This is a genomic window from Flavobacterium sp. IMCC34852, assembly GCF_030643905.1.
Taxonomy (GTDB): domain Bacteria; phylum Bacteroidota; class Bacteroidia; order Flavobacteriales; family Flavobacteriaceae; genus Flavobacterium; species Flavobacterium rivulicola.
In genome coordinates this window covers 2,998,358-3,056,028 of the sequence record NZ_CP121446.1, presented here as the reverse complement: position 1 = coordinate 3,056,028, position 57,671 = coordinate 2,998,358, and the positions used below count along the sequence as shown (strand labels likewise).

The following is a 57,671-nucleotide window of genomic DNA, read 5'->3' as shown; positions in this document are numbered from 1 at the left end:
GCAATATCAGCTGCACTTGGTTCATATGTACAGTTACTCATAGAGTCTGCATCTGTTAGGATTCCACTTCCGTTTGAACTCCAAACGACAGAGGTATAATTTGAAGCTGTTGAGTCACCAACAATATTGATTGCACCTGTTGAAGAACATACATTGGTGTCTTGACCAGCTGAAACCGTCATTGGGCTACTAATTGTTAAAGTTTTTGAAGATGAGGTGTTACCACAAGGCATATTTCCAGTAGCAGTTAATGTCAAAGTAACATTTCCATTGGCAATATCAGCTGCACTAGGTGTATAGGTACATGAAGTTAAAGAATTGGCATTTGAAAAAGTACCACTGCCGTTTGTTGTCCAAGTTACCATAGTATAATTTGAAGCACTTGAACCCGTTGTAATTTCTACGGCACCATTACTGGCACACGTAGTCAAATCTGACCCTGCATTTACAGTAGCATCTGTTACCAGAGTCAAAGTTTTAGTTGAAGTAGCATCAGAACAACCAGGGTTTGAAGCAGTAAGTGTTAATATAACATTTCCTGCAGTAATATCAGATGCGCTAGGGGTATAGGTACAAGTTGACAGTGAATTAGCATTAGTAAAAGAACCAGTACCGTTTGAAGTCCAAGAAATTGATGTGTAATTTGTTGCACTTGACCCTGTTGTTATCGCTATAGATGAATTTGTAGAACATGCTGAAATTGATGTTCCTGCAGTAGCAGTTGGAGCTTGATTGACAATAACACTTGTAGTGTTAAAACTACTAATGTTGCTACTGCAATAAGAAGAAGTTAAATTTGTTACAGTTACATTAGTAGTTCCTAAATTTAATACCGGAGTTGTAAAAGTTCCAGTTCCAGGGTTTCCTGCAATGAAATTCATAGTAGCAGTAATTCCAGTAGCTGTTGTTGCACCACTAAGATTGTAGGTTACAGTGTAAGGACCTGTAGCTAATGAATTTGAGAAAAGACTAATAGTTGCTGATGAGCCATTACATAATGGACTATTAGAAGTAGTTGACGAAGTTAAGTTATAAGTAGGACAAGTATAGGTAATTATAAAATATCCGTTGGCACCATTTCCTCCGGCTGCGTTTTTAGTACCACCACCACCACCACCACCGAAGTTGATTAGTGAAGAAGCTCCCGCGCCACTTGCAGCTGTTGTTCCGTTTCCTCCAGCTCCGGCATATCCACCACCGGCTGTACCACCATTAGGCACTGAACCAATTCCACCACCACTTAAAGTACCTGCTGCGCCGCCGCCGCCGCCACTCCCAAGGCCATTTAATCCGGCACCACCGGCACCACCATTAAAAGTTGAACCAGTTCCACCTGTACCTCCAGCACCTCCGTTTGAATAACCAAAACCACCAATACCTCCATAAGCGATAACTGTTGTAGAACCAAAAATAGCGCTGGTATTTCCTCCATTAGTTCCGTTAGGAGAAGCACTTGAAGTTGCGCCAAAACCCTTAGTTCCAATAGTAATTGAATAAGTTGTTCCTGCTGTTACTGCAACGGAAGTATTTTTTGAATATCCACCGCCACCGCCACCGCCACCGCCGTCTTTATTTGTAGTTCCTCCGAAACCACCACCGCCTCCGGCACCATAGGCCTCTACTTGAATAGAAGAAACTCCGGCCGGAACTGTAAAGGTTCCCGAATTAGTATAGAATATTTGAGTCTGGGTATAACCTAAGCTAATTACAAACAATGTAATTATCGTTATAATTAATCTTCCTAATTTAATTTGTGCTTTTTCCATGACTTATTTTTTAAAGTATGTTACTTGCTTTATTTTGACAATTCAAATTTAGAATTAATCTTAAATAAATCGATGAAATGCATTAAATAATCGATGAAATGCAATAATTTAAGGTTATAAAGAAATAAAAACTTACAAAAAAGTAATTTATAAGTTTAACATTGCTATTAAGTGTTTTTTAAAAAAAACTGAAAGACAGGATGAATTTAGATCTTATTTAGATTCAAAAACTCAAATTTTAGCAAAAAAAAAGCTCCCTTGAAAAGGGAGCTTTTTTGAAAAATATTAAAATTATTTAATTATGAACTTTTTACTAGTGCTACCTTTGATAGTGTTTACTTTAACAATATATGCACCACTGTTTAAGTTATTAACAGGAAGTTGGATATTGTTTTGATTTTGGTTATCCAATGTCCAAGTATTAACTTTTTGACCCATTAAATTGAATAAGATTACAGAATCTATATTGACATCTTGCAATTCATTTTTAATTGTAATCATTTCATCAGATTGAGAATGAACTACAGTAATACCGTTTTGTAATTGGTTTTGGTTAGTTCCCAATGCACTTGCGTTTGTAAATCTTAAAGAAAATCTGGTATCGTTTGTTCCGGCTGGTAAATCAATTTCAAAACTTTCTGATTTGATGTTGTGATATTGATCTGTTAAGCTATCATAAATAAAGATATCTTGATTTTCATCCATAAATTCTTTGTTATCAACACTGAATTTTACAGTTCCGGCAACAGCATTTTTCACGCCAAGCGGATAAATATTGTTTATATTGAAATATCCATCTCCTTGAATATTTAATCTTGTTCCCTCATTGATAAAATACATATCATTTGTTAATGACTCAATACTTAATCCATCATAACCATTGTCAAGTCCTGAGGTTGCATATTGATTCATGAAACCAAGTAATATTTGTCTGTGGTAATTATTAGCAGAATCAAATCCTAAACTCAATTTAGTAAATTCTTCTTCAACATCTAATCCACTTTCATCTTCTGAATTTTCAGTTATTGAATTATTAGTTCTAAACAATGTATATGATGTTGATTGATCTTCTTTAACAAATGCTCTTTGAGAATTTTTGTATGTAATGGTTCCGCCTGTTGCTGAACCTGCTACAAAGAATCCTTGTCCCACAGGAATGTATCTCTTAGGTTTTTTTGCACTAGTTCCCATACCGCTTACTCCAGAAGGTGCTACCGGTGCTGTTCCTCCGGTTTTGGTATAAGTAGCATAACCTCCTTGATATTGAATTGTATTGTGAGAAGTATTAGTGTTGTAATGCTCCCAGAAATATAGAGTCCCTGTTATACTTGATGCATTATCATCAATGAACTTATTGGCATCAATAGCAGATGGATATGGATTTCCACATAGATTTAAGTTTCCTGAGGATACAGTTGAAGTTATAGTACCATTATTTGGTTTTCCAACAAAAGTATAGTTTTGTTTAGCAGCTAAAGTCCCCGAACCTTTCAAAGTGTAACCTTGACCAGGAAGTAAATTTCCGTTTTGTCCTATAGCTCCCCAGTTGGCAAATCCGTTGTTTAATTCTTGAAAATTAAAAATCCAATAGCTAGCTAATGTTATAGGGCTGGTAGGCGAACCATCAATTCCGGCCGACCAAACTATATTTTGCGGAATTGAAGTAGTTCCGTCTTTCATAACATCAGCCACAGTAAAGCCATGATTGATGGTAGTGTTATTGATAGAGCTTACCGGTGATGACCAATAATTGTAATTATAAATATTGGATTGACCTTGTTGGTCACGTTCAATTGAACCTGAACTAGTCACATCTAGATCACTATTATTGGGTTGTAGTAATTGAGATTTTCCTTCCAGATCAATTTTTCCTTCTAATTTCAAGTAGTGAGAAACTTCAACCTTGATATTGTTGTTTGCAGTCAAGGTATTGTTCGATACTAACAAACCAAGTAAGACTTTGTTTGTTGTTGTGAATACATTATGACTGGTTCGAACAATATTCCAATTGATCGGCGTTGTGTTATTAATTATTGAAACACTGTTTGGAGGGCTTTGGATAGCGCCGTTGGCCCAAGTGTTAGAATTTGACCATTGCCCTTCAAGAGCTGTCTCATAAGGCATTGGAGCGGTTTGATTGGCTACGGTAACTTTGTTTAGATTGAATAAATTACCTCTGTTGTTTTTGGCTGAGTCATCATCAACATGAGTTCCAATGAAAGAATTCATCGAGTAATAAGCCACAAGATTTGCCCATTTTAAAGTTCTGATATCATTTCTTGTTATGGTTTCAGGAATGATTGCTCCTTTAATACCAACACCGCTTTGAAGTATTTCTTGGTTCATCATGAATTTAATATTGGCAATACTTACACTTCTATCCCATAATCTGAATTCGTCAATATCTCCGGCAAAGTAATTTCTGATGTCTGATTTGTTTCTGTATTCGGCACCAATTGAAAAATTGTTTGTGTTTGAAGTAGGAGCTACAGAAGCAACAGTTGAATCTAAAAGACCATCAATATATAATTTTGTTGAATTATTTGAAAAAACTATGGCAATGTTGTGCCAAATTGAATTAGGTAAAACAGTCGATGAAGTTAATGTTGTTCCGCCTGTCCAAGAAACGTTGATTTTGTTGTCTGTAGACAAGTATACTCTATATCCTGTTGAGCCATCATATTTTGAAACGATTGTTCTATCCGTAGATAAGGCATTTTGCCCTGTAGGTCTTACCCAAAACATCATGGTAAAACTGCTGGTTAAGTTATTTACAGCTTCAAATTTTATTAATTCATCAACACCATCAAATGAGGCATGTCTTGAAAAACTAGTTTGTTGAGCTACACCAAAAGTAAAATACTTAGTTCCGTCAAAGTCAAAGTCGGCCACTTGATTTAAACCACTGATGGTTAAAAATACTGTTTCTACATCTGTAGTAAAAGAGGCATCACTTGCCACAATCATTACATAGGAGTCGTTTCCGGCTAAAGTGGGCATTCCTAACATTCCTGACGAAGGAATAGATACTTTTATCTTGCCGACATCACCACCTGATTCCACAATTTTCCATCTTCTGTTTGGAAGATCAACTGAAGTTGAAACGCCTGATGTACCACCAAAACTCAATGTGACATCACTAAATGAATCATTCATGTCACTGCCATTATCACCCCAAACAAGATAGTTTCTGTCTGCACTGAATGTATTAGGGTTAGCCGCATTTGAAATTGCTATGTTGCCTAAGCCTATAGTAACAAATGGAGTTGGGCTCACGCCTGTGTTTTGCTTTTTATTAAAACTCAGGTTGTCATCTCGACCGATTAAATCGACGTTGTTATTGTAACCGCTGTTTGCTGTTGCGTTCCAAATAATATTTCCATTAGAATCATAGTAATCCTGACCAAATGAAATTGACGTTATCAATAACGCAATTGCAAGGAAATAATTTTTCTGTAGGTTAAGTAATGTGTTTTTCATAACTCTTGGGGTTTAGTTAATGATTAATTATTTATTATGAAGCTAATGCTCCATAGTTTTATTTGACATTCCAAAACTATAAAAGAGTTTACATAAATCGATAAAAAGCATTAAATAATCGATGAAATGCATAAAAAATCAATTATAAAAGGTAAAATACTTACAATAAGATTATATTGCTTTAGTCTTCTCGATTTAATTTCTAGAAAGGTTGGTGAAAAAATAATGGCTAAAGAGGATGTAGTGTAAATAAAAAAAGGCTTGGAAATTTCCAAGCCTTTTTTTGTAGCGAGAGAGAGATTTGAACTCTCGACCTCAGGGTTATGAATCCTGCGCTCTAACCGACTGAGCTACCTCGCCATGAGTAAGCATTCCCTGAATGCGGGTGCAAATATAAAATTAAAATTATTGGCTGCAAACATATAACGGTTATTTTTTTTATTTTTAAAAAACGTTTTTTTTTTGATTTTATATTCTATATATTTCCCAAAAATTTGTTCTAATCATGGATAGTAAAATTCGTTATGAGCTTGAGTTTCCTTTGAATTCATCACCTCAATTGTTATATCAATACATTTCAACTCCTTCAGGTTTACAAGAATGGTTCGCGGATAATGTAAATTCCAGAGGTGAATTTTTCACTTTTATTTGGGATGATGTTGAAGAAAACGCCCGATTAGCCTCCAAAAAAACAGGAGAAAAAGTAAAATTTAAATGGGTTGATGATAATAAGAAAGATACCGAGTATTACTTTGAGTTGAGAATTCTGGAAGATGAAATCACCAAAGATGTTTCTTTAATGGTTGTTGATTACGCCATTGAGGACGAATTAGAAGAGTCAAAACTTTTATGGGAAAATCAAATTTCCGATTTAAAACATGTTATAGGCTCTATATAAATCCTATTTTAAAGTTATATTTGCCCCGTCTTATTCTAAAAATAAGGCGGTTTTTTTTATGATAAATTTTAATGGTGAAATTCTGAATTCTGAATTGCAACTATCGGTTTCAAATCGCTCTTTTCTGTATGGTGACGGCGTGTTTGAAACCCTAAAAGTGGTCAACAATCGTATCCTTTTTTTTGAGGATCATTACTTCAGATTGTTATCTTCCATGCGGATTATCAGAATGAAAATCCCAATGTCTTTTACTTTCGAATACCTCGAAAATCAAATTTTAACCTTGGTAAACCAACAAAAAATTCAAAATTCCGCTCGAGTAAGATTGACGGTTTTTAGAAACGAAGGTGGTTTTTATACTCCTTCCGATAATTCGGTTTCCTTTGTAATTCAAGCCAATGGGTTGTCGAATGAATTGTATACTATAACCGATAAATCTTTTGAGGTCGATTTGTATAAAGACTTTGTAGTCAAGAAACAATTGCTTTCTACAATCAAAACCAACAATAAAATCATCCAAATTACCGCCAGTATTTTTGCTCAAGAAAACCAACTGGATTCATGTCTGCTGATCAACGAAGATAAAAATGTTGTGGAAGCTACCAATGGGAATCTGTTTATGCTACTGAACAACCAATTGATTACACCGCCAATTGCAGAAGGATGTTTAAACGGAATCATGAGAAAGCAAATATTGAAATTAGCAAAAGAATTGGGCGATGTTGAGGCGGTTGAAAATGAAATTTCTCCTTTTGATCTACAAAAAGCCGATGAATTATTTATAACCAACGTGATTGTAGGTATCCAACCAATTACAAAATACCGTAAAAAGGAATTTGACACAAAATTGTCTAAGGAATTGTTAAGTAAACTAAATCAATCGATAAAAGTTTAATTCAAGATAGGATTTTCGGGTGCATTTGACCAAATAAGGTATTCACCGCCTAATTCGATGATTCTTTCTTTCCAAAAGTGAACTGAAGCTTTGCCCAAGATTCTGTTTTCATAGATATTTTTAGTCAGTATCCATGAGTTAGATTGCATTTCGTTCTCCAATTGCTCTGAATCCCAACCGGTGTAGCCCAAAAAGAACCGAATGTTTTTCTTTTTTATCAACCCTTTGTTGATTAAATCCTTTGTCAATTCAAAATCGCCACCCCAAAAAATACCATTGGAAATCTCAATACTATTGGGAATCAGCTTTGGAACATTGTGAATAAAATACAAATTGTCTTGTTCAACCGGACCGCCATTGTAGATTTTAAATTTGGCATCAATTTCCGGTAGTAAATCATTAATGGTATATTTTAGAGGCTTATTCAAAATAAACCCTACCGAACCTTCCTCATTATGGTCGGCCAATAAAATTACAGATCGATTAAATGACAAATCCCCGATAATCGAAGGTTCAGCAATTAATAATTGACCTTTTTGTAATTTTTCTGAGATCATTTGTGCCTAAATTTTTACTAAAGTTGGTAAAAAAAAATTAAAAATCCAAATGATTTTGGTAAAAACAAAAAAACCATCTCGTTTGACCGAGATGGTTTTTGTATATCAGAAGAACTAATGTATTAGTTTACTGCTCCGTCTAATTCAGCACCAGCTTTGAATTTAACTACATTTTTAGCAGCGATTTTGATAGTTTTTCCTGTTTGAGGATTTCTTCCGTCTCTTGCAGCTCTTTTAGATACTGACCAAGAACCGAAACCTACTAAAGATACTCTTCCACCTTTTTTCAAAGTACCACCTACATTTCCTAAAAATGATTCTAAAGCTAATTTTGCAGCAGCTTTTGTGATTCCAGCGTCAGCTGCAATTGCATCGATTAATTCTGATTTGTTCATAATGTTAGTTATTAATTGTTGGTTAAACATTTTGTTAATGATAACAAATTTAATAGGAATTCCTTACCACACAAGCGTTTTGGCGTTTTTTTCAAGGTTTTGTTGATAACTTGAAACTTTTGTTGATAAACCCTTGTTTTTCGTCGATTTTTTTAACTAAAAACCGCTCGAGACCTTATTCTGCTTGCGCTCTTTCCGAAAATGATACGCCGTTTAACAACTCATGAGCCAGCATTTTTTTCTTTCCGGGAAGTTGTAAACTCAAGATTTGGATAAATCCGTCTTTCACCGCTACTTTGATTTCTTTTTTGCTGGTGATGATTTGACCGATATTAAAAGAATGTGCTTCTGAAATCACTTTGGCTTCATATAATTTTACATTCCATTCTTCGCCTTTGTCTTTAAAATAACACCATGCGGCCGGATAAGGAGATAATCCTCGAATTAAATTGTGAATCTCCGAAGCCGATTTTGTCCAGTCAACTTTACAGTTATCGCGATTAAGTTTGTAAGCCGTTTTAATTTCTGAATGGTCAACTTGTATTGTAGTGACAACTGCTACGTTTTCAATTAAAGCCAAAGTCGCTTTCACTGCTTCGCTTCCTAATACCATTAATCTGTCGTGCAACTCGCCGGCATTTTCATCAGCACTGATTGTTGTTTCTCTACTCAAGATCATCGCGCCGGTATCAATCTTATCATCAATAAAGAAAGTAGTCACCCCGGTTTTGGTTTCTCCATTAATAATAGCCCAATTGATTGGTGCTGCGCCGCGATAATTAGGCAACAACGAAGCATGAAGATTGAATGTGCCTAATTTCGGCATACGCCAAACCACTTCGGGCAACATTCTGAAAGCCACTACGACTTGTAAGTTGGCCTTTAAACTTTGCAATTCCTCCAAAAAGGTTTCGTCTTTTAAATTGGATGGTTGTAATAGTCTTAAGTTGTGTTCCAAAGCATATTCCTTTACTGCCGAATATTTAATCTTTTGGCCACGACCGGCCGGTTTGTCTACTGCGGTGATAACACCAACCACTTCATAATTATTTTTGATTATGGTGTCCAAAATGCCAACGGCAAACTCGGGTGTTCCCATAAAAACGATGCGTAATTTTTCCATGCTTATTTTAAGGAGTATAAATTATTCGATTTGATGCTGATGGTTTCTTCTTCCAACAACTTTTGCAAGGCAAAGATAATATCGTCTTTCGGAAGTTTGGTCAACTTTTGAATATCTCTCGAATTGAAATCCTGCATTTTTAATAAGGTTAAAATCTTTTCCGATACTGTTTCGGGATTTTGCCTCTTTTTATTTTTGGCCATACAATAGGAGCAAATACCGCAATCTTCTTTTGGGCTTTCGCCGAAATACTGCATCAATACTTTACTCTTACAGGTGTTTTGGTCTTGACAATAGTGTAAAACCGCTTTAAGTTGCTCAGTTTTTAACTTGTTTTGGGCTTCCAAATATTTTGAAACCCTATTGATGGTGCGTTCATCTTCTCTTACTTCATTAAAAGTAATGGTGGCATCATTGTTTTTGGCGGTCATTTCAATGATGTTTTTTTCTTTTAATTTTTGCAAAAGTGAAAGGACTTCAGTTTCCGTGTGATTGGCTTTTTTGGCAATCAATGATAGATTAAAAGCAGTTTGCATATCGTAAACGCCGGGATAAGTCCGCAAGATGGTCAAGATAATTTCTTCATCATTCGAATGCAAACTCATATACCGAATGACTTCTTTAGACGGAATAACAAATTGCAAAGTGATTTTCTCAGAGAATTCCTGAGACAAAGTAATGATGCCTTGTCGGTCAAGGAACTGTAAAGCGTTGTAGGTTTTTAAGGTTGGAAAATTGTATTTGGTGCAAAAGTGATTCAAGTTAAAACTAAACTGTTCGTCAATTCCTTCGCCATAGGCAATTTGGAAATAGTTGCACAATTTTGAAAAGACCAAATTCAAAAAAGCTTTATCCGGTAAAACACCAAGAAATTGCGCTTCGGCATGAAGAATATCCGTAGGATTGTTGAGTAAAATGGCAAAGGCTTTGTCACCGTTTCTTCCGGCACGACCGGCTTCTTGGTAATAATTTTCTAAGTTTTGAGGCCAATGCAAATGAATAATGGTTTTGACATTCGATTTGTCAATACCCATTCCGAAAGCATTCGTGGCTACTATGACTTGGACTTTTTCTTCCATCCAAAGTTGCATGTTCTTTTCCTTATCTTTAGCCGATAAACCACCGTGGTAAAAAGTAGCTGTAAATCCTAGACTCTCTAATTGTTTGGCCGTTTCTAAACACGACTTTCTATTGGTAACATAAACTATAGACGGTTGCGGATTTTTATACAAAATTTGTTGCAGCAAATGCAATTTGTCTTCGGTTTCAAAAACCATATAGGCAATGTTTTCTCTGTAAAATGATTTGGTGAAAATTTGCGGGTTTTTGAGTTGTAATTGGGTAATAATATCATCTTTAACTCGTGGAGTAGCCGAGGCCGTTAAAGCCAAAAAAGGCACTTTAGGGAAGAACTCTTTTAGCTGTACAATCTTCAAATAGGCCGGACGGAAATCATGTCCCCATTGCGAAACACAATGCGCTTCATCAATAGCGATAAGATTTATCGAGAGATTTTTTATGCGTTCCAAAATCCAGTCGTTTTGCAAGCGTTCGGGAGAAAGATAGAGGAATTTGTAATTTCCAAACTGACAATTATCGAGCAAATCGATAATTTCCTCTTGGCGAATTCCACCGGTTAAGGCAATGGCTTTAATGCCTTTGTTTTGTAAATTTTGGACTTGGTCTTTCATCAAGGCAATGAGTGGAGAAATCACCAAACAAATGCCTTCCATCATCATACCCGGAACTTGGAAACAAATCGATTTTCCACCACCGGTCGGCATCAAGGCAAAAGTGTCTTTACCTTCTAATACCGAAGCAATAATGGCTTCTTGCGGTTCGCGAAAAGCGTCGTGTTTCCAGTATTTAGTTAGGATTTCGAGTGGTCTATCCAAGTTGTGAGTTATGAGTTATGAGTTATGAGTTAACTCAGTTTATGGTATAAAGGTATAAAATAAGATTGAGTTGTAATTACAACAAAAGTGTATTAAGCAAGCTGACTCAAGATAAACTGAATACGCTCTTCCACTGTACCGCGCGGCACTTCAATGAGTTCGTAACCGTATTTTTGGTAGGTTTCTAAAAGATGGTCAAAGATGAGTTTGGCTTGTTCAAAGTTTTCGTAACGGGCTTCGTCACTTTCGTAAATTTCTTCCCATGGCGGAAGAACAAAAATTTTGGAATATTGATGCTCTCTGCAAGCATGATCAAAAAACGCCGGATAACTGTCGCCGATGTAATGCATATAGGCTAAAATATCGGGAATACCGCGGTCGAGGAAAACCAATTCGGCTACATCTTCAATAGCTTGTTGGTGTTGTTTTCTTCTCCCTTCGAGTAATAATTCGCTAAAGAGCAAAGGTTTTTCGAGAAACAATTGTTCGATGCCTTGTTTTTTGGCTTCCAGGGTTACTTGTCTTGAAATTTCGGGAAAACACGCATAACCTTGTTCGATTAAAGAATCGATAATGGTGGTTTTTCCGGTGCCGGGACCGCCGGTTATGACAATGAGTTCCTTTTTCAAAATTTTTGGAAATAAGGGGCAAATTTATTGAAACAAATCAGAAAAATAAAAGTGTTTGAAGTTTTTATTTCGGTCGTGGCCAAAAGAGCGAATAGTTTCTCTCATAACCCCGATTGGAGTTTCGTTTCCAACGAGACGGAAAGCGGGAATAAGGCTTGCTGAAACGACCCGAACCTTTCGTTCAAAAAAATAAAACAAACCCAAGGAATTCTTCTCCGAATCTGAAATCAATACTGTATATTTGCTTTTATTTTTTGATGAATGGACAAGAAAACCCAAGAATTTTATACCCGATTACGCGAAGAGCTGAACAATACTTCAACCTGGCCTACAGAATATTTGTATAAATTTATCGTGCCCACTGACCCCAAGAAGATTGAAGAAGTAGAGAATGCTTTTGACAATTTGGGTGCCGTGATACAAACCACCCAATCCAAAACCGGGAAATACACGAGTCTTTCGGTAAATGTGATGATGGAAAGCCCGGAAAGTGTAGTGGAGAAATACATCGAAGTTTCAAATATAGAAGGAATAATTTCATTATAATGGCCGAAAAATATATAAAAGAGAATGCTAATGATGTGGTCTACCATTTGGAATACAATGCCGAAAGACCGCATTTGATTATTCCGGAATACGGGCGTCATTTGCAGAAATTGATTGACCAAGCTACTTTAATCGCCGATAGAGAAGAGCGAAACAAAGCGGCCAAATACATCATTCAGGTGATGGGCAGTTTGAATCCGCATTTGCGTGATGTGCCCGATTTTCAGCACAAATTATGGGATCAGATTTTTATCATGTCCGATTTTAGATTGGATGTGGATTCGCCTTATCCCATTCCGACGCGCGATGTGATTAACCTGAAGCCGGAGCGTTTGCCTTACCCGCAAAAAAATCCGAAATACCGTTTTTACGGCAACAATATCAAATACATGATTGATGTAGCCAACAGTTGGGAAGAAGGCGAGATGAAGAATGCTTTGGTCAAAGTGATTGCCAATCACATGAAGAAATCCTATTTGAGTTGGAACAAAGACACGGTGACCGATACCGTAATTTTTGAGCATTTGTATGAGTTGTCAGAAGGAAGACTGAACTTGTTGCAAAGTACCGAAGAATTGTTGAAAACCAACGATTTGATGCGTACCAACAAAAAGATGTCCAACAAAAACCAACCGCAACAAAACAACAAAATCAAGAGCAACAAAAACGGGAAGAAACCTTTCCAGAAAAATAATAACAATAATCAGAAATAGTTGTCTGTTATCAGTTGTCTGTTACACCGATCAACCGACAACCAACAACCGACAACCGACAACAAAAAAATATGGGAACTTTTAAAATAGAAGGCGGCATCCAATTAAAAGGAGAAGTACAACCACAAGGAGCCAAGAATGAAGCGTTACAAGTTTTATGTCCGGCATTATTAACCTCGGAAAAGGTAAGAGTTACCAACATTCCCGACATTATCGACGTAAACAAACTGATTGTTTTGTTGGGGAATTTGGGGGTCAAAATCCAAAAAAACGGTCCGGGTGATTACACTTTCCAAGCCGATGAAGTTAATGTAGATTATTTAAAAACCGAAGCCTTTAAAAAAGAAGGCGGTAGTTTAAGAGGTTCGATCATGATAGTCGGGCCACTTTTAGCCCGTTTTGGTTGCGGATACATACCGAAACCGGGTGGTGATAAAATAGGCAGAAGAAGATTGGATACCCACTTTGAAGGGTTTATTAATTTGGGAGCTAAATTCCGTTACGAAAGAGAAGATCACTTTTACGGCGTAGAAACCAAAACCCGTTTAAAAGGCACTTATATGTTGCTTGATGAAGCTTCGGTTACCGGAACGGCCAATATCGTAATGGCTGCTGTTTTAGCCGAAGGAACCACCACAATATACAACGCGGCTTGCGAACCTTACTTGCAACAATTGTGTAAAATGTTAAATTCCATGGGTGCCAAAATCACCGGAGTGGGTTCAAACTTATTGACCATTGAAGGCGTTGAAAAATTAGGCGGATGCGAACATCGAATCTTACCGGATATGATTGAAATCGGTTCTTGGATTGGATTGGCAGCCATGACGCGCAGTGAGATTACTATTAAAAATGTGAGTTGGGAAAACTTAGGTGTAATTCCGAGTGTCTTCAGAAAATTGGGGATTACTTTAGAACGCAAAGGTGACGATATTTATATTCCGGCTCATACCAAAGGATATACGGTGAAAACCGATATCGACGGTTCGATTTTAACCATAGCCGATGCACCTTGGCCGGGCTTTACTCCGGATTTGTTGAGTATTGTTTTGGTGGTTGCCACACAAGCCAATGGCGATGTGTTGATTCACCAAAAAATGTTTGAAAGCCGTTTGTTCTTTGTCGATAAGTTAATCGATATGGGAGCCAAAATCATGTTGTGTGATCCGCACCGAGCGGTGGTAATGGGACATAATTTCCAATCGCAATTAAAAGCTACAGTAATGTCTTCGCCGGATATTCGTGCGGGAATTTCGTTGTTGATTGCAGCGCTTTCTGCTAAAGGAACGTCAACCATTCAAAACATCGAGCAAATCGACCGAGGTTACGAAAGAATAGATGAAAGACTTCGAGCTTTAGGCGCTAATATTGTTCGTGTCTAATTTTAAAATATAGAGAAAAGAATATAGAAAATAGAGGTGCATTATTGTGCCTCTTTTCATTTTAAGCCTATGGAAACCTACATCATTGTTTTACTTTGTATCGCTTCTTTCTTCGCCGGATTCGTTGACGCTATTGTAGGCGGCGGCGGTTTGATTCAAACTCCGGTGGCCATGATTTTGATGCCCAATTTGTCGGTGGCCAGTATTATTGGCTCACTTAAAATTCCGGCTTTCAGCGGTACCAGTTTTGCGGCTTTTCAGTATTTGAAAAAGGTTCAGCTCAATTGGAAGTTACTTTCCCTAATGGCGATTTTGGCTTTTGGTTCGGCTTTTTGCGGTTCGGCTTTGCTGAACGTGGTGAGCAATGATTTTATGAAACCGCTGTTGTTTTTCATACTGATTGGTTTGGCGGTTTATACTTTTAAAAAGAAAAACTTTGGGCAACACCAAGACAAAAGTCATTCGAACCGACAACAAATACTTTATGCAGTTATCATCAGCGTATTGGTTGGTTTTTACGATGGATTTATCGGTCCGGGAACGGGTAGTTTTTTGGTCTTAGGGTTTGTTTCGGTTTTAGGGTTTGATTTTCTTCATGCTTCTGCGAATGCTAAAATGGTAAATCTGGCCACCAACTTCGGTTCGATTTGCTTGTTTGTGATGAAAGGTAAAATCATTTGGGCTTTTGCGATTCCGATGGCTTTTTGCAATGCACTTGGCGGTTGGATTGGCGCCAAATTGGCCATAAAAAAAGGAAATGCCTTCATTAGAAAGTTTTTCCTTTTTGTAGTAATCCTAACGCTGTTGCGTTTTGGGTATGATGTTTTTTTGAAATAGTTTATTCGAATACATTCAAAAATTTAAGTCCGAAAATTACACCATCGCCTTGAAAACCGTTTTGGTATGAACGAACGTAATCAACTCTCAAGAACTTAAATTTTCCAAAGCCTAAATTATCCAATCCAATCGAAAACTCTTGGTAAGGTTTTCTGTCGGGAACAGACAAGTTGTGGAAGCCTAAAACCAATTGCGATTGTAAATGTTTTAACAACGGCAATTTATTCATAAAATACCCTTTGTCATTGTGTTCGATATGGGTTTCAAAATAGCTGTCATTGGTACTGGCAGCATAGTACGGCAATAAGTTAAAGACATTAGTATAACTGTCGGTTTGTCCTATATGTGTTTGGTTTCCGTTAAAATGTTTATAATCCACAAACGAAATACCGTCGGCATTAAAGAATTTACCGGCTTTGAAATTCATTTGCATAAAACCTTTGTTGCCCAAAGTAACATCATAAGTCACTCTTCCCATAATCAAATCGTATTCATAATTTTTATCGGAAGCCGCTAATCCTTTTTCGTAACCCAACGAAAGCGCCGGATAATCATCATTCGGTATATTGAATTTTCCATCGGGTCTTGACCAATATTTTTGACCGAAGTTAAAACGCATCAATACATTGGCCTTAACCAAATTGTGTTTTGTGATGGCTGCCGAACTTTCATCCAAAGCATTCAGCGGATTGTTAGAAGAATATAAATCGTCGTTTTTGATGACCGTGTAATCAGTAGTGTTGTAAAGCGGTTTTCTTTCGGCATATTCTACGTTGGCATTCATGTAAAAACCATTTACGACTTCTCTGCCAAAAAAAACGGAGGCAAAATTCTTCTCATACAACTTCATGAAATTGTTCTTGAAAAACAAAGTACTCACCGTATTGACCATATTGGAAATTGGATTAGCACTGTTGAATTGGCTTACCGAACTTCCGGCGTTAATGGACAAGAAACTATTGTTGAGGTTGTTGAATTTATGGGCAAAACTAACCGTTGCTCTGATTTTTTCTTCCGAAAAACCATAGTCAAATCGGGAGCCGATTCGGGTGAAAGTTCTTTTTTCTTCGTTGCGTTTGGTATACGATAATCCGGCATTCATTCGCCAACCTTGTACCGTATTAAAAGAAGTCGACAGTAACGGTCCGTCATAATCAATAGACCATTTCTTAAACGAATTGCGATAGCTGTAACCGTTTAAAATATCCATTGGGCGAAATTTGTTTCGCTTGTTGTCAATGGAATCCAAATAGGTTTGCGATTTCTTTTTGGTTTGCAAAACGTCTTTTTTCAAATAATCGGTGGTTTCTTCTTCGGTCAGTGGCACCGGACGAATGGTATTCCAAAACGCATCCTCTTTTTTATTGGCATTTTCTTCAAAAGCCAACACCTGATTGGTGAAGGTGCGTTTGGTAATTTCGGGTTCAAATTCAAAATTCGAATATACATAGGTAAACCTTCCGTTGAGTTTGATGCTGAGCATGCCTGCGACAAAGTCGATGGTCTGGGTATTTTTGACCCAAATTTTACTGTTGGTATTGTAGCTGAAACTTTGTTTTAAAGTTAATTGGTCTAAAGCCGGCGTTTGCATTTGGTTTCCTTTGATGGATAAATCCACGGCATAAACGGCATAGGAATCGTCAACAATATAAATGTAGCCTTCCATAACCGGTTCGGTATTGCGACGCGGAATGACTTTGATTTTATTGATTTGTTTGCGGTTTTCTGTAAAAAAAGAACCTTCAAATTGGTATTTGTAATAATTGAATGCATTGTCGGCAATAGGCGAAACCACATTGATTTCGAAAGGCAAATAATTTTCATAAAAATCAAAATTCACCGAAGCCGCATTGTTAAAACTAAATCCGTTGTCATTGCCGCTCACTTTGGAAGCCACAATAACCTCTTTCATTTTATCCGGTTTTTGGAAGGTAATCCTCGAAACGGTTTCAGACAAATACAGAATACCACTTCGGGTAGAATCTAAAACTTCATCAAAGAAATCAAACTTTTGTCCCAAGATAGTTTTCGGAGCATCTTTAATTCTGAAGATACCTCTCGAATAAAAATCGGCTTTGTATTTGGCGGTTTTGGCAGCGTTTTCTTTTTTGTTTTGAATGGCTTTGCGGATAATCTCGTTGGCCGGATTGTCTTTAGGATTGATGACTACTTCATTTAAGATGATGTTTTCTTCCACCAAAACAACCTCAATGGTTACAGGGGTTTTATCTATCGTAACCACTTGTTTGGCGGTTTTGTAACCTAAATACTGAAAAATAATGGTGTGATTTCCCGGGATTTTGAGGTTTAGTTCAAATTTTCCTTGCTCATTGGTAGTGGTTCCGTTATAAGTGTTTTCTTCGAAGATATTCACAAAAGGTAGCGGAACTCCTTTTTCATCGGTGACTTTACCTTTGACTTGAGCGTTAGTAACGATAGTAAGTAGCAATGTAAAGGCGTAGAGTAGTTTTTTTAACATAAATGGATTAAATAGTGTTTATAAAAATGATTGCAAAGCCAATTCGTAACTTTTCAATCCGAAACCTATAATAATTCCTTTAGCGTTGGGAGAGATAAAAGATTGGTGACGGAAAGTTTCTCGAGCAAATGTATTTGAAATATGTACTTCAATAACCGGTGTTGTGATAGCTTTAACAGCATCGCCTATACCAACAGAAGTATGGGTATAAGCAGCAGCATTGAGAATAATACCATCGAAAGTGAAACCAACTTCCTGAATTTTATCAATCAATTCGCCTTCTATATTGCTTTGAAAATAGCTTAATTCTAGCGTAGGATATTGGCTTTTTAAGGTTTCAAAAAAAGACTCGAAGGTAATGTTTCCGTATACTTCCGGTTCGCGTTTGCCTAATAAATTAAGATTAGGGCCATTGATGATAGCTATTTTCATAGAATGAATTTTAAGTAAAAATAAAAAACCGCTGTCGAACAGACAACGGTTTTGTACTAAAGTTATGATTTTATTAAAATCGGTAACCTAAAGAAAGCTGAATGGTTCTGTTTCTAACCTCGGCACTTCTGTTAGCCTCAGTTAAACCGGCTACATAACGCGCTTGGATTAAGAAATGCTCCGTGATGTTGTAGCCCAATCCGCCGGCTATGGCAAAATCGAAAGTTTCCCCTTCAAACTGATCCGCTACATTTTCGTTGACCAAGAATGAAAATTGCGGTCCGGCTTCAAAACTCAGTTTGTTTTTGGTTAAATAAAATTTGGCCAAAACCGGAACAGTAAGGTAGTTGTAGTTGATGTCGTCAAATGCCGCTTCATTAATTTTGGTTCCTTGGGAAGAATACACCAATTCAGGTTGCAATGACAAGTTTTCCAAAAGTTTTACTTCTAATAAGGCACCAAAGTGAAAACTCGTGTAGGTTGAACCTTCTACATTGTTACCTTCCAAAGTAGCAAAGTTGGCGCCGGCTTTGAGACCGAATTTCAGCGTTTGCGCACTGACTACATTAAGGCCAAACAAGACCATTAAGATTACAATTGCTTTTTTCATACATTCTATTTAATAGTGATAAGGATTTATAGTAAAACGGGATAAATCTTATTTTAGTATATAATAGAATAAGGTTTTTTGGTTTATTCAAATCATTCTAAACTGACGTGTTTTTGAATTGTTAAAAAAAACCATATTTTTCCGATTTTTTTCTAAATTACTGTAAAACAGTATTTTTACGAATTTACATTGTTAACAACCTTGTTAATAAGTCCAATTCCCCTGATTATTCCTATTAATCTAAACTTATAACTTTGCTTATATTAATTTTAAAATTAAACAAACATGAAAAAAATTATTTTAACAATGGCTGCTGTATTTGCTGTATCTTTTGCAAATGCACAAGACAAAGGTGGATCTAGCGACATGAAATTTGGTGTTAAAGCTGGTTACATCAACTCTAACTTCACTGGTGACTTTGATGGAGATGCTACTTCTAGCTTCTACATTGGTGGTTTAGTAGATTTCGCTATCTCTGAAAAATTCCACGTACAACCAGAATTAGTTTACTCTATGGAAGGAGCTAAAGATGCTGCATTAAACTTCATCAAAATTCCTATCATGGCTAAGTATTATGTTGCTGAAGGATTCAATTTACAAGCAGGTCCACAGTTCGGTTTCGTTGCCGGTGGAGACGATGTTAAAGATTTTACAAAATCTATGGACTACGGTTTAGGAATTGGTGCAGGTTATGAATTAGAGTCAGGTTTATTCTTTGACGCTAGATATAACTTAGGTTTAGCTGATCTTAACGATTTCCCTGACGGATCAGGATTTGAAGATTTCAAATTAAACACTACATCTTTCCAAATCGGTTTAGGATACAGATTCTAATCAGTTTAAAAGATTATATTTTAAAACCTCTCATTGTGAGAGGTTTTTTTTGTTTCAAACTTTAATTAGTGTGAATAAAATACTACTTTTGCAGTCTAATTTTAAACATTGAATAATGAAAAAGTTTATTGTTGCCGTTGTAGCACTGGTTAGTTTTAATTCGTTGCAAGCTCAAGACGTTAAGTATGGTATTAAAGGAGGTTTGAACATTGCCAATCTTAATGTTGATGAAGCAGGTTTTCCAAGTACTAGCTCAATTGTTAATTTTCACATTGGTGGTTATGCTGAAATTATGTTAAACAAAAAGTTTGCCATCCAACCCGAGCTTTTGTATTCGGCGCAAGGTGCAAAATTTGATTTTCTTTTTGATGATGGCGCCGGAAATTTATACGATACAGAAAATACTTTTAAATTATCATATATCAATATTCCATTGATGTTTAAATATTATCCTGAAAGTAAATTTTTCTTGGAAGCAGGTCCGCAAATTGGCTTTATGACATCGGCCAAATTAAAAGTAAAAGTCGTAGGTTATGGTTCTGATACTCAAAATATTGATGAAGCATTTAAGAGTGTTGATTTTGGGTTTAATTTAGGAGCAGGATATAATATTTCTAAGCGTGCTGTGATTAATGTGCGTTATAATTTAGGATTATCTAATATTGGAGAAAATGCAGAAGGGGAAGATGGTAAAGTTTTAAATAGAGTACTGTCTGTTTCGTTAGGTTGTAATTTTTAATTGTAGATATCGAAATTTAAACCTCTCCAACGTGAGAGGTTTTTTTATACCCATACATTTCGTTTCTTTGTTTTATGAATTGGAGTACGTACCTTAAAAGTTTTCAATCGTATTTAAAAATCGAACGTGGATTGTCTAAGAATACTGTCGACAATTACACTTTTGATTTAGAGCGTTTGTGCGTTTTTTTAAACGAAAACGGCATCAGCGTTTCGCCTGAGAAAATCAATGAGGAAACGATTCAACAATTTATTTATGCCGTATCCAAAGAAGTTAATGCGCGTTCACAAGCCCGAATTATTTCGGGACTAAAAAGTTTTTTTTCTTATTTGATTTTTGAAGATTTTCGCACCGATAATCCTATGGAGTTGATTGAAGCTCCCAAGATTGGGCGCAAACTACCCGATACACTTGCTGTAGAAGAGATTGATCAATTAATCAGTGCTATCAATTTGACCACACCCGAAGGAGAACGCAACAGAGCCATGCTCGAAACACTTTATGGTTGCGGTTTGCGTGTTTCCGAAATCATCACTTTAAAAATATCTGATCTGTTTTTTGAAGAAGGTTTTGTCAAAATAACGGGTAAAGGCAACAAACAACGATTTGTTCCCATTGCTAAATCGACTCAAAAATACATTGAGCTTTATAAAAACACCATCCGAAACCACGGCGTTATTGCCAAAGGTTTTGAGGATACTTTATTCTTAAACCGCAGAGGCAAGCAACTCACTCGAGCGATGGTTTTTACCATTATAAAAGACTTGGCGACTAAGATTAATTTGGCTAAAAATATCAGTCCGCACACGTTAAGACATTCTTTTGCCACGCATTTACTCGAAAATGGTGCCGATTTGCGTTCCATTCAAATGATGTTAGGGCATGAATCGATTACCACTACCGAAATTTATGTTCACCTTGACCGCAAACATTTAACACAAATCATGCATACATTTCATCCGAGAAAGAAGTAGTTTGTCGGATTATTTGATTATTTTTGCCCAGTCGAAAACAATAATCCCCAAATCTGTTTTTAAAAAATGAAATTCAACAACGCCTACGTTGTAGATGATGACAAAGTGCACCACTTTATCATCAAAAAGCTACTGGAAAAGAATGATGTCCGAGCTGACATTTCTTTCTTTGAGAATGGTTATGAAGCTTTAAATGATTTAAAAGTCAAACTTCATAATGATGAAAATCTTCCCGATTTAATTTTGCTGGATATCAATATGCCCGTGCTTGACGGTTGGCAATTTTTAGCCGAATTTAATCAGATAAGAAAAAGTTTTACCTGCGATATTGCTATTTATGTAGTGAGTTCTTCAGAGCATTATTTTAATGCCGAAAAAATTCAACAGTTTAAAGATGTAATAACAGATTACTTTGTCAAGCCTATGACTAATGATGTTATTAAAACAATTTTTTTATAACAAAAAAGGCGACCAAGTGGTCGCCTTTTTTGTTTAATTAGATTTATTATTTAGCGATATTTACCGCTCTGGTTTCTCTAATTACCGTGATTTTTACTTGTCCAGGATAAGTCATTTCAGTTTGGATTTTTTGGGAAATCTCAAAAGATAAATTAGCGGCCATATCATCGCTTACTTTTTCACTTTCTACAATAACACGCAATTCACGACCGGCTTGGATGGCATAAGCATTTTTCACACCGTTAAATCCAAAGGCAATGTTTTCCAAGTCTTTCAATCTTTGGATATAAGAATCCAATACCTGACGTCTGGCGCCCGGTCTGGCTCCTGAAATCGCATCACATACTTGAATGATAGGAGAGATTAAGTATTTCATCTCAATTTCGTCGTGGTGTGCTCCGATAGCGTTGCAAACTTCTTCTTTTTCACCGTACTTTTCAGCCCATTGCATTCCCAATAAGGCGTGAGGTAAATCACTTTCGGTATCCGGCACTTTTCCGATATCGTGTAATAAACCGGCGCGTTTGGCCAATTTTACATTCAATCCTAATTCGGCCGCCATGATACCACAAAGCTTGGCTACTTCACGGGAGTGTTGCAATAAGTTTTGTCCGTAAGACGAACGGTATTTCATTCTACCAACTACTTTGATTAATTCAGGATGCAATCCGTGAATACCTAAATCAATTACGGTACGTTTACCTACTTCGATAATTTCGTCGTCTATTTGTTTCGTTGTTTTAGCAACTACTTCTTCAATTCTGGCCGGGTGGATTCTACCATCAGTTACCAATTTGTGTAATGACAAACGAGCGATTTCTCTTCTCACAGGATCAAAACAAGATAAGATAATCGCTTCAGGGGTATCGTCAACGATGATTTCAACACCGGTTGCTGCTTCTAAAGCACGGATGTTTCTTCCTTCACGACCAATAATTCTACCTTTTACATCATCCGATTCGATATTGAATACCGACACACAGTTTTCTACAGCTTCTTCGGTACCAACCCTTTGAATGGTATTGATGATTACTTTTTTAGCTTCTTGTTGGGCCGTTAATTTAGCCTCTTCAATAGTGTCTTGAATGTGTGACATTGCTTTGGTTTTGGCTTCGGCTTTTAAGCTTTCTACCAATTGCTCGCGAGCATCTTCCGCCGAAAGACCGGAGATTACTTCCAATTGCTCTACTTGACTTTTGTGTAATTTTTCCAGCTCTTGGTGCTTTTTGTCAAGCAACTCAATTTTTGATTCGTATTCTTTGGTCTTAGCCTCGTAATCGTCGTTGATTTTTTTGGCTTTGGCCAATTCGCTTGATACTTGTGATTCTTTGTCACGAGTTCTTTTTTCAACTTCGGCTATCTTCTTGTCTTTGTTTAGAATCTCTTTTTCGTGTTCCGATTTTAATTCTAAAAATTTTTCTTTGGCTTGTAGTAATTTATCTTTTTTGATATTTTCCGCCTCAATATTGGCATCTCTTAAGATTGATGACGCCTCTTTTTTGGCATTTTTAATCATGTTTGATACGTTGCTTTTTTCAAGGAATTTTGCAATTCCAAAACCTCCGCCAATTCCTGCGATTAACGCAATTATAATTAGTATAGTTTCCATTTTTTTTGTTAAAATTTATATATAAAAAAAGCCTACATTAGGTGAATGCATAAACTCGTAAAGACAAGTTTTGAGCTAACTCGTTGGTCAAGGATCCACGGTAAAAGTGGCATGCTTTAGTAACGATGACTGGCTCATTCTAATTTGTTAGTGTTGAGTTTACCAATTAAAATCTAATGTAGGCGGTATTGTAATCTATGTTAAGAACGTTATTTTTTGTCGAGATAGTCGAACAATATATCATTAATCTTTTTCAATCTTTCCAGAGTTTCCGAGCCGTCAATGGCATTGTCAACTTGCTTTTGTTCTACTTGTGAGGCAAATTGTAAAGCACACATGGCCAGTACATCTTGCTTGTCACGAACTGCGTAGTTTTCTTCGAATTGCTTAATCATCGCATCAATCTTTTTGGAAGCACTTCTCAGTCCTTCTTCTTGCGAAAGGTCTACCGTTAACGGATAAACTCTGTCTGCAATTGATAACTTTATTTTAAGCTTTTCACTCATGCTTTAGTCTGATAACTGTGCTATACAGTAATCTATCTCTCTGATTAATGAATTTATTTTAAGCTTGGTATCTCGTTTGTTTTCTTCACCGCCTAATAATGAATTGGCCATTTTGAGTGATTCACATTCCGATTTTAAGGTTTTAATTTCCTCGGTTTGCTTTTGAATCAGGCTTGCAGCTTCTTGTAATTCTGTTCTCAATGCCATAGAATTCTTCTCCAAACTGTCTATTTTCATAAAAAGTTTTTCAATCCTATTTTCAACAGAATCAATTATCTCTGCAATTTCACTCATAAATTACTTTATTCATTACTTACTTTACAAAGTTAGGATTCTATTTTGTTTGCACAATATTTTTGACAATTATTTATTGCTATTTTTAAATAGAATTATAATAATTTGTTTTTTAAGGAGTTATAAATAAATTTCACACTTGTAAATTTTAACTCACTTTTTTCCTACCTTAGCTGAAACAACTTTTTTATGAAATTTATCTGGCTGTTTTGTTGCTGTACTGCTATGGCTTTGGGTCAAAATCAGTATCCGAAGGATTATTTTCGTTCTCCTTTGGACATACCGTTACAACTTTCGGGTAATTTTGGGGAATTGAGACCCAATCATTTTCATTCCGGCTTCGATTTTAAGACCCAAAAAAAGGAAGGCTTTAATGTTTATGCCGTAGCTGAGGGTTATATTTCCAGAATTAAAATTGCCGAAAATGGTTACGGCAAAGCCATCTATATCAATCATCCCAACGGTTTCACTACTGTTTACGGGCACTTGCAATCGGGTTTCGGTGAAGTCGAAAAATTAATCAAAAGAGAACAATACAAAGCCAAATCTTTTGAAATTGATGTCACATTTTCCCCAAATGATTTTTTGGTCAAAAAAGATGATATCATCGCTATCTCCGGAAATACAGGAGGTTCAGACGGTCCGCATTTGCATTTTGAAATTCGGGATACCCAATCTGAAAAAATAATTAACCCAATGTATTTTGGATTTGACGAGGTTTTAAAAGACAGTAAAAGACCAATGCTCAATAGCGTATTGGTTTATCCTTTGGGGCAAAACTCTGCCGTTAATCAGTCTAAAAGACCAATAGCAGTTAGTATTTCCCAACAAGCAGACGGAAGCTACATAGCTGAAAAGGTAACCGCTTTCGGTCAGCTGGGTTTCGGAATCACCACTTTTGATTATGATGACGTTTCCTGGAATGCCAACGGAATTTTCAGGGTACAAACTTTTCTCAATGGCAAAACCGATTTTCGGTACCAATTTGAAACCTTTTCTTTTGACGAAACCCGTTATGTCAATGCGCTGATTGACTATGGTCGTTATAAAAAAACAGGGCAAAGAGTGCAGAAATTATTTGCCGAAAAGCCCTATCCGCTGAGCGTTATTCAATCAGGATCAAACAACGGGGTTATTTCGGTTACATCCAATGTCAATCAAAATTACAAAATAGAAATCGCCGATTTTAGCGAAAACCTCACCAAGGTTTTTATTCCCATTGCCTATGCACCAATGAATATTGAGGTCGATAAAGAACCGGTTGATTCAAAATATTGGGTTAAAACCAACAAAGAAAACATCTTCACTCAGGAAAATGTAACGGTTACGATTCCGGCTAATGCGTTTCTGAAAGATTTTAACATGGATTTTGAAGTCAAAAACGGATTGTTGCATTTGCATGATGATGTTGAGCCGGCTTTCGCGAATATGACGATTACTTTTGAAGACAGTTTGATTGCTGAAAAAGACCGATCAAAAATGTTTATTGGTACTGTTGACGGTAAAAAAATCTATTATTACAATACTAAACGCTATAAAAATTCGTTTACCGTTTATTCCAAATATTTGGGAGATTACAAATTGTTCAAAGACAGTATGCCCCCGAAAATCAAAATCGATAAAAAAATCGGAGGCCAATGGATTAGCCAACAAGAAGCAATACAGTTCACTATTTACGATGATTTGTCCGGAATCAAAAGCTATGAAGGAACGCTCAACGGTCAGTGGATTTTGTTGGAGTATGAGCCTAAAACCAAAAAATTAATCCATCGTTTTTCAGATGGTATCGTAGCCGAAGGGAAAAATGATTTAAAAATTATCATTAAGGATAATGTTGGAAATTCTACTATCTTTGAAACACAATTTTTCAGAAGTCAAAAACCTTAAAACAATAGTTTGAAAACATATCAATTCCTTTTCACGCTCCTTTTTTTAGTATTTAGCAGCATAACAGTTGCCCAAAACCAAACCGCTAAAGTCGCCGGAGTTGTACTCGATGAAAATAACAAACCGGTGGAAGGCGTTACCGTAAGCTATCAGACCAAGTCGACCACCACCGACAAAAACGGATTTTACGGAATTACAGTGCCTGCCAATCAAAAAATAGTTTTGGTTTTTACCCATGAATCTCTGAAAAAAATAACCGCAACATTACAATTAAAAGCCAATGAAGAAAAAGAGTTTTATGTGGTCATGAACGATGCAGAGCAATTGGGCGAAGTGGTGGTGACCGGAAGAAAGAGTAGAGTGCAAGGTATAGTTTCGGTTTCACCTGAAACCATCCGAAAAAATCCAAGCGCCATGCAAGGAGTGGAAAGTGTTATAAAGTTAATGCCAAGTGCCAGCGGAAATAACGAATTGAGTTCAGGCTACAACGTTCGTGGCGGAAATTATGATGAAAATTTGGTGTATGTCAATGAAATTGAAGTCTATCGTCCGTTCTTGGTGCGCTCCGGACAACAAGAAGGATTGAGTTTTACCAATACCGATATGGTGCAGAATGTAGATTTTTCTGCGGGTGGATTTCAAGCCAAGTATGGCGACAAATTGTCTTCGGTTTTAGATATCACTTATCGAACACCTAAAAAATACAGTATCAGTGCTGATGCGAGTTTTTTAGGCGGAAGCATCACCGGTGAAGGTATTTCTAAAAACAAAAAATGGTCGGCCATTACCGGTGTTCGTTACCGCGACAACTCGCTTTTTGTCAACAGTCAGGAAACACAAACCAATTATCGTCCTACTTTTGCCGATGTGCAAACTAATGTTAATTTTAGTCCCAATGACCAATGGAGTTTCAGTTTCTTGGGAAATGTTTCTCAAAATAAATACAACTACCAACCGCTAACACGCCAAACCAATTTCGGAACCATCGACGAACCTATTGCGCTTCAGGTTTTTTATGAAGGTCAGGAAAAAGACAAATACCAAACGCTTTTTGGCGCTTTTAAAACTACGTTCAACAAAGACGACAATAATAATTTCCGATTGATTACTTCGGTTTATCACACGCAAGAGCAGGAGTACTTTGATATTTTTGCGGCTTATTTTTTAGGCGAAGTTGATACCAATATCGGTTCGGAAACGCTGGGAGAAGTTACATTTAATCGTGGTATCGGTACACAATTAAACCATGCTCGAAACGATTTAGATGCCTTAATTATCAATGCAGAAATCAAAGGAACGCACCAAATCAATAATAAAAAACACCAAATCGATTGGGGTTTCAAATACACTCGTGAAAATATACGCGACAGAATTGTTGAATGGGAAGTGATTGATTCAGCCGGATTTTCCATCAATCCGCCCGAGTTTGATTTTCCGAATGACCAACCTTACAATCCTTACATCGGACCGTTGGTACCCTACCAAAATGTTAGAGCGACCAATTTTATTGATATTGACAGACTTTCAGGGTTTGCGCAATGGAATACCAAAACCAATTTGGGCAGTAGCCAATTTTGGATTACCGCCGGAGCGCGTTTTCACAATTGGACTGTTTCAGGCGATGGAATTTCCAATGCTAAAAGCCAAACAGTATTTAGTCCGAGAGCTCAGTTTACTTTAAAACCCGATTGGGACAAAGATATGTTGTTCCGTTTTGCAGCGGGATATTATCATCAACCGCCATTTTACCGTGAGTTAAGGGATATGAATGGTGCCGTGAATCCGAATGTGAAAGCCCAACAATCTATTCACTTTGTGTTGAGCAACGACTATAATTTTCTGATGAACAACCGCAAGTTTAAGTTGGTTACCGAAGCTTATTACAAAACCATGACCGATGTGAATACTTATACATTAGAAAACGTAAGGATTCGTTATCGTGCTAATAATGATGCCGAAGCTTATGCTTATGGCTTTGAAACGAGATTAAACGGTGAATTCGTACCAGGAACGGAATCTTGGTTGAGTTTTGGGTATATGAAAACCGAAGAAAATCAAGATGACAAAGGTTACATCGCGCGTCCAACCGACCAACGATTGAAATTCGGAATTTTGTTCCAAGACTATATGCCGAATTTACCGAATATGAAATTGTATTTGAATTTGGTTTACAATACCGGTTTACCGGGCGGTTCACCTTCTTATGCTGATGCTTACACTTACCAAAGTCGTTTACGTGATTACCGCCGAGCCGATGTTGGTTTCTCCTATGTCTTGACCGAAAAAAACAACGAAAGAGCAGCAGGTCATTGGCTGAAAAAATTCGAAGACTTATCGATTGGTTTTGAAATTTTCAATTTGTTTAACAACCAAAATGCCATTACCAATACTTGGGTGCGCGATGTGTACACCAAAAACCAATACGGTATTCCAAATTATATGACGACTCGTGTTTTCAATATAAAACTGACGGCTAAATTGTAGAAATAATTCACTATTTTTGGTTGACAAATTTGTTTGAGATGAAAAATTACACTATCTATATTTGCTTGATTTTAGCGGTGACTTTCGTGAGCTGCAAAAAAGAAGAAGCGCCAAAGCCTAAAGTAATTTACGAAGATACTTCCAAAACCAAAACCGAAGTTCCGGAAGACACAACGCAAATAGAAATTGCCGATTTACCGATTCACATGGACGGAACCAATTATTTGATTTTCCCCATCGGAACGGTTTCCAGCGATAAGAAAGTCAAAGCTTCTTATGATGCTAATACAGGTTACACTGTTTCTAATTATGGCGAATACCAAATTACCGGTTATTTGCAGAATTTGAAGTTTCAGGAAATAGGGAAAGACACCATTTACACTTTGACGGATAAAAATGTTTTGATAGAAACCGCTACGTATTTAAAATCAACAGCCGACAAAACCAAGAAGCAGCTTATGGTTTATTCTTTGGCAGATATGGATACCAACAAAGACAATAAATTAGACAATAACGATATTAAATCGCTTTATGTCAGTGATATTGCCGGGAAGAATTTCACCAAAGTTTCTACCGATTTTCAGGAGTTAATCGATTGGAAATTGATTGAAGCCAAAAGCCAATTGTATTTCAGAACCATTGAAGATACCAATAAAAACGGTGAGTTTGACAAGGAAGATTCACTTCACTATTTCTACATCAATCTCCTAGATAAAGAGTTGAAATCTACCGAATACAAACCGATTTAAGTCTTACTCAAAAGACTGCATGCTAACCAATTTAGAATAAGTACCGTTTTGGGTCAAAAGCTCGTCATGCGTGCCTTGTTCTACAATTTTACCTTTTTGCATCACTACAATCATATCGGCTTTTTGAATCGTTGAAAGACGATGCGCAATCACTACTGAAGTTCGGTTTTGCATCATGTTTTCTAAGGCTTGTTGCACCAATCTTTCGCTTTCGGTGTCCAAAGCCGAAGTCGCTTCGTCCAAAATCATAATCGGTGGATTTTTTAAAACCGCACGCGCTATTGATAAACGTTGCTTTTGTCCGCCCGAAAGTTTGTTGCCGCTATCGCCAATATTGGTTTCAATACCATTGGGTAAATCTTTGACAAATTCATAGGCATTGGCAATTTTCAGGGCTTCGGTGATTTCTTCATCCGTAGCGTCTAATTTGCCCAGGCGAATATTATCTTTTATGGAGCCGTTAAACATGATGCTGTCTTGGGTAACCAAACCGGTTAAACCACGCAGAGACTTCATAGTGACATCTTTGATGTTGTGATTGTCTATTAGAATTTCGCCATTGTCAACATCATAAAATCGCGTAAGCAAATTGGCAATGGTACTTTTACCCGAACCCGATTGACCAACCAAGGCAACTGTCTTTCCTTTTGGAATTGTCAAGGTGAAGTTTTTTAAAACCGGTTCATCATTATAAGCAAACGTGATGTTTTTTAATTGTATTTCGTGATTGAATTTTTCGATTTCTTTGGCATCAACTTTATCAGTGATGGTGTTTTCTACTTCTAAAACTTCAAAAACACGTTCCGCTGCCGCTAATCCGTTTTTCACCTGATAAGAAGCTTTTGAGATGGCTTTGGCCGGAGTTAAAATATTATAAGCGAGTCCGATGTAGGCAATAAACAATGAACCATCGAGTGACTTATCCACCAAAACCAAATTCCCGCCGTAAAATAATAAAACCGAGATGACTACAATTCCTAAGAATTCCGACATAGGCGAAGCCAAGTTGTTTTTCTTTCCGATACTGTTGGTTAGTTTGTACAATCGGTCCACAGAATCGTTAAAGGTTTGCGAAAAAAAGTTTTCAGCGTTGTAACTTTTGACCACTTTTAATCCGGATAGTGTTTCTTCGACTACAGAAATCAATTGGCCGTTTTCTTGTTGGGCTCTTTTCGACTTTCCTTTAAGAGATTTTCCGATTTTGGAGATAATAAACCCTGAAATCGGGATGAAAATGAAAACAAAAAGCGTTAGTTTCCAACTTATATTAATCATGGCTATCAAGGAGAAAACTATAGTAAGCGGTTCTTTGATGATCAGTTCTAATATCATAAAGAATGAGTTTTGCACTTCGTTAATATCGCCTAGCATACGCGCCATCATGTCGCCTTTTCTTTTTTCAGAATAATAAGGAACCGGAAGTTCGATGATTTTTTTGAACATTTTCTCTCGCAAATCACGAAGGACACCGGTTTTTAATTTGGTTAAATTTTGTAACCCTAGATAACCAAATAAGTTTTTAAACAAAAAGGTAATGACTACTATGGAAACGGTGAGCAACAAAGCGTAATTCGGTCCGTGTGTTTCCGAAAAATAATTGACATAATAAAAAAGCGTATCGTTCAGATAATGGTTAATACTGCCTAAGCCTTCGTAAGTTGGCAATTGTGTCACTTTTTCTTCATTGCCGAAAAGGACTTTCAGTACGGGAAAAATCATTACCATTCCGATAGTTCCGAAAAGCGCATACAGGATGTTGTGAAAAACATTCCAAATAACGTTGCTCTTGTATTTTTTGGCGAAAGGAATAATCTTTTTTAAATTCTCATCCATTAGTTCAACTGCATTTCAGAAATGATAGTGGTAATTTTTTGATTTAAATAAGCTTCGGCGGCCGGAATTTCTTCCAGGTTTTCGATGGCGGTATTCACGCTGAAATAGAATTTGATTTTGGGTTCCGTTCCGCTTGGTCTTGCACAAATTTTCGAGCCGTCTTCTAAATAATAAATCAGTACATCCGACTTTGGAATAGACAAACTTTCCGTTTCGCCGGTCAACAAGTTTTTCGCCGTCGAATTTTGATAATCTTCTACCATAATCACGCGTTGATTATTAATTTCAGCTACCGGATTTTCGCGCATATCAATCATCATTTGTTTGATTTCATTCGCGCCTTCGATTCCTTTTTTGGTAATCGAAATTAAATGTTCTTTGTAGAAACCAAAATCAACATACATTTGTTGCAAATATTGGTAAACCGAACTGTTATTTTCTTTGGCTTGTGCCGCAATTTCACACATTAATAAAATGGCGCCTACAGCATCTTTATCGCGAACAGCATCACCAACCATATAGCCGAAACTTTCTTCACCGCCGCCAATAAATTTAAGCTCTGGGAAATCTTTAATAAACTTGGCAATCCATTTGAAACCGGTCAAACCCACTTTGCATTCCACACCATAAGCCGAAGCCAATTCCAACATCATAGGCGTAGAAACAATTGTCGAACCGATGAATTGTTTGCCGTCAAGTTTGCCCGCTTTTTTCCATTGTTCCAATAAATAATTGGTCATGACCACCATGGTTTGGTTTCCGTTAAGGAGAATCATTTTGTTGTTGTTGTCACGAACAGCAACACCAAGTCGGTCGCTGTCAGGATCAGTTCCAAAAACGATATCAGCATGAAGTTTTTCCGCTAAAGCCAAAGCCATCGTCAAGGCTTCCGGTTCTTCGGGATTCGGAGATTTTACCGTTGGAAAATCGCCATTAGGTTCGGCTTGTTCCGGAACAATGTTCACATCAGTATAACCGGCTTTTGCCAAAACACTTGGTACCGATTTGATAGAAGTGCCGTGTAAAGAAGTATAAACGATTTTTAAATTTGATTTTGCCTTTGCTGAAGTATTAAAACTGGCATTCGCAACAGTTGAATCCACAAAAGCATTGTCAACTTCAGTGTCAATGTATTCAATCAAACTATTGTTGGCTTCGAACTTGATTTCGCTGTATTTTAAGTTTTCAATCACTTGAATGATTTCTTCATCTTGTGGCGGAACCAATTGTCCGCCATCTTGCCAATATACTTTGTAGCCGTTGTATTCCGGCGGATTGTGAGAAGCGGTTAATACAATTCCGGCATGACAGTTTAAATATTTTAACGCAAAAGATAATTCCGGCGTAGGTCTCATTTCTGAAAACAAATACACTTTGATTCCGTTAGCCGAGAAAACATCTGCAACGACTCTTCCAAGAGTATCACTGTTGTGACGACAATCATAAGCAATTACGACTTTCAAATCTTCACCGGGAAAGGATTTTTTCAAATAATCGGAAATGCCTTGTGTATTTTTGCCCAAAGTATATTTATTGATGCGATTGGTGCCAACGCCCATAATGCCGCGCATGCCACCGGTTCCGAATTCTAAGTTTTTATAGAAACTCTCCTCCAAGTTTTTGGGAGAAGTGGTCATCATTTCTTTGATTTGGTTTTGGGTGTCAACGTCAAAAGTTGGAGTCAACCATTCGTTTACTTTGTCTAAAATATGTTGTTCGATATGCATGGTAATTGTTTTTGAATTGAATTGAAATCTTTACAGATTCACTTCGCTTGAAATTTTATAACGCTCTTCATTGTTCTTAGTTCGAAGAATAATTTCACCCAAAAATCCGGCAAGGAACAATTGGGAACCAATAATCATAGAAGTCAAAGCAATGTAGAAAAGTGGATTTTGTGCCACCAAAATGGTAGGTTCGTTAAATACAAACAGTTTCATCAGTTTGATGCCGATGATTAAAAAGGTAGAAATGAAACCAATGATAAACATCACTACACCCAGTGCGCCGAACAAGTGCATCGGGCGTTTGCCGTATTTGGACAGAAACCAAATGGTAATCAAATCCAAGAATCCATTGATAAATCGGCTCATGCCAAATTTAGATTCGCCGTATTTTCTAGCTTGGTGAATCACTACTTTTTCGCCTATTTTCCCGAAGCCGGCATTTTTGGCCAAAACCGGAATATAGCGGTGCATTTCTCCGGAAACTTCGATGTTTTTAATGACCACACTTTTGTAGGCTTTCAGTCCGCAGTTAAAGTCATTTAAATAAACTCCGGAAGTTTTTCTCGCAGCCCAATTGAACAATTTGGATGGTAAATTTTTGGCCACGACCGAATCATAGCGCTTCTTTTTCCATCCTGAAACCAAATCGAAATTTTGGTTCATCACCATATTGTACAAATCCGGAATTTCATCCGGACTGTCTTGTAAATCGGCATCCATCGTAATTACGACATCGCCTTTGGCTTTGGCAAAACCGGCATGTAAAGCTTGTGATTTCCCGAAGTTTCTCAGGAAACGAATGCCTTTTACATTGGGGTTTTCTTTCGAAAGATTTTCAATTAATGCCCAAGAATTATCGGTACTTCCATCATCGATGAAAATAACCTCATAGGAATAATTGTGGGTTGTCATTACTTTGACAATCCATTGGTGTAATTCGGGTAAAGATTCCTGCTCGTTCAAAAGCGGAATTATTATGGATAGATTCATCTATAATCCTTGATTCGATTTTGATTTAAAAATGGCGGCTAAAATTAAACCGAAAATGGCTTGAAACACTAAAACAATAGCCATTCCAAACAACAAATTGCCAATAGAATAATTATCGGTTTCAGCCATTTTTTGTATGGTCTCATTAATAGCCTCGGCTGGTGTTCCAAATTTCTGCATCATTTCAGCCGTATATTTCATCGTTATTTCCTTGATGGTTTCCTTAGCTTGAGTGTCAATGAAATTAAATAAAACATAGTTGTAAACGGTTGAAACAAAAGTACCGATTAACGCAGCAATAAAATAAACTGTAAAACCTTCTTTGAAAGTCATGGTTCCCATTTGCTTTTTTGTTTTAGAAACTAAGACAATCCCAATGGTAATTGCTATTGCGAAAGATACTAAGCCAAGCCACCAACTGGTAAATAATTCTAAGTCAATCGCATAAATTGCTGTTGTAAAAAGTACTGAGAACAATCCTAGGATGATGCCATAGGTTACACCGTTTTTCTTAATAATTTCATTCATGGTTTTTAGGTTTTAATTAATTAACAAATATAGTAATTCCGAGTTTACCTAGCAGTAAGTTTAAAACAATTAAAAAAAGTTACAGTTGGCTTTGATTTTTGTAAAAAAGTTGTATTTTTGCACACTCAATTTAAAAAAAGAAATTTTAAACGTTGTAGCCAGTTTACACCTTTCAAAGTGAAAGCTTCAAAACGAAACTACTTCAAAACCATAAAAAGATTTATCATGAAAAAAGGAATTCACCCGGAAAATTACAGATTAGTTGCTTTCAAAGACATGTCAAATGAAGATGTTTTTATCACTAAATCTACAGTAGAAACTAAAGAAACGATTACTCACGAAGGTGTTGAATACCCGGTGTACAAAATGGAGATTTCAAGAACGTCTCACCCTTTTTACACAGGTAAATCTAAACTTATCGATACTGCAGGACGTATTGATAAATTCAAAAACAAATACGCGAAACACGCAAAATAGTCCCGAACCTTCGGGATCAGTGTTCAAATTTTAGGAAGACCATTCACGAAAGTGAGTGGTTTTTTTATTTTTCAAAGTCAGCCTAAACTTTGTAACTTTGAACTCGGAACCTTAATAACCCGAAACCAACATGAACTACATACTTTTTGACGGAACCGTTCGCAATGCCTTATTGCCTTTCACTTTCACAAGACCGGTTGCCGATATTCGCGTCGGAATTTTAACCATACGTGAAAAATGGGAGAAATATTTAGGTTACACAACAACAACTTTAACCGAAGAATACCTTTCTGAAAAGTTTCCTATGGTAGAAATGGAAGAAAACGTAATGGTTAATGCGTCATTTTTACCCAATGAGGTTTTGGCCGAAATGGTCAAAAGTCTCGAAAAAAACCAAGCCATTTTTCAAGGTGAAGAGGTAGTAGCTTTTTTTACAAATGACACGCAAGAAGAAGTCGATTTTGATGCCTATGAAATTATCGATTACAATGAAGAAGGATTGAAGATTGAACATACTTGGGATATTTTTACCAAAAACGATGCGGCCATTCGAGAAGATTTCGAATTAATTACCGAAGGCAGACATTCCCAACCGATTCCGAAAAGCGTCAACGTCATTTCACCCGAAAATATCTTTATTGAAGAAGGAGCCAAACTCGAGTTTGTGACTTTAAATGCATCAACCGGACCAATCTACATCGGAAAAAATGCCGAAATCATGGAAGGCTCAGTCATTCGTGGTCCATTTGCCTTGTGCGAATCGGGTAGGGTGAAACTGGCTTCCAAAGTCTATGGCGCAACAACCGTCGGACCACATTCAGTAATTGGCGGCGAAGTAAGCAATTCGGTTTTGATGGGGTATTCTAATAAAGGACATGATGGATTTTTAGGTAATGCTGTTTTAGGCGAATGGTGTAATATCGGTGCCGATAGTAACAATTCGAATTTAAAAAATAACTACGAAGAAGTGCGTTTGTGGAGCTACGAAACAGAAGGTTTTGCCCGAACCGGCTTGCAGTTTTGTGGACTAATGATGGGCGATCACAGTAAATGCGGTATCAACACCATGTTCAATACCGGAACCGTGGTCGGTGTTTCAGCCAATATTTTCGGTTCCGGATTTCCACGCAATTTTGTGCCGAGCTTTTCTTGGGGCGGAAGTGCCGGTTTTACGACTTATTTGACTTCCAAAGCTTTTCAAACTGCCAAGATTGTAATGGCTAGACGCCAAGTAGAGTTTTCAGAAGAAGACGCTAAAATTTTGGAACACGTTTTTGAAATCACCAAAAAATACAGAAAAGAGTAATGTCAATTTGAAGATTTGAAGATGTGTTAATTTAAAGATTGACTCTTAAGAGAGTACATTTTCAAATCTTCAAATTGCTTAATCTTCAAATTTAACTATCTTTGCCCTCTCAATTTTTTGACAACGATTTCATCAATTGAGACAGCTTATGGAAAACAGAAAAAAAGTCGCCTTTTATACTTTAGGGTGCAAATTGAATTTCTCCGAAACCTCTACCATCGCGAGGAACTTCCAAGACGAAGGTTTTGACCGCGTCGATTTTGAAGATGTAGCCGATATTTATGTGATTAACACTTGTTCGGTAACCGAAAACGCCGATAAACAATTCAAACAAGTAGTCAAAAAAGCCATGAAACTCAACGATAAAGCCTTCGTTGCAGCGGTTGGTTGTTATGCGCAATTAAAACCCGAAGAATTAGCGGCTGTTGATGGCGTGGATTTGGTTTTGGGCGCGACAGAGAAATTCAAAATCACCGATTATATCAATGATTTGTCCAAAAATGATATGGGCGAAGTGCATTCGTGCGAAATAGAAGAAGCTGATTTTTACGTAGGAAGTTATTCCATAGGCGACAGAACGCGGGCTTTTCTGAAAGTGCAAGATGGTTGCGATTACAAATGTACTTACTGTACGATTCCTTTAGCGCGTGGCATTTCACGTAGCGATGCGTTGGACAATGTGTTGAAAAATGCTTACGAAATTTCACAACAAGGGATTAAAGAAATCGTTTTGACCGGTGTAAACATTGGTGATTATGGTAAAGGTGAATTTGGAAATAAAAAACACGAACATACTTTTTTAGATTTAGTTAAAGCGCTAGATGAAGTGGAAGGCATCGAAAGATTGCGTATTTCTTCTATAGAACCGAATCTTTTGAAAAACGAAACCATCGAGTTTGTATCACAAAGTCGGACTTTTGTGCCGCATTTTCATATTCCGTTACAAAGCGGAAGCAATGAGATTCTCAAGAAAATGAAACGCCGTTATTTGCGCGAAGTCTATACCGACAGAGTATCAAAAATCCGTGAAGTGATGCCGCATGCCTGTATTGGTGTGGATGTGATTGTGGGTTTTCCGGGAGAAACGGATGAGCATTTCTTAGAAACCTATAATTTCCTAAACGAACTAGATATTTCGTATTTACATGTATTTACCTATTCCGAAAGGGATAATACCGAAGCGGCCGAAATGGATGGCGTTGTGCCTGCGAATGTGCGTGCGAAAAGAAGTAAAATGCTTCGAGGTTTGTCGGTAAAAAAACGTCGTGCTTTTTATGAAAGCCAAATTGGAACCAACAGAACCGTTTTATTTGAAGGCGAAAACAAAGAAGGCTATATTCATGGATTTACCGAAAACTATGTCAAAGTAAAAACGCCTTGGAATCCGGAGTTGGTCAATACTTTACACGAAATCAATTTGTCTAGAATCGATGAAGATGGCAGTGTAAGAATGGAGTTTTTGAATGTAGAAGCCTAATATTTATAATGAAATCTGATTTTAGTGATTCTAAAAACAGAAATCCCATATAGCTCAATGAATTCAAATTTGTTTCTTCCTGTTTGTTCAAACCCAATGATTCTATCGGCTGAAATTTCGTAATACATATTGCTGCCTTCCATCATTAGTTTTTCGCCGTTTTTTCGGTAAGCAGATCGAATTAAATCGAATTCAGATAAATTCCATGTCGTTAAATTCGCATCAAGATTGTCCATATCGGTGCACAAACCTTCGGTAATTTCGGTTTTAGAGCCGTAATATTTGTCGATGTTTTCGAAAAAAGTGATAATCTCTTGTTGAAAGTCTGCTGTGTTCATTCGATAAATATAAGTAAAAAGCACAAAAAAAGTCGTCTTAATTTTAAGACGACTTCTGTTAAAGTTATTTTGGATTAGATTTTTATTCCCGGAGGCAACAAATCTCTGTAGGTAGTATTCTTTCTAAAGAAAAGAGCGATTTTAGGTAAAATCGGAACCACTTTCAGTTTGCGTTCATAGGCAATTTCCATGATGTTTTTCAATAAATCATTGATAAACTCTTCGTCATTAAAACCGTCAAAAGTATTAATTCTCGTCAGGAATATTTTCTTTTCTTGAAAGGAATATTCAACAGAAATTAGTTTGCCATCCACCAACGTTTCAAACTGTCGAGCAAAGGTGTTGTCTTTAATTTCCATTTTTTCTGAAATTAATGTTGTGTTCATAATCAAGTGAAATAAAAGGATTATTTTTATGCAAATTTACTAATAATTAACGAGCTAACGGTTATATAATGTCTAAAATCCATGTTTACTTCATGCCGGGCATGGCAGCCAGTCCGACCATTTTTGAACGAATCCAATTGCCCGAAGACCAATTTGAAATGCATTTACTCGAATGGGAAATTCCAAATTCCGGCGAAAGTTTAACTGCGTATGCTCAAAGAATTGCCGAAAAAGTAACCCATCAAAACCCCATTTTGATTGGCGTTTCATTCGGTGGCGTTTTAGTGCAAGAAATGAAACCGTTTCTAAACCCAAGGAAAGTCATCATTATATCAAGTGTTAAATCTAATGCCGAATTTCCGAAGCGATTTAAAGTTGCTAAAGCCACGAAAGCTTACAAGCTTATTCCCACAGCTTTATTTGAAAATATTGAAATGCTGGTTAAGTTTTCTTTTGGTTCGTCTATTGTCAAACAGCGATTGGCTTTGTATGAGAAGTTTTTGGCTGTTCGTGACAAGCGTTATTTGGATTGGGCTATTGAGCAAATCATCAATTGGGATCGAACGATAGTCGATGAAGAAATCATCCATATCCATGGCGACGCCGATGAGGTTTTTCCACCCAAAAACCTAAAGAATTTTATTCCGGTTAAAGGCGGGACTCATATTATGATTCTCAGTAAATACCGTTGGCTAAACGATAATTTACCTAAAATTATGTTACAAGAAAAGGTCTAACGGCTCAATTTTTGTAGCTTTACATTATAAAGTTGTAGTTTTGCAACGTTAATCTGTGATATTATGAAAACGAATAAAGCCCTATTATCCGTAGTAACTATTGTCATGCTTTCCGGAGTTCTTGTTTTTGGCACTTCGGGCGACAATAAAGAAAAACGCATCCACGAAGGTACCGCGATGTATTTCCCCGAAGAAGTTGACTTTGCCGGAGAAAAGGCACCGCTTCAAATTACCGATGTACGCGAACGTCTGGACAGAGAATTACTCATCAATGCTAATCTTGACGCAACAACGGCGTTAATCATAAAAAGAGCCAACCGTGCTTTTCCGATTATCGAACCGATTTTAGACAAATACGGCGTGCCCGATGATTTTAAATATTTAGCCGTAATAGAAAGTGGTTTGGTCAATGCTGTTTCCTCAGCCGGAGCGCGTGGTGTTTGGCAATTCATGCCCGAAACTGCCAAGGAAAAAGGCATGGAAGTCAATGATATAGTTGACGAAAGATACCATTTAGAAAAATCAACCGAAGCCGCTTGTCGATATTTGTTAAGCGCCAAAGATAAATTCGGGTCATGGACACTAGCCGCAGCTTCTTACAACGGCGGTATGAATGGGATTACCAAAAAAATCGATGAGCAAAAAGTCAGCAACTATTACGACTTGGCCTTAACCGAAGAAACGTCTCGCTATGTTTTCAGAATTTTGGCCTTAAAAGAAATTATGAAACAACCGGCCAAGTACGGTTTCAGTATTTTTTCAAGTGATTTGTACGCGCCGATTCCCACTAAGAAGATAGAAGTAGACAGTACCATTACCGATTTGACCAGCTTTGCCATGTCACAAGGGATTAATTATAAAATCCTAAAAATCCACAATCCGTGGTTGAGAGATAAGAAATTGGTCAATCCTAACAAGAAAAGATACGAGATAGAGATTCCGTTAGCGGGATATTAATTCGGACTGCTCAGATTATTAGAAAGTTAGACTACTTAGAATCTAAAAATAAAAAACCTCCTTCATTTTTGAAGGAGGTTTTTTATTGTCTAAAATGTCTAAGCCAGTCTAAGAAGTCTAACTAAATTTTCTTCATCTGCTCTTTCATCATCTTAATCTGATCATTCAGCATGTTTTGTTTGTCGAGTTTCTTGGCTTCGTTTAGTAAAGTTGTAGCTTCCATTTTGCGTCTTTTCGACATGGCGATTCCGGCCAAGTTTAATTTGGCTACAGCCAAATCCATATCCATACTCAACCCTAATTCAACGGCTTTTCTGAAAAATTTCTCCGATTGGTGCAAATTGGTTTGAGAAGTCATCAATCCATGAAGGTAATTATAGTAACCTTGTTGTTTTCTGACCAATGCCGTTTCCGGGTTTTTGATTTTATCCAACCAAACTTTCGCTCCGGCAAAATCTTGCTTTCTCAATTTTAAGAAAGCCAATAAAATATATTCGTTTTTATAATATAAAAAGATAGGAATGGCCGTCAGTAGGATAAGAAAAACACCATTTCCGATATTCCCTTCCGTAAATTGCCAAATTCCTGCGACAACCATTAAAGCTGCTATAATTAATTTAATAAATCTGTGAAACATGTCTTTTATTTTTTAGTGGCACAAAGGTAATAAAATGAATTAAAAATATTTTTAAAAAAGTGCTTGCTAGGAAAAAAAAGGTTTGTATATTTGCACTCGGTTTTGAAAGAGCCGATTATTGAGATATTATTACTAGTTTTAAAGATACAAAGCAATGAGCAAAAGAACGTTTCAACCATCGAAAAGAAAAAGAAGAAATAAACACGGATTTATGGACAGAATGGCTTCTGCAAATGGAAGAAAAGTCCTTGCGCGTCGTAGAGCAAAAGGAAGACATAAGTTGACTGTATCTTCTGAACCAAGACACAAAAAATAATGATTAGCTACTAATCAATATCAAGCCGTTACTTTTATTAGTAGCGGCTTTTTTTTAAACCTGTTCATAAATATTGATAATTATTAGGAGCTATTTCCCGCTATCCGTTGCAATCTTTTTATTTTTAAAGAAAAATAAAAAGGATTTACACTACTATCGGGGCTAAGTTCTGCAAAAACAACAACTAAACTACAAAACAACGACACTACAATGCCTAAAGACAACTCCATCAAATCGGTTTTAATTATTGGTTCAGGACCAATCGTAATCGGACAAGCCTGCGAATTTGATTACGCCGGTTCCCAATCTGCTCGTTCACTCAGAGAAGAAGGAATCGAAGTCATCTTAATCAATTCCAATCCGGCAACGATTATGACCGATCCAAGCATGGCCGACCATGTTTACCTTTTGCCTTTAACCACCAAATCGATTATCCAAATCCTAAAAGAGCATCCGCAAATTGATGCCGTATTGCCAACCATGGGCGGACAAACCGCTTTGAACCTTTGTTTGGAAGCCGACGAAAAAGGCATCTGGCAAGATTTTGGAGTAAGGTTAATCGGAGTAGACATCAACGCCATCAACATTACAGAAGACAGAGAGCAATTCAAACAATTGCTTGAAAAGATAGGCGTACCAACCGCACCGGCCAAAACCGCCACCTCTTTCTTAAAAGGAAAAGAAATAGCCCAAGAGTTCGGTTTTCCGTTAGTAATTCGTCCATCATTTACCCTTGGTGGAACAGGAGCGGCTTTTGTGCACAAAAAAGAAGATTTTGATGAGTTGCTAACCCGAGGTTTAGAAGCCTCACCAATACACGAAGTCTTAATCGATAAAGCTTTATTGGGTTGGAAAGAATACGAGTTGGAATTACTTCGAGACAAAAATGACAACGTAGTCATTATTTGTTCTATCGAAAATATGGACCCGATGGGAATCCACACCGGAGATTCAATTACGGTAGCACCGGCGATGACTTTATCTGACACGACTTTCCAAAAAATGCGTGATATGGCGATTTTAATGATGCGCTCTATCGGAAATTTTGCCGGAGGTTGTAACGTACAATTCGCCGTGTCACCTGATGAAAGAGAAGATATTGTAGCCATCGAAATCAATCCGCGTGTATCGCGTTCGTCAGCGTTAGCGTCAAAAGCCACCGGTTATCCAATTGCTAAAGTGGCTACCAAATTGGCTTTGGGGTATCATTTAGATGAACTCCAAAACCAAATCACCAAATCCACTTCGGCTTTGTTTGAACCGACTTTGGATTACGTTATCGTAAAAATCCCGCGTTGGAATTTTGATAAGTTCGAAGGTTCCGACCGAACATTAGGATTGCAAATGAAATCGGTTGGTGAAGTAATGGGTATCGGACGTTCGTTCCAGGAGGCGCTGCACAAAGCGACTCAGTCCTTGGAAATTAAGAGAAACGGAATCGGAGCAGACGGGAAAGGATACAAAAACTACGAGCAAATTATTGAGAAACTGACTTTCGCGAGTTGGGATAGAGTGTTTGTGATTTACGATGCGATTGCCATGGGAATTCCTTTGAGCAGAATCCACGAAATCACCAAAATCGATATGTGGTTCCTAAAACAATACGAAGAGTTATACTTATTGGAAAGAGAAATCTCCGGCTACAAAGTTGATACTTTACCGAAAGAATTATTATTAGAAGCCAAACAAAAAGGCTATGGCGATCGTCAAATTGCCCACATGATGGGTTGTTTGGAAAGTCAGGTTTACAAACTACGCGAGGAAATGAATGTGAAGCGTGTTTATAAATTGGTTGATACTTGTGCGGCCGAGTTTAAAGCATTAACACCATACTATTATTCAACCTTTGAAGCGGAAATCCAAACGGCTAACGGAGAAAGATACGTTCACAACGAAAGCATCATTACCCCGAAAAAGAAAGTGGTGGTTTTAGGTTCGGGACCCAATAGAATCGGACAAGGAATTGAGTTTGATTATTCTTGTGTTCACGGGGTTTTAGCTGCCAAAGAATGCGGTTATGAAACTATCATGATCAACTGTAATCCGGAAACGGTTTCCACCGATTTTGATACTGCTGACAAATTATACTTTGAGCCGGTATTTTGGGAACATATTTACGATATTATTCAACACGAAAAACCGGAAGGTGTAATTGTACAGCTTGGTGGACAAACCGCATTGAAACTGGCTGAAAAGTTAGACCGTTACGGCATCAAAATATTAGGAACTTCATTCGATGCTTTGGATTTAGCCGAAGACAGAGGTCGTTTTTCTGAATTGCTGACAGAGTTAAAGATTCCGTTTCCAAAATTTGGCGTAGCCGAAAATGCGGATCAAGCGTCAGCTTTAGCGGATGTTTTGGATTTCCCGTTGTTGGTTCGTCCTTCTTATGTATTGGGCGGTCAAGGAATGAAAATCGTAATCAACAAACAAGAATTAGAAGAACATGTTATCGATTTGCTGAAAAATATTCCGGGTAACAAATTGCTTTTAGACCATTATTTAGACGGAGCGATTGAAGCTGAAGCAGATGCTATTTGTGACGGAGAAAATGTATACATCATCGGAATCATGGAGCACATCGAACCTTGTGGTGTGCACTCGGGCGATTCGAATGCGACTTTGCCCCCGTTTAACTTGGGCGAATTTGTAATGCAACAAATCAAAGACCATACTAAGAAAATTGCTTTGGCTCTGAGAACCGTAGGTTTAATCAATATTCAATTTGCCATCAAAGATGATATCGTTTACATCATAGAAGCCAACCCGAGAGCATCGCGTACCGTGCCGTTTATCGCGAAAGCCTATGGCGAACCGTATGTAAACTATGCTACCAAAGTAATGTTAGGAGAAAATAAAGTAACCGATTTTACCTTCAATCCTAAGCTGAGCGGTTATGCGATTAAGCAACCGGTATTCTCGTTCAGCAAATTCCCGAATGTAAACAAAGCGCTCGGACCGGAAATGAAATCCACCGGAGAAAGCATCTTGTTTATAGATGATTTAAAAGACGATCAATTCTACGAATTGTACTCTCGAAGAAAAATGTACTTAAGTAAATAAATGAAAAATCCCGAGTGTGAGCTCGGGATTTTTTTATGTTAGTTTTTAACTAACTTGTAAGTTGCTTTTCCTTGTTCTGTATTGATGGTGACAAAATAAAATCCGCTCTGAAAGGCACTGATGTCTATTGGCTTCAGATGCTGAACTGTATTAGCTTGAAGTCGTTTGCCGTTGAGGTCAAAGATTTCATATTGGGCACTTATTTCGTTTTGCATTTCAACTACAAAATGATTGGATGTTGGATTTGGGTACAAAGTGAAATTACTTTGAATGGTTTCATTTATTGATAAAGCCACCATTTCAGTAGTTACCGTATTGGTAAGAATGGGAGGATTGTAATCAAAATAAATATTTGAATTGGAACTGGCAATATCACCAATAGTGAAGTTGCTTTTAGGTTTGATTTTATAAACCATCCAACCGTTACTTGCCGGTTCGTTAGCCGATTCATAAGGTAAATCAATATTGGAGAAAGTATAAGTCAAATCATTGCCATAACGCAGTTGGATATCGGCCGTATGGCTTGAAGCAATGGGTTCGAAAGTATTCCAATCTAAATCAGCATCCAAAGTTTCCTTGATAACAACCGTGGTTGCATTGGCAGTTCCGGTATTTTGAAAACGAGTGACATAAGTCAAGTAATTATTGCCTTCTGCTGTTGTAATGGTTGAACCTTCAATAACGGTTTTGTCATTGGGGTCAAATGAACTCCTAACGATTTGTTCCCAAATCATTGTATTATTGCTTACATTACTATCACCGGCAATAGGATTTGCGACCACCGTAAAGTTTAATAAATCATTGACGTTTACTGCTGGTGGAATCAGCACATTAAAGGAAAGATTAATTTGTCGACTTTCAAATGGTAATAGGTTGGTGTAATTCCAAGTCAAAGTATTGGTAGTCGAACTGTTTTGAATAGGAGTACTATTGCCAAAAGTCAATTTTCCATTGTCAAAAGTCAATTGAACGCTTCCATTAAGATTGGTGCTTCCATGATTGGTATATACAATTCTGTATGTTGCAGCATTGCCCGGAATAGCTTGGTTGATATTGAACATATTTACGGTCAAATCGGCAAAATTGGCGGCTGAACTGATGCAATAGTTAGTGTTGTTGTAATTCACTCCTGAGCCTGAACTAACTGTCGTAGTCGAACTTGGATTGGAAGTAAAATTAGCATTCAAATTGGTCAATGCAGAGGTTGTATAATTGCCGACATTTGGGATCAAAATCTGATAATTTCCGGCAGCATTAGTGTAACTGGCATAGGTGTAAGTGCCGTCTGTGGTATTAACTCTTCGATTAGGAAAATTCAGACCGGTAGTACAGTTATCATTATTGGTGTTGAATTTTACATTCCCGGATATTCTATTCGGTAATAAACTCGTTAATGGAGTCACAATATTGGCGCCATTTGGATTTGGACAGGCACAGTAGGATTCATCATCGAAATAACCGCCCACATCACATGGACCAAATGATATTATATAGGAATTATTATATACATAACCCAAATCAACATCAGCCTGAGTGATATAATGAATTCCCGTTGTGATGTAGAAACCACCTGTAAAAACAGGGTCAGTCACAATAGCATTACTATCATAAATTTCTCCACCATCTGAGCCACCTGAAACGGTGTAGGTATAGTTGATAACATCACCAACATCCACTATGGAATTATTGTTCAAGTCTTGGTAAACACCATCTTGAGTACCGTTAACATAAACAAAATAGGAACTTGTTGTAGGCAAGTTGTTGTAATATGTGCCAGGTAATCCGTTGTTGTCATATCCAAATGGATCTGAAGACAAGTCGGTTATCTCGGTAGTAGTTGACGAAGGCGTAGCATGAACGATTACTTGACTTTGATCATAACAACCACTACCCAATTTTTGGGCCGTTAAACCGGTAATTTCCTCTCCCGGAGCTAAAGTTGCTATTGTCCCAAACCAAAAAGTCATGCCAAAAGTATTTGGTCCTTGTGTGACAAAAACGTTGGTTAGGGTTTCTTCGCCTGTATTTTTAATACTGATATTATAAAAAACGTCTACACCAAAATTAGTAGCGGACATTAATATCCCAATGGCTGGGTTAACAGTAGTTTTCTCTTTTGGCTTAGCTATAGCAATTGAAAAAGTCAGTAAAAAGAGGAATAGTAGTTTTTGTTTCATTGATGTTGGTTTTTGGTTAACTATTTGACATCAATAAAGATATGGAAAACAATGTAAGTTTTTACTTTTTTTTCTCTTCTTCTTCCAAATCGCTCAAATGCAAACGCAATGCCGTTACCGAAATACTAATCTCCCAAAAAGAAATAGCCAAAGAAGTCAGTAAACACAATAAACTCGCTGCAAAAAGATAAATCCCGGCAGTATGCCATTCTACAAACAAACACAACATCGCAAAGACCGAAAGGAACAAACACAACACACCAAAAAGTTGCATGTAACGAATTAAAGAAAGCCTCAGATTGAGGTTTTTAATCTGTAACAAAATGCTTCGTGTGTGGTTTTCGTCATAATGTGTTTTTAAACTGCGAACGATTTGCGCAATAGTTAGAAAGCGATTGGTATAAGCCAGCAAAATCAAAGAAGTAGCTGAAAATAAAAGCGCGGGTGTTTCTATGTTGAGTGTCATGGTAAGTGCAAAGTTTGATTTACGAAGTACGAAGTACGGGAAATATATCCAATAAAAAAACCTGCAAGCTTTCACTCACAGGTTTTTTTAACTATTGCCTTTTGGCTAATGACTAATTACTTAATTAGTTCAAAACTTCTCTTTACAAAAGCCGTCAATTCTTCGCCTTTTAATAAACCTTGAGAAATCTTCGCTAAATCTAAAGCTTGTTTTACCAAACTTTCCTGAGCCGATTTGTCCGAAGTGTTTAAAATGGTTGTGGCCAAATCTGAATTGGTATTCACCACCAAATTATACATTTCCGGGAAATTCCCCATGCCAAACATACCGCCGCCACCGGTTTGACTCATTTCTTTCATTCTTCGCATAAATTCCGGTTGGGTGATGATAAATGGCGCTGCGCTGCTGTCCATAGGCTCCAATTGTACTGAATAATTGGTTTTGGGTACAATTTCTTCCAAAACCGTTTTCAATTGGGTTGATTCTTCTTCAGACAGTTTTGAAATTTGAGTGTCTTCTTTTTGAATTAATTTATCGATGTGGTCTGAGTCGACACGTGTAAAGGTCAAGTTTTCATTATCGCTTTCTAATTTCTGAATCAAATGTGAAACGATAGGCGAATCTAATAACAATACTTCGTAACCTTTGTCTTTGGCGATTTCGATATAGCTGTGTTGTGCGTCTTTATTCGAAGCATAAAGCACCACCAATTTTCCGTTTTTATCGGTTTGGTTGGCTGTGATGGCTTCTTTTAATTCTGCCAAAGTGTAATATTTGTCATCCACCGTTGGATACAACACAAAATCACCAGCTTTTTCGTAGAATTTCGGTTCGGATAGCATTCCGTATTCCAATACAATTTTGATGTCATTCCATTTTTTTTCGAAATCTTCTCGGTTTTCGTTGAATAAAGATTTCAATTTATCCGCCACTTTACGCGTGATATAGTTAGAGATTTTCTTCACGTTGCCATCGGCTTGTAAGTAGGAACGCGACACGTTCAACGGAATATCCGGAGAATCGATTACGCCTTTCAGCATACCTAAAAACTCTGGAACAATTCCTTCAACATTGTCGGTTACATAAACCTGATTTTGGTACAATTGGATTTTGTCCTTTTGTAATTGCAAATCAGCTGACATTTTCGGGAAATACAAAATTCCGGTCAAATTGAAAGGATAATCCACATTCAAATGAATATTGAACAAAGGTTCTTCAAACTGCATCGGGTACAATTCGCGGTAGAAATTTTTATAATCTTCCTCAGTCAAATCCACCGGTTGCTTCGTCCACGCCGGATTTGGATTGTTGATGATATTATCCACATCGATGTATTCCGTTTTGTAATCCTCACCGGCGTCTTCCGGTTTTGGTAAGGCTTCTTTTTTGGTGCCAAATTTAATTGGTACAGGCATGAATTTATTGTATTTGGTCAACAATTCACGTATTCTGTATTCTTCTAAAAATTCTAATGAATCTTCGGCGATGTGTAAAATAATTTCGGTTCCTCTGTCGGTTTTCTCATGTGGTTCCAAAGTAAATTCCGGACTGCCATCACAGGTCCAGTGTGCTGCCGGTTCGTCTTTGAATGATTTGGTGATGATTTCCACTTTTTCGGCTACCATAAAAGCAGAATAAAACCCTAAACCGAAGTGGCCTATAATTCCTGAATCTTTGGCAGAGTCTTTATATTTTTCCAAAAACTCTTCGGCACCCGAGAAAGCCACTTGGTTGATGTATTTCTCAACTTCTTCGGCAGTCATTCCCAAGCCTTGGTCGATGAAGTGTAACTTTTTGCCTTCTTTGTCAATTTTAACTTCAATGATTGGATTGCCGTATTCTACTTTGGCTTCGCCAATACTGGTTAAATGTTTTAATTTTAAGGTAGCATCCGTTGCATTGGATACCAATTCACGCAAGAAAATTTCGTGGTCGCTGTATAAAAACTTCTTGATTAGCGGAAAGATGTTTTCTACTGATACATTAATTTTTCCTGTTGTCATATTTCGATATTTTAATTAAACAATTTGAATTCAATCAGTCAAAACTAATACCAATTATTATACTTATGACAAATTGACGTAGTAACAATTCTACAATCATTTAGTAAAATTATGTAAAGGGAAAAATCAAAAAGGGACGTATATTTGTCTATATTAATTCATAATTTTAAAATAAGGATGAAAAAAATTATTTTTCTAGGTTTGGTTTCCATTTTGATTTTTTCTTGTAAGTCAAAGAATTCTGCCACAAGTACTAAAATAGATTCGAAATCTCAAACGGCAATTAAAGGCGAATGGGTCATTTCTTCGGTTAATTATCCGGGTTCTGAGGTAATTAAAGTAACTTCTTTTGACTTAGCGGATTCTAAATGTTTTATTGGAAGCAAATGGAAATTTGTTTCTATGAGTAACAAAGGAAATATGGCTTTGAACAGTCCGAGTTGTACAACCTATTCCACACCGATTTCTTGGTTCATCAACAAAGAAGGCGAGTTTGTACTAAAAATTTTAGATGAAGCAAAAGCCAAAACAGTAAAATCAGGTTATGTTTTAAGAGTGGCCAATCAAACGGATAAATCGTTTCAGTTGATTGACAAAATCAATGTTGGCGGTACTTTAACCGATGTAGTATATCAATTTCAAAAAATAAATTAATAAAGCATGAGAAAATATAGCGCACTATTATTAGGAAGTTTAATGATGGTTTCAATGGTGTTCACCAGTTGTGAAGCCGTAAAAAATACAAGTAACCAACAACGAGGCGTTGCAATAGGAGCGGTTGGTGGAGCGGTTATCGGAGGAATTTTAGGAAACAATATCGGTAAAGGCGGAAACGGCGCTCTTGGAGCGGTTTTAGGCGGCGTAATCGGTGGCGTTGCCGGTGGTGTTATCGGAACTAAAATGGACAAACAAGCCAGAGAAATAGAAACGGCATTGCCGGGTGCTCAAGTTGAAAGAGTTGGAGAAGGAATCAAATTAACTTTAGGTGAAAATGCGGTTCGTTTTGATACTAACAAGTCTACTTTGACTTCAACTGCAAAAGCTAATTTAGATAAATTGGTTCCCGTATTTAATCAGTATCCGGATACTAATATCCAAATCTACGGTTATACAGACAGTACCGGAACTCCGGAATACAACTTGACTTTATCTGATCAAAGAGCAGCTTCAGTGAAAGCTTATTTGTCGAGCAAAGGATTGTCTTCTTCCAGATTTGTCACCACTGGTTTAGGGATTGCTGATCCTATTGCCACTAATGATACTCCGGAAGGCAGAAGTCAAAACCGCCGTGTAGAATTTGCCATTACCGCCAATGAAAAAATGGTTCAAGATGCTCAAAAAGAGGCCGGAAAATAGTTTCAGGTTAATTTAAATAAAACAAAAAAGCTGTTTCTTTCGAGACAGCTTTTTTATTTTATTTTTTTTCTAAAGCTTCCAAGCGTTTTAAGATTTCTTGATTGTCTTTGAGAAGTTTTTCGTTTGTTTTGAGAAGTTGCTCTATTAGTAATTGTTGTTCTTGCATTGCTTTGATAATGAATGGTGAAAACTTAGCATAGTCAATAGATTTGTAGCCTTCACCATCAGTATGAACAACCTCGGGAACAAGTTTTTCCACTTCTTGAGCAATAAATCCAACTTGTCTTTCATGGGTTTTATCTCCACCAAAAGCTATTGATTTTATTTTTTCGGCGGTTAATTCTTGTTCTGTTTTAAAATAATAATTGACAGGTTGTAATTTGCTTAAAATGTCTAAGCTTGAGGAAATGGGACTTATTTCTTTTTTGTATCTCAAATCAGACGATGCTGTAAAAGTAACGGCATTAACAGTATTACTGAAATAATTATTGGTAACGGATGCATTGCCAAATTTCATTGTATTACTCACAGTACATACAGCACCATTTCCAATGGCTGTGCCGTTTGTAAGTCCTGAAGAAACATCTGATTGATAACCAATACAGGTGTTATTTGTTCCGGCACCAATGTTATATCCGGCAGCATATCCTATGCCTATGTTAAAACTTCCCGTAGAACCAAACAAAGCATTTCTGCCCACAGCGGTTGATTGTTGACCGGTAGAATTATTATTCAAAGCTCCTGAACCAATTGCGGTATTGTCAATTCCTGTTGAAGTGCCTTGAGCCGCATTGTAACCTATGGCTACACTATTACTGTTTGTAGTAGCTGAACCAAAAGCATTTACACCCACTGCAACACATTGTGCAGTGTTATTGCCACCCAAATTATCCATGGCACCAAATCCAATCGCAACGTTATTAGATGAAGCTGCATTGGTACTGTTAGTAAGAGCATTCACTCCGATAGCAGTATTGTGGGTAGAGCCATTATTAGATGCCGCCAATAATCCGAATGAAGTGTTGGTAGTTCCTATTTTACCGGCTGCTACGTTATTTCTCCTGAAAGCCACATCAACATTTGTAGAAGCGGCTGTCCCAATATAATTTGTCCCATCAACGATACCGGTGTTTCCTGTTATCAGCCAAGAATTGGCTGTTGTTGTAGCCAATCGTACCCAAGGACCTGCATCGGCACTCAAGTAATAAAATCCGGGAGTAACATCGCCTGTAGTGGCGGTATTATAAACAAGCTCTGAAGCTTTACCGGTTAGAATAGGAAGTACTGTTGATGTGTTAGTTAATGCTACTCTGGGAATCAATAATCCATTATTGGTTGATGTTATATCAAGAGCACTATTTGGATTTGTAGTTCCTATACCCACTTGAGCAGTCATGTTATTTGGAACAATCAATAAAAGTAAAATTATTAAAATAGATATCGATTTTTTCATGAACACAAATAAAATAGAGTTAATCATTAAAGATATCTCATAAAACAATAACTAAAATTATGTAATGTATAAATTAACTATACATTTTAAGTTAATTTCTGTTTTATTAAAAACATTGCGTCATCTATTGAATTATTTGGTATCTCATTCCTTTTAGATGTGTTTTTTTTGAAAGAATATTTTTTCTGTTGAGTCAATGTAAAGGTTAAAACCGGAATGTCTCTCTTGATTTTATAAATTTTTGATGGCTAATGGACGCACAATAGGATGTTTGCATAAAAACATCTTTTCTTTTTTCATTTTTTTTGAACAACATTTAACAAAACTTTTTGTTTAATAATTTTTTAAAATAGTTAAACATTATTAAATTTACATCACAATAAACAGACACTATGGCTACTGCAAAAAAAACTAGAGAAAAGAAACGTGCTATTGATGACAATACTCTCATTTCATTGTATATGAATGATGTTTTGGAACACAACGAAACACCAAAGAACACTTATATCTTTTGTAAAAAACATTCGATTGAGGAAAGTGATTTTTATTCATTCTTTGGTTCACTTGATGCTATGAAGCAAGCTATTTGGGTCAAGTTTTTTGAAAATGCTGTGGCAACAATTGAAAAAGAGAAGGATTTTGAAAGCTACACCGATAAAAACAAATTACTAACACTTTACTTCACTTTGTTTGAAATTTTAACTTTGAATAGAAGTTATGTAGTGTTCTCCTTAAAAGAAAACAAAGAAGGATTAAAAAATCTGTTCAATTTAAAAGAATTCAGAAACCATTTTAAAAAATATATCGTAGATACCGTAAAGTCAGAACCTTCAGAGCCATTCGGGAAAGTGGCGGAAGTAACCGAACCCTTATACTCTGAAGGAGCTTGGCTTCAGTTCTTATTCTTATTGAAATTTTGGATGGATGATACGTCAAAAGGATTCGAAAAAACTGATGTGTTGATTGAGAAGTCAGTAAATACAGTAGTAGATCTATTAGACACTAAACCGTTGGAAAGTTTGTTTGACTTAGGTAAATTCCTCTGGAAAGAAAAAATGCAGTAAATGAAAACATTAGATAAAATTCCAACCGGAAAAATAGAACGCGCCGGACAGTTGGTTAAAACCGGAATCAAAGTTGGGGGCAATTACGTAGCCTATTATGGTGAAAAAATAGTCAATCCTTCTTTAACCCGAGACAAGCTCAACGAAAACAATGCCGAAGACATTTATGACGGTTTGAAAAACTTAAAAGGGAGTGCCTTGAAAGTAGCTCAAATGTTAAGCATGGATAAAAGCATCATGCCTCAAGCGTATGTGGAAAAGTTTTCTTTATCTCAATTTTCGGTTCCGCCATTATCAGCTCCATTGGTTCGAAAAACGTTTAAAAAGTATTTAGGGAAATATCCTGAAGAATTATACGATTCCTTCACTCCGGATGCCAAGAATGCGGCGAGTATCGGTCAGGTACACCAAGCAACAAAGGATGGGAAAAATTTTGCTGTGAAAATCCAATATCCGGGAGTGGCGGAAAGTATTAGTTCTGATTTGGCTTTGGTTAAGCCGTTTGCCATCAGAATGTTTAATATCAAAGGAAAAGATTCTGATAAATATTTTAAAGAAGTAGAAGACAAACTGCTCGAAGAAACCGATTATGTTTTAGAATTAAAACAGAGTTTAGAAGTATCTGAATGGTGTGGCAAGATTGAAAATCTGCGCTTTCCGAAATATTATCCGAAGTATTCCTCGGAAAAGATTTTAACGATGGAATGGATTGACGGTGAACATTTATCGGAATTCGCTGCGCACAATGAAGATAGAAACAAAGGAGATAAAATAGGGCAGGCGTTATGGGATTTTTATATGTACCAAATGCACCATTTGAAGCAAGTTCATGCCGATCCGCATCCGGGCAACTTTTTAATAGATGCAGAAGGAAAATTAGTAGCGATAGATTTTGGTTGTATCAAACATGTTCCCGAGGAGTTTTACAATCCGTATTTTGAACTAGCAAAACCGGAAATTATCAACAATCCAAAATTGTTCAACGAAAAACTGTACGAACTCGAAATATTGCGTCATGATGACAGCCCTAAGGAGATTGAGTATTTTACCAAAATATTCTACGACTTATTGAGCTTGTTCACCCAACCGTTTCACGGTGACCATTTCGATTTCTCGGATGAGGATTTCTTCGGAAAAATTGCCCAAATGGGAGAAGAGTTTTCTAAAGATACCCAACTCCGAAAAATGAACGGTAATCGAGGTTCGAAACACTTTTTGTACATCAACCGAACGTTTTTCGGACTCTATAATTTGTTACACGATTTAAAAGCAAGAATTGACACCAAGTCATTTGAAAAATATTTACCGAATTAAAAATTGTTTATTTATTGGTTAGGTTGGTAAGAGCGACACTCCACGTTTGAGTCTTGTCGCTCTTATCTTTTTAATAAAGTTCGTAAGTTTGCATACATTTTACCAAGATGCTGAAAATCCAAAACATTTCCTTTTCCTATCAAGAAAAGCCAACAATACATTCCCTTTCTTTTGCGTTAGAGAAAGGCAAAAACTTAGCAATTATAGGCGAAAGCGGCTGCGGTAAAAGTACTTTGCTCAAATTGATTTACGGTTTGTATGATTTAAACGATGGGCAAATTTTTTGGAATGAGCAAGAAGTTTTAGGTCCGAAATTCCATTTGATACCCGGTATGGCATACATGAAATATTTGGCTCAAGATTTTGATTTGATGCCTTTTATTACCGTGGCTGAAAATGTTGGGAAATACTTATCAAACATTTATGCTGAAAAAAAGCAAGCACGTATAGCTGAATTATTGGAGATTGTCGAGATGACCGAATTTGCTTCGGTAAAAGCCCAATATTTGAGTGGCGGACAAATGCAACGCGTGGCTTTGGCCAGAGTTTTAGCACTCGAACCGGAAGTTTTACTTTTAGACGAACCATTCAGTCATATCGATAATTTTAGAAAGAACAGTCTGCGCCGAAAATTATTTGCCTATCTGAAAGAAAAACAAATCACTACCATAGTCGCAACCCATGACAGCTCTGATGTATTGTCGTTTTCGGATGCCGTATTGGTGATGCAAAACGGCCAAATCATCGCCTCCGATTCACCTAAAAATTTATACCAAAATCCAACAAGCAAATACATTGCCTCACTTTTTGGTGATGTGAATGAAATCGAAATTGAAGGCAAAAACCAATACGTTTATCCTCACCAATTAAAAGTGGTTCCGAAATCTGTTTTACAAGTTGAGATTATTAATTGTTATTATAAAGGCAGTCATTATCTGGTGGAAGCCAAGCACAATAAGGAAATCATTTTCTTTGAAAATCCAACGAATCTTAAATGCGGAACTACCATTTATCTCGAAATAAAAAACCCTGAAATCGATTAATTTCAGGGTTTCTTTTTTAGTTTTTCAAATATTTTTCTAAGAATTGATCTTGTTCCCAAAGCAAGTGTAAAATATTGTCTTTGGCAGCATAACCGTGACTTTCCTTAGGTAGTAAAACCAAACGAACCGGCGCGCCTAAATTTTTCAACGCTTGGAAATAACGTTCTGATTGCAAAGTGAAAGTCCCCGGATTGTTATCGGCATCACCGTGAACTAATAATAATGGGGTTTTCATTTTATCGGCATTCATAAACGGCGACATACCGTTGTAAATTTCCGGTACATCCCAATAATTTCTTTGTTCACTTTGGAACCCAAAAGGCGTCAACGTTCTATTGTAAGCACCACTTCGGGCTATTCCGCAGGCAAATAAATTAGAGTGAGTTAACAAATTAGCCGTCATAAACGCACCATAGGAATGGCCTCCAATCGCCACTTTTTTGCGGTTGATGTAACCTAAATTGTCTACTGCATCAATCGCAGCTTCCGCATTGGCAATCAATTGCGGCATAAAAGTATCGTTAGGTTCGGTTTTGCCTTCACCGATAATAGGAAACGAAGCATCATCCAAAACCGCATAGCCTTTGGTTACCCAATACACAAACGAACCATAATTCGGGAATGTAAATTCATTAGGGTTTTTGTTATTTTGACCGGCGCTGTTTTTATCTTTAAATTCTTCCGGGTAAGCCCAAATTAGTAACGGCAATTTCTCAGCTTTCTTAGTTCGGTCATAACCGGCCGGTAAATAAAGGGTTCCGGATAATTCGACACCGTCTTTTCTTTTGTATTTAATCACTTCTTTGTACACATTTTTGATGCTTTCAAAAGGGTTCTTGAAGTTGGTGATTTGTGTCAGCTTGCCCGATTTGATGTTGCGGAAGTAGTAATTCGGGAAGTCGGTCTTCGACTGAATTTGTACCAAAACATCGCCTTTTTTGAAATCTTCTATCGATTGTAAATCTTCTTTTTTGTCTTTGAAAGTTGAAGTGTACAATCGTTTTGATTTTTGGGTAGCCAAATTGAATTCGGTGATAAACGGGAACTGACCTTCTTTGGTAAAACCGTCGCCGATTAAATAAGCATTGTTATTTTCAATCGCTAAAACGTATCGATTGTATTGGTTTCTTTTGGTTTCAAAATTCCCGGGATCGCTGTAAATGTCTTGCGAATTTCTATCCCAGATAATTTTTGGCGCTTCATTCGGATTTGAAGGATTGAACAAATACGTTTTTTGGTTGCGAGTATCATACCAATCGTCATAGGCGATAGCCGTGGTTTCGTTGCCCCAGATAATTCCGCTGAAACGTTGTTGGGTTTTCAAAATTGATTTTGGTTCTGTCGAAAAAGGCGCATCCCAGTTGAACACTTCATCTCTGAAATCCACTTTTTTGGCTTGGTCACCTTCGTCTAACGCTACAACATAAGATAGAGTTGCGGGCTTATCAGCTCTCCAGTTCATACTCCTTTTTCCTTTTCGTACGGAGGAAAAACCTTTGGGCATTATTTCAGTCAAAGGCACTTCATTTACGGTTTTAATTTCTTTTCCGTTTATATCACAAACCACCGATTTTTGCGGAAAACGACTTAGCGGAACGATGTAAGAATAAGGTTTTTGAATAGTAGTCAGCATCAAATAATTGCCATCCGGTGAGAAACTTTCTCCGGCGTAAATGTCGGCCGATTTGAATAATTCTGTTTTTCCGGATAAAGAAACTTTATACAATTCAGAAGTTACCAAAGCATCAAAATTGGCTTCATCAGTTTTGTTTTTTAACAAATCTTGGTAAGTTCTGTTTTGTGATTTTGAACCGTCGCTGGTTGAAACCGTTGGCCCTTTGGGCAAATCTTTCTTGCCGTCAATTAATGCCGGACGATTTTTGGGTAGCATTTTAACCAAAAGCGTTTCGTTATCTTTCATCCAACTGTACGGACTGCCCAAGTTGGCATTCAAATTCGCGTCAGTAATTTTTTTGGCGGAAGCCGTAACTACATCAATCACCCAAAGTTCTACTCCGGTATTGGTAGTGTTGGTGAACCCGATTTTCTTTTCGTTTTGCGACCAAGAAACATTGGTGATTCGGGCATTTTGTGGTAAGCCTGAAACTTGCGTTTCCACTCTGTCAGTTACTTTTCTCAATTTCAAATTATTGATATAAGTCACTGTGCTCGAAATGTTGGTAATAGGATTGATTCTCAAACCTCCCAAACGCATTTCTTCTTGATTTAAATCGTCGAGCGTTTTATAGGTGTTTCGGTAACTCAAAAGCATGTATTCTTTTTTAGAATCCATACTTACAGAAGGCGAACGTTCAAAATCGGCCAAAGCCAAAATTTCGGCAGATGGTTTTTGGAAATTCAGATTTTCCTGCGCCAGTGATGAAAACCCCAATCCGATTAAGAGCAGTAAAGTAAAACGTAATTTCATATGTTGTTATTTTGGTTTAAATAAGTTTGTCTAAAATACGGCATTGCGGTTACAATATTTTTAAGATTTTGTTAAACTTAACAGTGAAAATGTCAAGGTGGAAAACCTCTTTTTTGTCAATTTGCAAAATAGAACCTAAAAATAGCTTTTAGAAATATAAGATTGTTAAATTTGCTATTCTCATTTTAGTAAATAAGCAAATATTATGTACCACTCCAAAATAACAGGCTTAGGTTTTTATGTTCCCGATAATGTTGTGACCAATGATGATTTGGCCAAAATAATGGATACTAATGACGAATGGATTCAGGAACGAACCGGCATCAAAGAAAGAAGACACATTAAAAGAGGGGAAGACACCACGACTTCTATGGGTGTAAAAGCCGCTAAAATTGCCATAGAACGTTCGGGTGTGAATAATGA

51 protein-coding genes, 1 tRNA gene and 1 other RNA gene (2 of these 53 running past the window's edge) are annotated in these 57,671 nt (G+C 37.0%); 26 read left to right on the top strand and 27 right to left on the bottom strand.

The window, feature by feature from the left end:
* From P7V56_RS13275 to P7V56_RS13265, 3 genes are all read right to left on the bottom strand, one after another.
* Positions 1-1,766, bottom strand: partial view of a DUF8202 domain-containing protein gene (locus P7V56_RS13275; protein ID WP_171222240.1) — the 5' end (the start) only. It extends 7,684 nt beyond the left edge of the window; only the first 1,766 of its 9,450 coding nucleotides appear in the window; the start codon lies at positions 1,764-1,766; its stop codon lies off the left edge, out of view.
* Positions 1,767-2,057: 291 nt separating this feature from the next.
* Positions 2,058-5,246 (bottom strand): T9SS type A sorting domain-containing protein, encoded by a 3,189-nt coding sequence (locus tag P7V56_RS13270; RefSeq protein WP_171222241.1) that lies wholly within the window; start codon positions 5,244-5,246, stop codon positions 2,058-2,060.
* Between the two features lie 286 nt (positions 5,247-5,532).
* Positions 5,533-5,606 (bottom strand) — tRNA-Met (locus P7V56_RS13265).
* A gap of 145 nt (positions 5,607-5,751) precedes the next feature.
* Here P7V56_RS13265 and P7V56_RS13260 point away from each other — a divergent pair.
* Positions 5,752-6,144, top strand: coding sequence for an START-like domain-containing protein (locus P7V56_RS13260; RefSeq protein WP_171222242.1), 393 nt, complete (start codon positions 5,752-5,754; stop codon positions 6,142-6,144).
* A gap of 58 nt (positions 6,145-6,202) precedes the next feature.
* Entirely contained in the window at positions 6,203-7,039 is an 837-nt protein-coding gene (locus P7V56_RS13255; protein WP_171222243.1) for an aminotransferase class IV, read from the top strand.
* Here the strand turns inward: P7V56_RS13255 and P7V56_RS13250 are convergent.
* From P7V56_RS13250 to P7V56_RS13230, 5 genes are all read right to left on the bottom strand, one after another.
* Positions 7,036-7,596, bottom strand: coding sequence for a YqgE/AlgH family protein (locus tag P7V56_RS13250; protein WP_171222244.1), 561 nt, complete (start codon positions 7,594-7,596; stop codon positions 7,036-7,038). The genes P7V56_RS13255 and P7V56_RS13250 overlap by 4 nt on opposite strands.
* Before the next feature lie 122 nt (positions 7,597-7,718).
* Positions 7,719-8,021, bottom strand: a complete 303-nt coding sequence (locus tag P7V56_RS13245) for an HU family DNA-binding protein (RefSeq protein WP_158592531.1) — start codon at positions 8,019-8,021, stop codon at positions 7,719-7,721.
* A gap of 145 nt (positions 8,022-8,166) precedes the next feature.
* Positions 8,167-9,114: a methionyl-tRNA formyltransferase gene (fmt, locus tag P7V56_RS13240; RefSeq protein ID WP_171222245.1), complete on the bottom strand. Its 948-nt coding sequence runs from the start codon at positions 9,112-9,114 to the stop codon at positions 8,167-8,169.
* Positions 9,115-9,116: 2 nt separating this feature from the next.
* Complete coding sequence (locus P7V56_RS13235; RefSeq protein WP_171222246.1) at positions 9,117-11,009, bottom strand: RecQ family ATP-dependent DNA helicase; 1,893 nt, start codon at positions 11,007-11,009, stop codon at positions 9,117-9,119.
* A 92-nt stretch (positions 11,010-11,101) separates the two neighbouring features.
* On the bottom strand, positions 11,102-11,638 hold the full coding sequence (locus P7V56_RS13230; RefSeq protein WP_171222247.1) for an AAA family ATPase: 537 nt from the start codon (positions 11,636-11,638) through the stop codon (positions 11,102-11,104).
* Between the two features lie 261 nt (positions 11,639-11,899).
* Here P7V56_RS13230 and P7V56_RS13225 point away from each other — a divergent pair, with 261 nt between their 5' ends.
* The 4 genes from P7V56_RS13225 (at position 11,900) to P7V56_RS13210 (ending at position 15,116) form a co-directional block, all read left to right on the top strand.
* Complete coding sequence (locus P7V56_RS13225; protein ID WP_171222248.1) at positions 11,900-12,184, top strand: DUF493 family protein; 285 nt, start codon at positions 11,900-11,902, stop codon at positions 12,182-12,184.
* Positions 12,184-12,897, top strand: coding sequence for a DUF4290 domain-containing protein (locus P7V56_RS13220; RefSeq protein WP_171222249.1), 714 nt, complete (start codon positions 12,184-12,186; stop codon positions 12,895-12,897). The genes P7V56_RS13225 and P7V56_RS13220 overlap by 1 nt, the downstream gene beginning before the upstream one ends.
* A gap of 71 nt (positions 12,898-12,968) precedes the next feature.
* Positions 12,969-14,279: a UDP-N-acetylglucosamine 1-carboxyvinyltransferase gene (gene murA / locus P7V56_RS13215; RefSeq protein ID WP_171222250.1), complete on the top strand. Its 1,311-nt coding sequence runs from the start codon at positions 12,969-12,971 to the stop codon at positions 14,277-14,279.
* A gap of 69 nt (positions 14,280-14,348) precedes the next feature.
* Positions 14,349-15,116 carry a sulfite exporter TauE/SafE family protein gene (locus P7V56_RS13210; RefSeq protein ID WP_171222251.1) on the top strand — a complete coding sequence of 256 codons (768 nt, stop codon included), beginning with the start codon at positions 14,349-14,351 and terminating at the stop codon, positions 15,114-15,116.
* Between the two features lies 1 nt (position 15,117).
* On the opposite strand, the gene P7V56_RS13205 is transcribed toward P7V56_RS13210, so the two are convergent.
* From P7V56_RS13205 to P7V56_RS13195, 3 genes are all read right to left on the bottom strand, one after another.
* The gene (locus P7V56_RS13205) at positions 15,118-17,595 is read right to left on the bottom strand and encodes a DUF5686 and carboxypeptidase regulatory-like domain-containing protein (protein ID WP_171222252.1); all 2,478 of its coding nucleotides are present in this window, start codon (positions 17,593-17,595) and stop codon (positions 15,118-15,120) included.
* 18 nt (positions 17,596-17,613) lie between these two features.
* Entirely contained in the window at positions 17,614-18,027 is a 414-nt protein-coding gene (aroQ, locus tag P7V56_RS13200) for a type II 3-dehydroquinate dehydratase (RefSeq protein WP_171222253.1), read from the bottom strand.
* A gap of 73 nt (positions 18,028-18,100) precedes the next feature.
* Positions 18,101-18,637 carry a porin family protein gene (locus P7V56_RS13195; protein WP_171222254.1) on the bottom strand — a complete coding sequence of 179 codons (537 nt, stop codon included), beginning with the start codon at positions 18,635-18,637 and terminating at the stop codon, positions 18,101-18,103.
* A 285-nt stretch (positions 18,638-18,922) separates the two neighbouring features.
* Between P7V56_RS13195 and P7V56_RS13190 the strand changes: the two genes are divergently transcribed.
* The 4 genes from P7V56_RS13190 to P7V56_RS13175 all read left to right on the top strand — a co-directional run bounded on the left by P7V56_RS13190 (position 18,923) and on the right by P7V56_RS13175 (position 21,643).
* A complete protein-coding gene (locus P7V56_RS13190) occupies positions 18,923-19,471 on the top strand; it encodes a porin family protein (protein WP_171222255.1) in 549 nt (182 codons plus the stop codon).
* Between the two features lie 115 nt (positions 19,472-19,586).
* Complete coding sequence (locus P7V56_RS13185) at positions 19,587-20,210, top strand: porin family protein (RefSeq protein ID WP_171222256.1); 624 nt, start codon at positions 19,587-19,589, stop codon at positions 20,208-20,210.
* Between the two features lie 74 nt (positions 20,211-20,284).
* Positions 20,285-21,184 carry a site-specific tyrosine recombinase XerD gene (gene xerD, locus P7V56_RS13180; protein ID WP_171222257.1) on the top strand — a complete coding sequence of 300 codons (900 nt, stop codon included), beginning with the start codon at positions 20,285-20,287 and terminating at the stop codon, positions 21,182-21,184.
* Between the two features lie 66 nt (positions 21,185-21,250).
* The gene (locus P7V56_RS13175; protein WP_171222258.1) at positions 21,251-21,643 is read left to right on the top strand and encodes a response regulator; all 393 of its coding nucleotides are present in this window, start codon (positions 21,251-21,253) and stop codon (positions 21,641-21,643) included.
* Between the two features lie 46 nt (positions 21,644-21,689).
* Here P7V56_RS13175 and rny read toward each other — a convergent pair whose 3' ends face one another.
* The 4 genes from rny to P7V56_RS13155 all read right to left on the bottom strand — a co-directional run bounded on the left by rny (position 21,690) and on the right by P7V56_RS13155 (position 24,052).
* On the bottom strand, positions 21,690-23,252 hold the full coding sequence (rny, locus tag P7V56_RS13170) for a ribonuclease Y (protein ID WP_171222259.1): 1,563 nt from the start codon (positions 23,250-23,252) through the stop codon (positions 21,690-21,692).
* Between the two features lie 51 nt (positions 23,253-23,303).
* Positions 23,304-23,411, bottom strand: a non-coding RNA gene (gene ssrS / locus P7V56_RS13165) — 6S RNA.
* A 50-nt stretch (positions 23,412-23,461) separates the two neighbouring features.
* The gene (locus tag P7V56_RS13160) at positions 23,462-23,758 is read right to left on the bottom strand and encodes a cell division protein ZapA (protein ID WP_171222260.1); all 297 of its coding nucleotides are present in this window, start codon (positions 23,756-23,758) and stop codon (positions 23,462-23,464) included.
* Between the two features lie 3 nt (positions 23,759-23,761).
* On the bottom strand, positions 23,762-24,052 hold the full coding sequence (locus tag P7V56_RS13155; protein WP_171222261.1) for a coiled-coil domain-containing protein: 291 nt from the start codon (positions 24,050-24,052) through the stop codon (positions 23,762-23,764).
* A gap of 189 nt (positions 24,053-24,241) precedes the next feature.
* Here P7V56_RS13155 and P7V56_RS13150 point away from each other — a divergent pair, with 189 nt between their 5' ends.
* Genes P7V56_RS13150 through P7V56_RS13140 form a run of 3 tightly spaced genes read left to right on the top strand, consistent with a single transcriptional unit; the run spans position 24,242 to position 29,172 of the window.
* Positions 24,242-25,939, top strand: coding sequence for a M23 family metallopeptidase (locus P7V56_RS13150; RefSeq protein WP_171222262.1), 1,698 nt, complete (start codon positions 24,242-24,244; stop codon positions 25,937-25,939).
* Between the two features lie 9 nt (positions 25,940-25,948).
* The gene (locus tag P7V56_RS13145; protein ID WP_171222263.1) at positions 25,949-28,423 is read left to right on the top strand and encodes a TonB-dependent receptor; all 2,475 of its coding nucleotides are present in this window, start codon (positions 25,949-25,951) and stop codon (positions 28,421-28,423) included.
* Positions 28,424-28,461: 38 nt separating this feature from the next.
* Positions 28,462-29,172, top strand: a complete 711-nt coding sequence (locus tag P7V56_RS13140; RefSeq protein ID WP_171222264.1) for a hypothetical protein — start codon at positions 28,462-28,464, stop codon at positions 29,170-29,172.
* Positions 29,173-29,175: 3 nt separating this feature from the next.
* On the opposite strand, the gene P7V56_RS13135 is transcribed toward P7V56_RS13140, so the two are convergent.
* Genes P7V56_RS13135 through P7V56_RS13120 form a run of 4 tightly spaced genes read right to left on the bottom strand, consistent with a single transcriptional unit; the run spans position 29,176 to position 34,250 of the window.
* Entirely contained in the window at positions 29,176-31,005 is a 1,830-nt protein-coding gene (locus tag P7V56_RS13135) for an ABC transporter ATP-binding protein (protein ID WP_171222265.1), read from the bottom strand.
* Complete coding sequence (locus P7V56_RS13130; protein WP_171222266.1) at positions 31,005-32,732, bottom strand: phospho-sugar mutase; 1,728 nt, start codon at positions 32,730-32,732, stop codon at positions 31,005-31,007. Before P7V56_RS13130 ends, P7V56_RS13135 begins: the two co-directional genes overlap by 1 nt.
* A 30-nt stretch (positions 32,733-32,762) precedes the next feature.
* On the bottom strand, positions 32,763-33,722 hold the full coding sequence (locus tag P7V56_RS13125) for a glycosyltransferase family 2 protein (protein WP_171222267.1): 960 nt from the start codon (positions 33,720-33,722) through the stop codon (positions 32,763-32,765).
* Positions 33,723-34,250, bottom strand: coding sequence for a DUF4199 domain-containing protein (locus P7V56_RS13120; protein ID WP_171222268.1), 528 nt, complete (start codon positions 34,248-34,250; stop codon positions 33,723-33,725). It abuts the gene before it with no gap.
* Between the two features lie 225 nt (positions 34,251-34,475).
* On the opposite strand from P7V56_RS13120, the gene P7V56_RS13115 reads away from it, so the two are divergent.
* The 3 genes from P7V56_RS13115 (at position 34,476) to mtaB (ending at position 37,510) form a co-directional block, all read left to right on the top strand.
* On the top strand, positions 34,476-34,727 hold the full coding sequence (locus tag P7V56_RS13115; RefSeq protein ID WP_171222269.1) for a type B 50S ribosomal protein L31: 252 nt from the start codon (positions 34,476-34,478) through the stop codon (positions 34,725-34,727).
* A gap of 130 nt (positions 34,728-34,857) precedes the next feature.
* Positions 34,858-36,033, top strand: coding sequence for a GlmU family protein (locus P7V56_RS13110; protein WP_171222270.1), 1,176 nt, complete (start codon positions 34,858-34,860; stop codon positions 36,031-36,033).
* Positions 36,034-36,181: 148 nt separating this feature from the next.
* The gene (gene mtaB / locus P7V56_RS13105) at positions 36,182-37,510 is read left to right on the top strand and encodes a tRNA (N(6)-L-threonylcarbamoyladenosine(37)-C(2))-methylthiotransferase MtaB (protein WP_171222271.1); all 1,329 of its coding nucleotides are present in this window, start codon (positions 36,182-36,184) and stop codon (positions 37,508-37,510) included.
* On the opposite strand, the gene P7V56_RS13100 is transcribed toward mtaB, so the two are convergent.
* Positions 37,507-37,848 carry a hypothetical protein gene (locus P7V56_RS13100; protein ID WP_171222272.1) on the bottom strand — a complete coding sequence of 114 codons (342 nt, stop codon included), beginning with the start codon at positions 37,846-37,848 and terminating at the stop codon, positions 37,507-37,509. The genes mtaB and P7V56_RS13100 overlap by 4 nt on opposite strands.
* A gap of 74 nt (positions 37,849-37,922) precedes the next feature.
* A complete protein-coding gene (locus P7V56_RS13095; protein ID WP_171222332.1) occupies positions 37,923-38,207 on the bottom strand; it encodes a GNAT family N-acetyltransferase in 285 nt (94 codons plus the stop codon).
* 95 nt (positions 38,208-38,302) lie between these two features.
* Between P7V56_RS13095 and P7V56_RS13090 the strand changes: the two genes are divergently transcribed.
* The gene (locus P7V56_RS13090; protein WP_171222273.1) at positions 38,303-38,971 is read left to right on the top strand and encodes an alpha/beta hydrolase; all 669 of its coding nucleotides are present in this window, start codon (positions 38,303-38,305) and stop codon (positions 38,969-38,971) included.
* 63 nt (positions 38,972-39,034) lie between these two features.
* Positions 39,035-39,928: a lytic transglycosylase domain-containing protein gene (locus tag P7V56_RS13085; protein WP_171222274.1), complete on the top strand. Its 894-nt coding sequence runs from the start codon at positions 39,035-39,037 to the stop codon at positions 39,926-39,928.
* 121 nt (positions 39,929-40,049) lie between these two features.
* On the opposite strand, the gene P7V56_RS13080 is transcribed toward P7V56_RS13085, so the two are convergent.
* On the bottom strand, positions 40,050-40,565 hold the full coding sequence (locus P7V56_RS13080) for a DUF2892 domain-containing protein (protein WP_171222275.1): 516 nt from the start codon (positions 40,563-40,565) through the stop codon (positions 40,050-40,052).
* A gap of 154 nt (positions 40,566-40,719) precedes the next feature.
* Between P7V56_RS13080 and rpmH the strand changes: the two genes are divergently transcribed.
* Together rpmH and carB are read left to right on the top strand one after the other, a co-directional pair.
* A complete protein-coding gene (gene rpmH / locus P7V56_RS13075; protein ID WP_008464848.1) occupies positions 40,720-40,881 on the top strand; it encodes a 50S ribosomal protein L34 in 162 nt (53 codons plus the stop codon).
* A 210-nt stretch (positions 40,882-41,091) separates the two neighbouring features.
* The gene (carB, locus tag P7V56_RS13070) at positions 41,092-43,944 is read left to right on the top strand and encodes a carbamoyl-phosphate synthase large subunit (protein WP_171222276.1); all 2,853 of its coding nucleotides are present in this window, start codon (positions 41,092-41,094) and stop codon (positions 43,942-43,944) included.
* Positions 43,945-43,982: 38 nt separating this feature from the next.
* Here the strand turns inward: carB and P7V56_RS13065 are convergent, their stop codons facing one another.
* The 3 genes from P7V56_RS13065 to htpG form a co-directional block, all read right to left on the bottom strand.
* On the bottom strand, positions 43,983-46,121 hold the full coding sequence (locus P7V56_RS13065; protein ID WP_171222277.1) for a T9SS type A sorting domain-containing protein: 2,139 nt from the start codon (positions 46,119-46,121) through the stop codon (positions 43,983-43,985).
* Between the two features lie 61 nt (positions 46,122-46,182).
* Positions 46,183-46,587, bottom strand: coding sequence for a DUF2721 domain-containing protein (locus P7V56_RS13060; RefSeq protein ID WP_171222278.1), 405 nt, complete (start codon positions 46,585-46,587; stop codon positions 46,183-46,185).
* A gap of 116 nt (positions 46,588-46,703) precedes the next feature.
* A complete protein-coding gene (htpG, locus tag P7V56_RS13055; RefSeq protein WP_171222279.1) occupies positions 46,704-48,590 on the bottom strand; it encodes a molecular chaperone HtpG in 1,887 nt (628 codons plus the stop codon).
* Positions 48,591-48,767: 177 nt separating this feature from the next.
* Here htpG and P7V56_RS13050 point away from each other — a divergent pair, with 177 nt between their 5' ends.
* Both P7V56_RS13050 and P7V56_RS13045 read left to right on the top strand, forming a co-directional pair.
* Positions 48,768-49,244 (top strand): hypothetical protein, encoded by a 477-nt coding sequence (locus tag P7V56_RS13050; RefSeq protein ID WP_171222280.1) that lies wholly within the window; start codon positions 48,768-48,770, stop codon positions 49,242-49,244.
* Positions 49,245-49,250: 6 nt separating this feature from the next.
* On the top strand, positions 49,251-49,946 hold the full coding sequence (locus P7V56_RS13045; RefSeq protein WP_171222281.1) for a YiaD family glycine zipper/OmpA-like lipoprotein: 696 nt from the start codon (positions 49,251-49,253) through the stop codon (positions 49,944-49,946).
* Between the two features lie 58 nt (positions 49,947-50,004).
* Here the strand turns inward: P7V56_RS13045 and P7V56_RS13040 are convergent, their stop codons facing one another.
* Positions 50,005-51,399, bottom strand: coding sequence for a phage tail-like protein (locus tag P7V56_RS13040; RefSeq protein WP_171222282.1), 1,395 nt, complete (start codon positions 51,397-51,399; stop codon positions 50,005-50,007).
* A 392-nt stretch (positions 51,400-51,791) separates the two neighbouring features.
* On the opposite strand from P7V56_RS13040, the gene P7V56_RS13035 reads away from it, so the two are divergent.
* The 3 genes from P7V56_RS13035 to P7V56_RS13025 all read left to right on the top strand — a co-directional run bounded on the left by P7V56_RS13035 (position 51,792) and on the right by P7V56_RS13025 (position 54,820).
* Complete coding sequence (locus P7V56_RS13035) at positions 51,792-52,463, top strand: TetR family transcriptional regulator C-terminal domain-containing protein (RefSeq protein WP_171222283.1); 672 nt, start codon at positions 51,792-51,794, stop codon at positions 52,461-52,463.
* Positions 52,464-53,777: an ABC1 kinase family protein gene (locus P7V56_RS13030; RefSeq protein ID WP_171222284.1), complete on the top strand. Its 1,314-nt coding sequence runs from the start codon at positions 52,464-52,466 to the stop codon at positions 53,775-53,777.
* Between the two features lie 107 nt (positions 53,778-53,884).
* The gene (locus tag P7V56_RS13025) at positions 53,885-54,820 is read left to right on the top strand and encodes an ABC transporter ATP-binding protein (protein ID WP_171222285.1); all 936 of its coding nucleotides are present in this window, start codon (positions 53,885-53,887) and stop codon (positions 54,818-54,820) included.
* Between the two features lie 16 nt (positions 54,821-54,836).
* Here the strand turns inward: P7V56_RS13025 and P7V56_RS13020 are convergent, their stop codons facing one another.
* A complete protein-coding gene (locus P7V56_RS13020) occupies positions 54,837-57,248 on the bottom strand; it encodes a prolyl oligopeptidase family serine peptidase (RefSeq protein ID WP_171222286.1) in 2,412 nt (803 codons plus the stop codon).
* A gap of 205 nt (positions 57,249-57,453) precedes the next feature.
* On the opposite strand from P7V56_RS13020, the gene P7V56_RS13015 reads away from it, so the two are divergent.
* On the top strand, positions 57,454-57,671 hold the beginning of the coding sequence (locus P7V56_RS13015; RefSeq protein ID WP_171222287.1) for a 3-oxoacyl-ACP synthase III family protein. Its footprint extends 790 nt past the window's final position; only the first 218 of its 1,008 coding nucleotides appear in the window; it begins with the start codon at positions 57,454-57,456; its stop codon lies beyond the right edge, outside the window.

What these genes read in the sequence shown, in the direction of transcription:
- P7V56_RS13260 (WP_171222242.1), top strand. Translation starts at nt 5,752, where the DNA reads ATGGATAGTAAAATTCGTTATGAGCTTGAGTTTCCTTTGAATTCATCA.
- fmt (WP_171222245.1), bottom strand. Translation starts at nt 9,114, where the DNA reads ATGGAAAAATTACGCATCGTTTTTATGGGAACACCCGAGTTTGCCGTT.
- P7V56_RS13135 (WP_171222265.1), bottom strand. Translation starts at nt 31,005, where the DNA reads ATGGATGAGAATTTAAAAAAGATTATTCCTTTCGCCAAAAAATACAAG.
- P7V56_RS13195 (WP_171222254.1), bottom strand. Translation starts at nt 18,637, where the DNA reads ATGAAAAAAGCAATTGTAATCTTAATGGTCTTGTTTGGCCTTAATGTA.
- P7V56_RS13040 (WP_171222282.1), bottom strand. Translation starts at nt 51,399, where the DNA reads ATGAAAAAATCGATATCTATTTTAATAATTTTACTTTTATTGATTGTT.
- P7V56_RS13030 (WP_171222284.1), top strand. Translation starts at nt 52,464, where the DNA reads ATGAAAACATTAGATAAAATTCCAACCGGAAAAATAGAACGCGCCGGA.
- P7V56_RS13035 (WP_171222283.1), top strand. Translation starts at nt 51,792, where the DNA reads ATGGCTACTGCAAAAAAAACTAGAGAAAAGAAACGTGCTATTGATGAC.
- P7V56_RS13090 (WP_171222273.1), top strand. Translation starts at nt 38,303, where the DNA reads ATGTCTAAAATCCATGTTTACTTCATGCCGGGCATGGCAGCCAGTCCG.
- P7V56_RS13130 (WP_171222266.1), bottom strand. Translation starts at nt 32,732, where the DNA reads ATGCATATCGAACAACATATTTTAGACAAAGTAAACGAATGGTTGACT.
- rpmH (WP_008464848.1), top strand. Translation starts at nt 40,720, where the DNA reads ATGAGCAAAAGAACGTTTCAACCATCGAAAAGAAAAAGAAGAAATAAA.
- aroQ (WP_171222253.1), bottom strand. Translation starts at nt 18,027, where the DNA reads ATGAAAATAGCTATCATCAATGGCCCTAATCTTAATTTATTAGGCAAA.
- P7V56_RS13140 (WP_171222264.1), top strand. Translation starts at nt 28,462, where the DNA reads ATGAAAAATTACACTATCTATATTTGCTTGATTTTAGCGGTGACTTTC.
- P7V56_RS13185 (WP_171222256.1), top strand. Translation starts at nt 19,587, where the DNA reads ATGAAAAAGTTTATTGTTGCCGTTGTAGCACTGGTTAGTTTTAATTCG.
- P7V56_RS13025 (WP_171222285.1), top strand. Translation starts at nt 53,885, where the DNA reads ATGCTGAAAATCCAAAACATTTCCTTTTCCTATCAAGAAAAGCCAACA.
- P7V56_RS13220 (WP_171222249.1), top strand. Translation starts at nt 12,184, where the DNA reads ATGGCCGAAAAATATATAAAAGAGAATGCTAATGATGTGGTCTACCAT.
- P7V56_RS13270 (WP_171222241.1), bottom strand. Translation starts at nt 5,246, where the DNA reads ATGAAAAACACATTACTTAACCTACAGAAAAATTATTTCCTTGCAATT.
- P7V56_RS13045 (WP_171222281.1), top strand. Translation starts at nt 49,251, where the DNA reads ATGAGAAAATATAGCGCACTATTATTAGGAAGTTTAATGATGGTTTCA.
- P7V56_RS13085 (WP_171222274.1), top strand. Translation starts at nt 39,035, where the DNA reads ATGAAAACGAATAAAGCCCTATTATCCGTAGTAACTATTGTCATGCTT.
- P7V56_RS13250 (WP_171222244.1), bottom strand. Translation starts at nt 7,596, where the DNA reads ATGATCTCAGAAAAATTACAAAAAGGTCAATTATTAATTGCTGAACCT.
- P7V56_RS13065 (WP_171222277.1), bottom strand. Translation starts at nt 46,121, where the DNA reads ATGAAACAAAAACTACTATTCCTCTTTTTACTGACTTTTTCAATTGCT.
- P7V56_RS13175 (WP_171222258.1), top strand. Translation starts at nt 21,251, where the DNA reads ATGAAATTCAACAACGCCTACGTTGTAGATGATGACAAAGTGCACCAC.
- mtaB (WP_171222271.1), top strand. Translation starts at nt 36,182, where the DNA reads ATGGAAAACAGAAAAAAAGTCGCCTTTTATACTTTAGGGTGCAAATTG.
- rny (WP_171222259.1), bottom strand. Translation starts at nt 23,252, where the DNA reads ATGGAAACTATACTAATTATAATTGCGTTAATCGCAGGAATTGGCGGA.
- murA (WP_171222250.1), top strand. Translation starts at nt 12,969, where the DNA reads ATGGGAACTTTTAAAATAGAAGGCGGCATCCAATTAAAAGGAGAAGTA.
- P7V56_RS13160 (WP_171222260.1), bottom strand. Translation starts at nt 23,758, where the DNA reads ATGAGTGAAAAGCTTAAAATAAAGTTATCAATTGCAGACAGAGTTTAT.
- P7V56_RS13255 (WP_171222243.1), top strand. Translation starts at nt 6,203, where the DNA reads ATGATAAATTTTAATGGTGAAATTCTGAATTCTGAATTGCAACTATCG.
- P7V56_RS13125 (WP_171222267.1), bottom strand. Translation starts at nt 33,722, where the DNA reads ATGAATCTATCCATAATAATTCCGCTTTTGAACGAGCAGGAATCTTTA.
- P7V56_RS13225 (WP_171222248.1), top strand. Translation starts at nt 11,900, where the DNA reads ATGGACAAGAAAACCCAAGAATTTTATACCCGATTACGCGAAGAGCTG.
- htpG (WP_171222279.1), bottom strand. Translation starts at nt 48,590, where the DNA reads ATGACAACAGGAAAAATTAATGTATCAGTAGAAAACATCTTTCCGCTA.
- P7V56_RS13020 (WP_171222286.1), bottom strand. Translation starts at nt 57,248, where the DNA reads ATGAAATTACGTTTTACTTTACTGCTCTTAATCGGATTGGGGTTTTCA.
- P7V56_RS13080 (WP_171222275.1), bottom strand. Translation starts at nt 40,565, where the DNA reads ATGTTTCACAGATTTATTAAATTAATTATAGCAGCTTTAATGGTTGTC.
- P7V56_RS13150 (WP_171222262.1), top strand. Translation starts at nt 24,242, where the DNA reads ATGAAATTTATCTGGCTGTTTTGTTGCTGTACTGCTATGGCTTTGGGT.
- carB (WP_171222276.1), top strand. Translation starts at nt 41,092, where the DNA reads ATGCCTAAAGACAACTCCATCAAATCGGTTTTAATTATTGGTTCAGGA.
- P7V56_RS13100 (WP_171222272.1), bottom strand. Translation starts at nt 37,848, where the DNA reads ATGAACACAGCAGACTTTCAACAAGAGATTATCACTTTTTTCGAAAAC.
- P7V56_RS13060 (WP_171222278.1), bottom strand. Translation starts at nt 46,587, where the DNA reads ATGACACTCAACATAGAAACACCCGCGCTTTTATTTTCAGCTACTTCT.
- P7V56_RS13245 (WP_158592531.1), bottom strand. Translation starts at nt 8,021, where the DNA reads ATGTTTAACCAACAATTAATAACTAACATTATGAACAAATCAGAATTA.
- xerD (WP_171222257.1), top strand. Translation starts at nt 20,285, where the DNA reads ATGAATTGGAGTACGTACCTTAAAAGTTTTCAATCGTATTTAAAAATC.
- P7V56_RS13155 (WP_171222261.1), bottom strand. Translation starts at nt 24,052, where the DNA reads ATGAGTGAAATTGCAGAGATAATTGATTCTGTTGAAAATAGGATTGAA.
- P7V56_RS13205 (WP_171222252.1), bottom strand. Translation starts at nt 17,595, where the DNA reads ATGTTAAAAAAACTACTCTACGCCTTTACATTGCTACTTACTATCGTT.
- P7V56_RS13110 (WP_171222270.1), top strand. Translation starts at nt 34,858, where the DNA reads ATGAACTACATACTTTTTGACGGAACCGTTCGCAATGCCTTATTGCCT.
- P7V56_RS13190 (WP_171222255.1), top strand. Translation starts at nt 18,923, where the DNA reads ATGAAAAAAATTATTTTAACAATGGCTGCTGTATTTGCTGTATCTTTT.
- P7V56_RS13115 (WP_171222269.1), top strand. Translation starts at nt 34,476, where the DNA reads ATGAAAAAAGGAATTCACCCGGAAAATTACAGATTAGTTGCTTTCAAA.
- P7V56_RS13210 (WP_171222251.1), top strand. Translation starts at nt 14,349, where the DNA reads ATGGAAACCTACATCATTGTTTTACTTTGTATCGCTTCTTTCTTCGCC.
- P7V56_RS13120 (WP_171222268.1), bottom strand. Translation starts at nt 34,250, where the DNA reads ATGAATGAAATTATTAAGAAAAACGGTGTAACCTATGGCATCATCCTA.
- P7V56_RS13050 (WP_171222280.1), top strand. Translation starts at nt 48,768, where the DNA reads ATGAAAAAAATTATTTTTCTAGGTTTGGTTTCCATTTTGATTTTTTCT.
- P7V56_RS13095 (WP_171222332.1), bottom strand. Translation starts at nt 38,207, where the DNA reads ATGGAAATTAAAGACAACACCTTTGCTCGACAGTTTGAAACGTTGGTG.